General features: G+C 58.7%; 56 protein-coding genes (2 of these 56 only partly in view). 22 read left to right on the top strand and 34 right to left on the bottom strand.

Going from position 1 to position 56852, the window contains the following annotated elements; translation table 11 throughout:
* Positions 1-153 carry the 3' portion of an SspB family protein gene (locus tag TRL7639_RS09990; RefSeq protein ID WP_085795538.1) on the top strand. It extends 318 nt beyond the left edge of the window, so only the last 153 of its 471 coding nucleotides appear in the window; its start codon lies beyond the left edge, outside the window; its stop codon occupies positions 151-153.
* Positions 154-210: 57 nt separating this feature from the next.
* On the opposite strand, the gene TRL7639_RS09985 is transcribed toward TRL7639_RS09990, so the two are convergent.
* Positions 211-774 carry a hypothetical protein gene (locus tag TRL7639_RS09985; protein WP_110647120.1) on the bottom strand — a complete coding sequence of 188 codons (564 nt, stop codon included), beginning with the start codon at positions 772-774 and terminating at the stop codon, positions 211-213.
* Between the two features lie 216 nt (positions 775-990).
* Between TRL7639_RS09985 and fumC the strand changes: the two genes are divergently transcribed.
* Genes fumC through TRL7639_RS09960 form a run of 5 tightly spaced genes read left to right on the top strand, consistent with a single transcriptional unit; the run spans position 991 to position 3714 of the window.
* The gene (fumC, locus tag TRL7639_RS09980) at positions 991-2385 is read left to right on the top strand and encodes a class II fumarate hydratase (protein WP_085795536.1); all 1395 of its coding nucleotides are present in this window, start codon (positions 991-993) and stop codon (positions 2383-2385) included.
* Positions 2385-2561 (top strand): DUF4169 family protein, encoded by a 177-nt coding sequence (locus TRL7639_RS09975; RefSeq protein WP_085795535.1) that lies wholly within the window; start codon positions 2385-2387, stop codon positions 2559-2561. The genes fumC and TRL7639_RS09975 overlap by 1 nt, the downstream gene beginning before the upstream one ends.
* Positions 2558-2806 carry a ribbon-helix-helix domain-containing protein gene (locus TRL7639_RS09970; protein ID WP_085795534.1) on the top strand — a complete coding sequence of 83 codons (249 nt, stop codon included), beginning with the start codon at positions 2558-2560 and terminating at the stop codon, positions 2804-2806. The genes TRL7639_RS09975 and TRL7639_RS09970 overlap by 4 nt, the downstream gene beginning before the upstream one ends.
* A 3-nt stretch (positions 2807-2809) precedes the next feature.
* Positions 2810-3109: a YciI family protein gene (locus TRL7639_RS09965; protein ID WP_085795533.1), complete on the top strand. Its 300-nt coding sequence runs from the start codon at positions 2810-2812 to the stop codon at positions 3107-3109.
* Positions 3106-3714, top strand: coding sequence for a DNA-3-methyladenine glycosylase I (locus tag TRL7639_RS09960; RefSeq protein WP_085795532.1), 609 nt, complete (start codon positions 3106-3108; stop codon positions 3712-3714). The genes TRL7639_RS09965 and TRL7639_RS09960 overlap by 4 nt, the downstream gene beginning before the upstream one ends.
* Before the next feature lie 51 nt (positions 3715-3765).
* On the opposite strand, the gene TRL7639_RS09955 is transcribed toward TRL7639_RS09960, so the two are convergent.
* The 4 genes from TRL7639_RS09955 to TRL7639_RS09940 all read right to left on the bottom strand — a co-directional run bounded on the left by TRL7639_RS09955 (position 3766) and on the right by TRL7639_RS09940 (position 8236).
* Complete coding sequence (locus tag TRL7639_RS09955; protein WP_085795531.1) at positions 3766-4647, bottom strand: fructose bisphosphate aldolase; 882 nt, start codon at positions 4645-4647, stop codon at positions 3766-3768.
* 69 nt (positions 4648-4716) lie between these two features.
* On the bottom strand, positions 4717-6066 hold the full coding sequence (locus tag TRL7639_RS09950) for a cytochrome P450 (RefSeq protein WP_085795530.1): 1350 nt from the start codon (positions 6064-6066) through the stop codon (positions 4717-4719).
* Complete coding sequence (locus TRL7639_RS09945) at positions 6063-7301, bottom strand: hypothetical protein (RefSeq protein ID WP_085795529.1); 1239 nt, start codon at positions 7299-7301, stop codon at positions 6063-6065. Before TRL7639_RS09945 ends, TRL7639_RS09950 begins: the two co-directional genes overlap by 4 nt.
* Before the next feature lie 182 nt (positions 7302-7483).
* Complete coding sequence (locus TRL7639_RS09940; protein WP_085795528.1) at positions 7484-8236, bottom strand: cytochrome c biogenesis CcdA family protein; 753 nt, start codon at positions 8234-8236, stop codon at positions 7484-7486.
* A gap of 105 nt (positions 8237-8341) precedes the next feature.
* On the opposite strand from TRL7639_RS09940, the gene TRL7639_RS09935 reads away from it, so the two are divergent.
* Positions 8342-8572 (top strand): sulfurtransferase TusA family protein, encoded by a 231-nt coding sequence (locus tag TRL7639_RS09935; protein WP_085796359.1) that lies wholly within the window; start codon positions 8342-8344, stop codon positions 8570-8572.
* A 195-nt stretch (positions 8573-8767) separates the two neighbouring features.
* Positions 8768-9364, top strand: coding sequence for a hypothetical protein (locus TRL7639_RS09930; protein WP_085795527.1), 597 nt, complete (start codon positions 8768-8770; stop codon positions 9362-9364).
* 152 nt (positions 9365-9516) lie between these two features.
* Here the strand turns inward: TRL7639_RS09930 and TRL7639_RS09925 are convergent, their stop codons facing one another.
* The 6 genes from TRL7639_RS09925 to purC form a co-directional block, all read right to left on the bottom strand.
* On the bottom strand, positions 9517-12597 hold the full coding sequence (locus TRL7639_RS09925) for an Rne/Rng family ribonuclease (RefSeq protein ID WP_085795526.1): 3081 nt from the start codon (positions 12595-12597) through the stop codon (positions 9517-9519).
* Positions 12598-13130: 533 nt separating this feature from the next.
* On the bottom strand, positions 13131-14465 hold the full coding sequence (locus TRL7639_RS09920; RefSeq protein WP_085795525.1) for a sigma-54-dependent transcriptional regulator: 1335 nt from the start codon (positions 14463-14465) through the stop codon (positions 13131-13133).
* Positions 14466-14477: 12 nt separating this feature from the next.
* Entirely contained in the window at positions 14478-16253 is a 1776-nt protein-coding gene (locus TRL7639_RS09915; protein WP_085795524.1) for a sensor histidine kinase, read from the bottom strand.
* A 36-nt stretch (positions 16254-16289) separates the two neighbouring features.
* Entirely contained in the window at positions 16290-16958 is a 669-nt protein-coding gene (gene purQ, locus TRL7639_RS09910) for a phosphoribosylformylglycinamidine synthase subunit PurQ (RefSeq protein WP_085795523.1), read from the bottom strand.
* Positions 16955-17188, bottom strand: a complete 234-nt coding sequence (purS, locus tag TRL7639_RS09905; RefSeq protein WP_085795522.1) for a phosphoribosylformylglycinamidine synthase subunit PurS — start codon at positions 17186-17188, stop codon at positions 16955-16957. Before purS ends, purQ begins: the two co-directional genes overlap by 4 nt.
* An 84-nt stretch (positions 17189-17272) precedes the next feature.
* Positions 17273-18034 (bottom strand): phosphoribosylaminoimidazolesuccinocarboxamide synthase, encoded by a 762-nt coding sequence (purC, locus tag TRL7639_RS09900; protein WP_085795521.1) that lies wholly within the window; start codon positions 18032-18034, stop codon positions 17273-17275.
* Between the two features lie 160 nt (positions 18035-18194).
* Here purC and TRL7639_RS09895 point away from each other — a divergent pair, with 160 nt between their 5' ends.
* Positions 18195-18512: a DUF1476 domain-containing protein gene (locus tag TRL7639_RS09895; protein WP_085796358.1), complete on the top strand. Its 318-nt coding sequence runs from the start codon at positions 18195-18197 to the stop codon at positions 18510-18512.
* Between the two features lie 128 nt (positions 18513-18640).
* A complete protein-coding gene (gene bmt / locus TRL7639_RS09890; RefSeq protein ID WP_085795520.1) occupies positions 18641-19654 on the top strand; it encodes a betaine--homocysteine S-methyltransferase in 1014 nt (337 codons plus the stop codon).
* Positions 19655-19739: 85 nt separating this feature from the next.
* Here the strand turns inward: bmt and TRL7639_RS09885 are convergent, their stop codons facing one another.
* The 10 genes from TRL7639_RS09885 to TRL7639_RS09840 all read right to left on the bottom strand — a co-directional run bounded on the left by TRL7639_RS09885 (position 19740) and on the right by TRL7639_RS09840 (position 31212).
* Positions 19740-20516, bottom strand: coding sequence for an enoyl-CoA hydratase-related protein (locus tag TRL7639_RS09885; protein WP_085796357.1), 777 nt, complete (start codon positions 20514-20516; stop codon positions 19740-19742).
* 75 nt (positions 20517-20591) lie between these two features.
* Positions 20592-21062 carry a cytochrome c-type biogenesis protein gene (locus tag TRL7639_RS09880; protein ID WP_085795519.1) on the bottom strand — a complete coding sequence of 157 codons (471 nt, stop codon included), beginning with the start codon at positions 21060-21062 and terminating at the stop codon, positions 20592-20594.
* Positions 21059-23023 (bottom strand): heme lyase CcmF/NrfE family subunit, encoded by a 1965-nt coding sequence (locus tag TRL7639_RS09875; RefSeq protein WP_085795518.1) that lies wholly within the window; start codon positions 23021-23023, stop codon positions 21059-21061. The genes TRL7639_RS09880 and TRL7639_RS09875 overlap by 4 nt, the downstream gene beginning before the upstream one ends.
* 74 nt (positions 23024-23097) lie before the next feature.
* On the bottom strand, positions 23098-23682 hold the full coding sequence (locus TRL7639_RS09870) for a holin family protein (protein ID WP_085795517.1): 585 nt from the start codon (positions 23680-23682) through the stop codon (positions 23098-23100).
* Positions 23673-24284, bottom strand: coding sequence for a holin-associated N-acetylmuramidase (locus tag TRL7639_RS09865; protein WP_085795516.1), 612 nt, complete (start codon positions 24282-24284; stop codon positions 23673-23675). The genes TRL7639_RS09870 and TRL7639_RS09865 overlap by 10 nt, the downstream gene beginning before the upstream one ends.
* A gap of 145 nt (positions 24285-24429) precedes the next feature.
* Complete coding sequence (ccmE, locus tag TRL7639_RS09860; protein WP_085795515.1) at positions 24430-24873, bottom strand: cytochrome c maturation protein CcmE; 444 nt, start codon at positions 24871-24873, stop codon at positions 24430-24432.
* Positions 24874-24892: 19 nt separating this feature from the next.
* Positions 24893-25921, bottom strand: coding sequence for an N-acetyl-gamma-glutamyl-phosphate reductase (argC, locus tag TRL7639_RS09855; protein WP_085795514.1), 1029 nt, complete (start codon positions 25919-25921; stop codon positions 24893-24895).
* Positions 25922-26014: 93 nt separating this feature from the next.
* Positions 26015-26824 (bottom strand): glutamate racemase, encoded by an 810-nt coding sequence (locus TRL7639_RS09850; protein ID WP_085795513.1) that lies wholly within the window; start codon positions 26822-26824, stop codon positions 26015-26017.
* 7 nt (positions 26825-26831) lie between these two features.
* Entirely contained in the window at positions 26832-27710 is an 879-nt protein-coding gene (locus TRL7639_RS09845; protein WP_085796356.1) for a lysophospholipid acyltransferase family protein, read from the bottom strand.
* 79 nt (positions 27711-27789) lie between these two features.
* On the bottom strand, positions 27790-31212 hold the full coding sequence (locus TRL7639_RS09840; RefSeq protein WP_085795512.1) for an indolepyruvate ferredoxin oxidoreductase family protein: 3423 nt from the start codon (positions 31210-31212) through the stop codon (positions 27790-27792).
* A 181-nt stretch (positions 31213-31393) separates the two neighbouring features.
* Between TRL7639_RS09840 and TRL7639_RS09835 the strand changes: the two genes are divergently transcribed.
* From TRL7639_RS09835 to grxD, 7 genes are all read left to right on the top strand, one after another.
* A complete protein-coding gene (locus TRL7639_RS09835) occupies positions 31394-32299 on the top strand; it encodes a LysR family transcriptional regulator (RefSeq protein ID WP_085795511.1) in 906 nt (301 codons plus the stop codon).
* Positions 32300-32610: 311 nt separating this feature from the next.
* Positions 32611-34893 carry a mechanosensitive ion channel family protein gene (locus tag TRL7639_RS09830; RefSeq protein ID WP_085795510.1) on the top strand — a complete coding sequence of 761 codons (2283 nt, stop codon included), beginning with the start codon at positions 32611-32613 and terminating at the stop codon, positions 34891-34893.
* A gap of 103 nt (positions 34894-34996) precedes the next feature.
* Positions 34997-36067 carry a BamA/TamA family outer membrane protein gene (locus TRL7639_RS09825; protein WP_235820296.1) on the top strand — a complete coding sequence of 357 codons (1071 nt, stop codon included), beginning with the start codon at positions 34997-34999 and terminating at the stop codon, positions 36065-36067.
* Positions 36068-36167: 100 nt separating this feature from the next.
* Positions 36168-38327: a phosphoribosylformylglycinamidine synthase subunit PurL gene (gene purL, locus TRL7639_RS09820; protein WP_085796355.1), complete on the top strand. Its 2160-nt coding sequence runs from the start codon at positions 36168-36170 to the stop codon at positions 38325-38327.
* A 148-nt stretch (positions 38328-38475) separates the two neighbouring features.
* Positions 38476-38712 (top strand): BolA/IbaG family iron-sulfur metabolism protein, encoded by a 237-nt coding sequence (locus TRL7639_RS09815; protein ID WP_085795508.1) that lies wholly within the window; start codon positions 38476-38478, stop codon positions 38710-38712.
* Between the two features lie 30 nt (positions 38713-38742).
* Positions 38743-39033 (top strand): hypothetical protein, encoded by a 291-nt coding sequence (locus TRL7639_RS09810; protein ID WP_085795507.1) that lies wholly within the window; start codon positions 38743-38745, stop codon positions 39031-39033.
* Between the two features lie 4 nt (positions 39034-39037).
* Positions 39038-39412, top strand: coding sequence for a Grx4 family monothiol glutaredoxin (gene grxD, locus TRL7639_RS09805; RefSeq protein ID WP_085795506.1), 375 nt, complete (start codon positions 39038-39040; stop codon positions 39410-39412).
* An 86-nt stretch (positions 39413-39498) separates the two neighbouring features.
* On the opposite strand, the gene TRL7639_RS09800 is transcribed toward grxD, so the two are convergent.
* Both TRL7639_RS09800 and TRL7639_RS09795 read right to left on the bottom strand, forming a co-directional pair.
* Positions 39499-39897: a cell division protein ZapA gene (locus TRL7639_RS09800; protein WP_085795505.1), complete on the bottom strand. Its 399-nt coding sequence runs from the start codon at positions 39895-39897 to the stop codon at positions 39499-39501.
* On the bottom strand, positions 39897-40736 hold the full coding sequence (locus TRL7639_RS09795) for a coiled-coil domain-containing protein (RefSeq protein ID WP_085795504.1): 840 nt from the start codon (positions 40734-40736) through the stop codon (positions 39897-39899). The genes TRL7639_RS09800 and TRL7639_RS09795 overlap by 1 nt, the downstream gene beginning before the upstream one ends.
* Positions 40737-40993: 257 nt before the next feature.
* Here TRL7639_RS09795 and tkt point away from each other — a divergent pair, with 257 nt between their 5' ends.
* Positions 40994-43015: a transketolase gene (tkt, locus tag TRL7639_RS09790; RefSeq protein WP_085795503.1), complete on the top strand. Its 2022-nt coding sequence runs from the start codon at positions 40994-40996 to the stop codon at positions 43013-43015.
* A 139-nt stretch (positions 43016-43154) separates the two neighbouring features.
* On the opposite strand, the gene TRL7639_RS09785 is transcribed toward tkt, so the two are convergent.
* The 3 genes from TRL7639_RS09785 to TRL7639_RS09775 all read right to left on the bottom strand — a co-directional run bounded on the left by TRL7639_RS09785 (position 43155) and on the right by TRL7639_RS09775 (position 46572).
* Positions 43155-43952, bottom strand: coding sequence for a thioesterase family protein (locus TRL7639_RS09785; protein ID WP_085795502.1), 798 nt, complete (start codon positions 43950-43952; stop codon positions 43155-43157).
* Positions 43953-44023: 71 nt separating this feature from the next.
* Positions 44024-45514, bottom strand: a complete 1491-nt coding sequence (locus TRL7639_RS09780; RefSeq protein WP_085795501.1) for a right-handed parallel beta-helix repeat-containing protein — start codon at positions 45512-45514, stop codon at positions 44024-44026.
* Positions 45515-45600: 86 nt separating this feature from the next.
* Complete coding sequence (locus TRL7639_RS09775; RefSeq protein ID WP_085795500.1) at positions 45601-46572, bottom strand: DUF808 domain-containing protein; 972 nt, start codon at positions 46570-46572, stop codon at positions 45601-45603.
* A 182-nt stretch (positions 46573-46754) separates the two neighbouring features.
* On the opposite strand from TRL7639_RS09775, the gene gap reads away from it, so the two are divergent.
* The gene (gap, locus tag TRL7639_RS09770; protein ID WP_085795499.1) at positions 46755-47756 is read left to right on the top strand and encodes a type I glyceraldehyde-3-phosphate dehydrogenase; all 1002 of its coding nucleotides are present in this window, start codon (positions 46755-46757) and stop codon (positions 47754-47756) included.
* Between the two features lie 73 nt (positions 47757-47829).
* Positions 47830-47973 (top strand): hypothetical protein, encoded by a 144-nt coding sequence (locus TRL7639_RS23090; RefSeq protein WP_165759790.1) that lies wholly within the window; start codon positions 47830-47832, stop codon positions 47971-47973.
* A gap of 10 nt (positions 47974-47983) precedes the next feature.
* On the opposite strand, the gene TRL7639_RS09765 is transcribed toward TRL7639_RS23090, so the two are convergent.
* From TRL7639_RS09765 to TRL7639_RS09750, 4 genes are all read right to left on the bottom strand, one after another.
* On the bottom strand, positions 47984-49732 hold the full coding sequence (locus TRL7639_RS09765) for an adenylate/guanylate cyclase domain-containing protein (protein WP_085795498.1): 1749 nt from the start codon (positions 49730-49732) through the stop codon (positions 47984-47986).
* Between the two features lie 108 nt (positions 49733-49840).
* Positions 49841-50332 carry a pantetheine-phosphate adenylyltransferase gene (gene coaD / locus TRL7639_RS09760; protein WP_085795497.1) on the bottom strand — a complete coding sequence of 164 codons (492 nt, stop codon included), beginning with the start codon at positions 50330-50332 and terminating at the stop codon, positions 49841-49843.
* 71 nt (positions 50333-50403) lie between these two features.
* Positions 50404-50838 (bottom strand): CBS domain-containing protein, encoded by a 435-nt coding sequence (locus tag TRL7639_RS09755; RefSeq protein WP_085795496.1) that lies wholly within the window; start codon positions 50836-50838, stop codon positions 50404-50406.
* Between the two features lie 61 nt (positions 50839-50899).
* Positions 50900-51796: a LysR family transcriptional regulator gene (locus tag TRL7639_RS09750; RefSeq protein WP_085795495.1), complete on the bottom strand. Its 897-nt coding sequence runs from the start codon at positions 51794-51796 to the stop codon at positions 50900-50902.
* Between the two features lie 104 nt (positions 51797-51900).
* On the opposite strand from TRL7639_RS09750, the gene TRL7639_RS09745 reads away from it, so the two are divergent.
* Together TRL7639_RS09745 and TRL7639_RS09740 are read left to right on the top strand one after the other, a co-directional pair.
* Positions 51901-53400: a CoA-acylating methylmalonate-semialdehyde dehydrogenase gene (locus TRL7639_RS09745; protein ID WP_085795494.1), complete on the top strand. Its 1500-nt coding sequence runs from the start codon at positions 51901-51903 to the stop codon at positions 53398-53400.
* Positions 53401-53645: 245 nt separating this feature from the next.
* Positions 53646-54239 carry a L,D-transpeptidase gene (locus TRL7639_RS09740; RefSeq protein ID WP_085795493.1) on the top strand — a complete coding sequence of 198 codons (594 nt, stop codon included), beginning with the start codon at positions 53646-53648 and terminating at the stop codon, positions 54237-54239.
* Between the two features lie 15 nt (positions 54240-54254).
* Here the strand turns inward: TRL7639_RS09740 and TRL7639_RS09735 are convergent, their stop codons facing one another.
* The 4 genes from TRL7639_RS09735 to alaS all read right to left on the bottom strand — a co-directional run.
* Positions 54255-54716, bottom strand: coding sequence for a hypothetical protein (locus TRL7639_RS09735; protein ID WP_133057635.1), 462 nt, complete (start codon positions 54714-54716; stop codon positions 54255-54257).
* 107 nt (positions 54717-54823) lie between these two features.
* On the bottom strand, positions 54824-55669 hold the full coding sequence (locus TRL7639_RS09730) for a class I SAM-dependent methyltransferase (protein WP_085796354.1): 846 nt from the start codon (positions 55667-55669) through the stop codon (positions 54824-54826).
* Positions 55670-55792: 123 nt separating this feature from the next.
* Complete coding sequence (locus tag TRL7639_RS09725; protein ID WP_085795491.1) at positions 55793-56080, bottom strand: DUF1330 domain-containing protein; 288 nt, start codon at positions 56078-56080, stop codon at positions 55793-55795.
* 75 nt (positions 56081-56155) lie between these two features.
* Positions 56156-56852, bottom strand: partial view of an alanine--tRNA ligase gene (gene alaS / locus TRL7639_RS09720; RefSeq protein ID WP_085795490.1) — the final stretch only. The gene runs 1976 nt beyond the window's last position; 697 of the gene's 2673 nt are visible here — the last part of the coding sequence; its start codon lies off the right edge, out of view; its stop codon occupies positions 56156-56158.

Genomic DNA, 56852 nt, shown 5'->3' with positions numbered 1-56852 from the left:
TCTGTCGAATTTGGTCTGCGGTTCGAAACCGGAGAAGCCGACGAAGAGGACGAAGGAAAACCCATAGTGGTCGAGGCCAATATGGTGGAAGAAGCGGAAGACGACACGCCTCAGGACGCCGAGGTGGTCTCTTTGGACAGCTTCCGAAAGTAACGCTTTGAAATGAAACAGTGAAACGCCCGTCGATTGCGGGCGCTTCTTTGTTTGGTTCTATTGCTTTTCCAAGAACGTTTCGACCGTCCGCGCTTCTTTCCCGTTGCTCAAACGCGAAAATTCGAGCGTCAGTCCGCCTTCGGTGATTGTACGGTCAAATTGCTGCAACTCATATCCGCCCGTGGCATCGATGAACAGGTTGTACACGGTCAATGTGTCACCCACGATCTGCCCCCACACATAGGGCTCACCCTTCATCGGGTCGAGTTGTGTGGCATGCCCAAACACGTTGCGTTTCATCGCCGCAGAGAAGACACCAGCGCGATCCGTTGACAGAAAATCAACGGAATAGGATTTCTCCTTGGTGCGCCCGTCCGGCTTGTAGGTGGTCGAGCTCCAGGTGACGTTGAACCCGTCCTTGGTCTTGCCGATTTCGACGCTCATGTCACGCGGTGCGCTCGATCCATCTGCATTAACAATCTCGGCTGACCCTTTGTATTCGCCAACAAAAGGTTCAATCAGAGTTGTGCTGGCATACACGATCCCGGTCAACATCAGGACAAGTGCAGACGCCAACACCCAAATCGCGGGCCTCATCGGTCTCAAGCTTGGGGTGCGCATCAAATGTCCTTTCGCGGGAATAAAGCTCTCGACCTCATTCTAACCCGCGCCGACCGGGGAACAATGGCCCAGTTCACACTGCGCGCGGAAAAATGAACGCGATCGGCGACTATACCTTGGCGGGCGTTGGATTTATGCTGCGCGCAACTGGCCAATTGCGCGAATGGGCTGCCTTGGCTAAACGGCATACTAACGCATACCAACCGGAGTGAATACATGTCCGATACCCGCACCGAAACCGACAGCTTTGGCCCGCTGGAGGTCCCCACAGACAAGTACTGGGGCGCGCAGACACAGCGTTCGATCATGAACTTCCCCATTGGTTGGGAAAAACAGCCCGTCGCCATCGTGCGCGCGCTTGGCGTGATCAAAAAGGCCTGTGCGATGGCCAACAAGGAATCGAGCAAGCTGGACGCCAAGATCGCGGATGCCGTGATCCAAGCCGCGGGCGAAGTGTTCGAAGGCAAGTTTGACGACAACTTCCCGCTGGTTGTCTGGCAGACCGGTTCGGGTACGCAATCGAACATGAACTCGAACGAGGTGATCGCCAACCGCGCGATCGAAATCATGGGCGGCGTCATCGGTTCCAAGGACCCGGTGCACCCCAACGATCACTGCAACATGGGTCAGTCGTCGAACGACACCTTCCCCACCGCGATGCACATTGCCGCTGCGATGACCGTTCGCGACGTGCTGCTGCCGGGCCTGACGAAGCTGGCCGAAGGGCTGGAGCAGAAGTCTGAAGAGTTCAAGGACATCATCAAGATCGGCCGGACGCACACTCAGGACGCGACCCCGCTGACCCTGGGTCAGGAATTTGGCGGTTATGCGCATCAGATCCGTCAGGGCATCGCCCGTGTCGAAGCCGCCCTGCCCGGCATTTATGAGCTGGCACAAGGCGGCACAGCCGTCGGCACCGGTCTGAATACGCAAAAGGGTTGGGGCGAGACTGTCGCTGCAAACATGGCCGAAATCACCGGACTGCCCTTTGTCACTGCGCCCAACAAGTTCGAAGCATTGGCCGCGCATGACGCCATGGTCTTCATGTCAGGCGCTTTGGCCACAGTTGCGGGCTCGATGTACAAGATCGCCAACGACATCCGCTTCCTGGGCTCTGGCCCGCGTTCGGGTCTTGGCGAACTGATCCTGCCCGAGAACGAGCCGGGCTCGTCGATCATGCCGGGCAAAGTGAACCCGACCCAGGCCGAAGCAATGACCCAAGTCGCCGCCCACGTCATGGGCAACAATGCCGCGATGACATTTGCTGGATCGCAAGGCCACTTCGAGCTGAACGTCTACAACCCGATGATGTCGTACAACCTGCTGCAATCCATGCAGCTGTTGGGTGACGTCGCCGACAGCTTTACCGAGCGGATGCTGCTTGGCATTCAGGCCAACGAGCCGCGCATCGACAAGCTGATGAAGGAATCGCTGATGCTGGTGACAGCTCTGGCGCCGACCATCGGCTATGACAACGCCACAAAGGTTGCCAAGACCGCGCACAAGAACGGCACCACGCTGAAAGAAGAAGCCATCGCGCTTGGCTTTGTAGACGAGGCGACGTTTGACGCGGTTGTTCGGCCTGAGCAGATGATCGGGCCCAAGGACTGATGGCTGAACCGGTCAACCTGAACCGGTTTCGAAAAGAAAAAGCGCGGGCCGAGAGAAAGGCCCGCGCTGACCAGAACGCCGTCAAGTTTGGACGCACCAAGGCTGAAAAAGACCTTGAACGTGCGAGAGCAGACAAGGCCGCGCGAAATTTGGACGGGCACAAGGCAGACGAATGAGCGGCCCGCCGATCAAAAGGTCACTTACGCTCAAGGGACACCGGACTTCGGTGTCTCTGGAAGATGAATTTTGGCTGGCATTTCGCGATATTGCCAATGCCAAACACCTTCCTATCAACGTTTTAGCCGCAGAAATTGATGTCATGCGTGATCCCGAAACCGGGCTGGCGTCTGCAATCCGCGTATTTGTTCTGAACTGGTACAAAAATGCCCAGGACAAGTCCGACAAGGCTCCGTACAGTTAAGTCATGTTCATAATAATTCTGCGACTGACCAAGAACAAAGGCCATTTGGCCGAGGGTCATTTCACCGAGCACAAGGCCTGGCTTTCGCAGGGTTTCGAAGATGGCGTGTTCGACCTCGCAGGGCGGCTTGCGGATGTGGGGGGTGCCATTCTGACCCAAAATGCCACTCGGGATGAGATTGAGGCCCGAGTTGCTCGGGACCCCTTTGTCATCCACGGTGTCGCGCAACCCGAGATTCTGGAAATGAGCCCCAGCGTCGCCAGCGATGCTATGCGCCATTTGATCCCGCAAGGAAACCAATGACTGAAACTGTTCCTGGCCCCGATGATAAACCGCGCTGTCGTTGGTGCGGTTCTGCGCCTGAATTCTTTGACTATCACGATACCGAATGGGGCTACCCGGTCCAAGACGATCAACGCTTGTTCGAAAAACTGTGCCTGGAAAGCTTTCAATCCGGCCTTAGCTGGCGGGCGATCCTGGCCAAACGCGAGAACTTTCGCGCGGCTTTTGCCGGGTTCGATTTCAACAAGATGGCCAAGTTCGACGACAGCGACGTACAGCGATTGTTGCAAGACGCGGGCATCATCCGCCATCGCGGCAAGATCGAGGCCGTGATCAACAACGCCAAGCGCGCGCAAGAACTGGTGGCTGAACATGGCTCATTGGCTGCTTATGTCTGGTCCCATGAACCTGATCCCAAGGATCTGCCCGAACCGCAGACTGCCAGCATCATCCCTGCCTCAACCGCGATGTCCAAGGATTTGAAAAAACGCGGGTGGAAATTCGTGGGCCCCACCACCGTCTTTGCATTCATGCAGGCCATGGGGTTGGTCAATGATCATGCTCATGGCTGCGTTATGCGCGAAAAAGCAGCAAAGCTGCGCGATGAGTTCAGCAAGCCCGAATAGAAAAAGCCGCCCCCTTTTGGGAGCGGCTTTTTGCTAATCATATCAAACAGATCAAATCGACGCGCGATAGATCTTGTCGATGTTGCTGCCCAGGGCTGCGTTGAATTCGTCATCCGACTGCTGTTTGGACAGACCTTCGGTCAGCGCACGCGAGAAGGAGGCGATCATCTTGCCATTTTCGGCCAGCTTGGCGCAGGCGTCTTCTGTCGAATAGCCACCCGACAGTGCAACAACACGCACAACGCGGGCATGATCAGCCAGAGCGTCATAAAGGTTTGCCTCGGACGGGATGGTCAGCTTCAGCATCACGTCCTGACCGTCCTCAAGCGTGTCCAGGTTCTTCAGGATCTCGGCTTTCAGGATCGCCTCGGCCTCAGACTTGGTTGCCGAGTGGATGTTGACCTCGGGTTCCACAATCGGAACCATGCCCGCTGCGATAACCTCACGCGCGACATCGAATTGCTGCGCCACAACAGCGGCAATCCCTTCGGCGTTGGCCTCGTGGATGACCGAGCGCTCCTTGGTGCCGAAAACGCCGTCAGCCTTCGCCAGAGTGTCTGCCAGACCCGGGATCGGCTTCATCATCTGAACGCCGTTGGCCTCATCTTCCAGACCTTTGTCGATCTTCAAGAACGGCACGACGCCTTTTTCGGACCAGATGAAATCGGCCACGGATTTGCCGTTGATCTGCTCACCCAAGGTGCGTTCGAACAGGATCGCGCCGATCACCTTGTTCTTGTCAAAGTCGTCCGACAGGATGATGCGGGCGCGCATGTTCTGGATCTCGGCGAACATTTCTTCTTCGGATCCGTATTGCGCCGCATCAACGCCATAGAGCGCCAGCGCCTTGGGGGTCGAGCCGCCGCTCTGGTCGAGTGCCGCGATGAAACCTGCGCCGTTGGCCATCTGTTCGCGCTGTTCTGCCTTGGACATATCTCTTTCCCGTAAAATGATTCCTTGTCCAGCTCCGCATACAGCAAGCGATTACGGGATGGTAGATTGTTAGCGCCGGACAAGACGCAGCCAGATGCCGTCTTTTGATCGCACGGTCAGATGCGCCACCGGAACCGGATCGCGCCCGTCGATCCGCTCCACGCGATGAGTCCGCAGGATCATCGACAGGATCAGTGGCCCCTCGACCATGGCAAAGCCCGCGCCCGTACAGACGCGCGCGCCCGCCGAAAACGGCATATAGGCCTCGCGCTGGCACTTCTTGCCGTTCTCCGTGGCCCAACGGGTCGGATCGAATCCGTCGGGGTTGTCCCACAGCCGCTCGTGTCGGTGCAGATGCCAGGGGCTGAGCACGATTTGCGAACCCTTTGGCACAGCCCGGTCGCGGAACCGCTCGGGGCACGTGGCCTGACGCACCATCATCGGAACGGGCGGATACAGGCGCAGCGCCTCGCGGAACACATCCCGGCTGAGCTTGAGCTTTGACATCACCGAAAACTCGGGCGCGGCCAACACCTGCGCTTCTGCTGCCAGTTTCTCCTGCCACTCGGGGTAAAGCGCCATCAGGTACAGCGTCCAGGCCAGTGCCGAGGCGCTGGTCTCGTGACCGGCCAGGAAAAAGATTGCGACCTGATCGACCATTTCCTGCGTGCTGAACCGCTCACCTGTCTGCGGATCAACGGTCGTCATGATCTTGGTCGCGAGATCATCGGGCGCGGTGCCATCCTTGATCTGCGCCATGCGTTCGGTTGTAAGCTGTGTGATCAAATTGCGGATCGTCTTGGCGGTCGCCTTGGTTTTGCGCGAATGGAACCGGGGCATCCAACGCGGGAGCGGCACAAAGGCCGCAATATTCAGGATCGGCTGTTCCCTCTGATAGGCACGGAACTGGTGGAACACCTCGGCGGCCACTTCATGTTCGATCGGCAGTGAAAACAGCGTGCGAAAGATCACATCAGCGGCGGCATGGCTGGTGATCTCTTCGATTTCCACCATCTGATCCACATGCGCCTGCATCCGGGCAACGCAGGCATCTGCTGCGTCCCACATCGCCGGAAATGTGTCGCGCAGACGTCCACCTTCGAAAGCGGGGTCGATGATACGGCGCTGGCGCTTCCAGGTGTCGCCATTGGTCAGGAAGACAGAGTCGCCTAACAAAGGGCGCAGCCCCTCGCTGATCCGGCTGGACTTAGGAAAATCATCGGGGCGCTGTTTCAACACCTCGTCCACCAGTTCAGGCTGGTTCATCAGAAACGACCGGAAGAACGGCGTCTTGAACTCGGCCATCCAGGCCCGATAAAGGCGGGCCGGTTGCGCTGACAGGATATCCTGCCTGAACATGCGCAGATAGCGGGTCAGCGACACCTTGTCTGGTCGCGCGGGCGGTTTGGGCGGGATCATGCAGCCACCGAGGTATATTTTGAAACCGCCACGTCGATACGCGACTTGGACGGCGCCCGGTCGCGGTAACGGTCCGCCAGGGTCATCGGCCCTGCGGTGATACGGAAATAGTCATAGTCACCAGGCCGGTCAAAGGCGCAGAGGTACTGAAAGTGCAACCGAAAGAACCGCCACCGCAGCTCTGACCATCGCTCGGGCGACAGCGTTTGCGTGAAGGCAGCCGAAAACACCAACGGCCAGCGTTTTTCTTCCGGCGCCACACCGCTGACCGTGACCGGATCACACAGCGCAAAGGCACAGCCATCGCCAGGCGCCGAAACATCGACCCAGGCCAGCTCATCCCGGGTGGACAGATAGCGCAGATCCCTACGTAGGCGCGTGGCCTCGGGCAAGAAAGACACCATCGGCACCACTTGCCCCAGCGACAGGAACCCCAAAGCCGGACCCTCAACAGGCGCGCGCTCCTGTCGGATCAAATCCGCCAGGACAGAGACGCCAACATGGGCGCCGGATGAATGACCGACCACCAGGACCTCATCCACATTCTCTTGCAGCGCATTGGCCACAAGCTCGGTGAACTCAGCAATCCGCGCCTCTAATTCGGGTGGGTTTGCACCACGCGACTGCGCCGAATAGGCGTAATCGTGCATCAGGTAATAGGCAAAGAGCTTGCCATCTCGCGCTCGGAACCAACGGAGAATTGCAATCGCGGACATCAAGCCGCCCCCTACGCCTGCAAGCCTCACAACTAGGCTCGGCAGCACTGCATCCAGCAGACCTATGGCCGAGGCCAGGCCCCAGCCCACCAAAGCGGCCAAGATCAACTGCAACAGCAACATCCCAACTGGGTAAAGCGCCGCAATCACAGGCCCTTTGCGCAGCTTCATCAGCCGCCATAGGGCACCAGAGACGATGTAGATCCAGGCGGTGCGTACAAGCTGCAAATAGGTGGCTGGTATGGTCGACGACATGCTGTCGCGCACAATGTCGGACCAGACCAACACCTCGACATCCGCCTCGACCTGCTCGCCATCTTGGACCGACGTGACGTGCCAACCATAGGGGCCCTTGGTTGTCTTGGGTTTCAACCCGATCTCATAGTCCGAAACATCGGCCTGCGCGGCGCTTTCCTTGCGATACAGCTCGCGGTAGCGGCGTGGGTGAATCGGGTCGTAGCCGGGGATGTAAAACACCCGGCGACGGCGGACTGTGGTTGCGGGTTTTGAACTGCTCATGCTCTGGCCTCTTGACCCGACCTTACCCCATCAATGCGGCAAGACTACAGCAATTTGCAGGCCTTCGTCGGCAACGCGCACCAACGGCCGAGCGCAGCGAGGCCCGGCCCAACGGGAGGAGGTTTTTCCATCAAGAAAAATTGACGACGGACGGGAGCACACCCCGCGCCGACGCAAACGACTTACCCCAGAACAGCCAACCCGGGGAAGGTTTCCAACAGCCACCAGCTGAATTGTGTGAAGGCTCCGGTCACCAACATCACGCCGACAACCAAGAGCAACCCACCCATGACTTTTTCGATGGTCCCCATATGCGGCTTGATCTTGTTCATCACCCGCATCGAGCGGTTCAGGAACATCGCCGCCAGCAGAAACGGAATGCCAAGACCTGCAGCATAAACCCCCAGCAACAGCGTACCACGCGCCACCGAAGCCTCAGACGCGGCCAGAGACAGGATTGCGCCCAGTTGTGGTCCAATACACGGGGTCCAGCCGAAGGCAAACGCCAGCCCCAGAACATAGGCTCCGAAACTCGACCCGCCCGCATCACCGGTTTCCATCCGCGCTTCGCGGTCCAGGATCGAAATGCGGAAGATGCCCAAGAAATGCAGACCAAACAGGATGACCACGCCGCCCGAGATCTTGGTGAACAACTCCTGGTTCTGCAGCACAAACGCGCCAAAAGCCGACGCGGTGAACCCCAGCAGCAAAAAGACCGTCGACAGCCCCAGCACAAAGAACAGCGCCGCAATGGTCGCCTTGCGCCGCGCCCGCGCCTCGTCCTGCATCTCGTTGATGGTCACACCGCTCATATAAGCCAGATAAGGCGGCACGATGGGCAGGACGCAGGGCGACAGAAAGCTGATGACGCCGCCAAGCAAGGCCACCATCATGGCGGGAATCAGGCCCGCGTCTATGATCTCAATTCCGAACATGCATCAGCACTTAAGCCATCGATTGGCCCGCGTCACGGGGCCATCCGGTCACATCCTCGTGGTGAGAGTGTGGACAGCCGTGATCAGGCGGAATATCTGAAGGTTATGACTGATGAACCCGATACGCTGGACGCCCTGGGGTTGTTGTGCCCCCTGCCCGTTCTCAAGGCCCGCAAACGGCTCAAATCCATGTCCCCCGGCGCGCAACTGCGCCTGTTGGCCGATGATCCGGCCGCAGTGATTGATGTCCCGCATTTCTGTCATGAAAGTGGCCACAGGTTGGTGTCTCAGTCTGAAGCTGACAATCATCAGATCTATGTGATCGAACGACGGTAACAACGATCTGTTTTGCCTGATCTTCATTTGGGATTGGACATGGATCGAAGGCGCGCAAGCAAGATGACGCGTCGCTGCCACGAATGTCCGTTTGGAGCCCACTTTATCGAATGCTGCGATGCGAACGAATGGCTGCATTGAGGAGTAAAGTATGATTTACAGGCGCTGCACAGTTGCAACCAAGGTCCTCGCAAAATGGGAAATTATGATGCCGAAGCGTTATCGGAAAATGATACTGAAGTAGTTGAAAAGATTATATCACTAAATGCTAAGCTGTCCGCTTTTTGGGCCTCTGCTCATGGCTGGGCACCCGAAGATGCCGCGAATTTGCTCTCCAGATCACGCTTAGACTGGCAGGTCTCACTTTCAAAAACGCTTCATTTGTGGATCGCTCGAGACCCAATGACCGACGGGGAATCGATCTTGGCTTGGGCAAATCTGGGAGCGTTACTTGAAGGGACTCTGAAGCTCTTCTTTTCAATTTACTATTCGGATTTTCAGACGGACATTGAAGCGCTCAAGAAGGCGAATGCTTACGACCATAAGAAGAAGACCCACAAGGAGCCTGACGGGCTAACACTCGAGGTCCTGCGTAGATATGTTATTCACACAAATCTCTTCGTAGAGGAACATCGAGAGATGTTTCAACTTGTGCAAAGCCGTCGAAATGCGATTCACGCCTACAAGGATCGTGAGCTGGGCACCGTAACAGAATTTAGAGATTCTGTTCGCGGCTACATGAAGTTTCTAACCTACGTTGATCTTAGCGTTCCATACCCAGATTACCCGTGAGGCTCGCGCCTGAAAGCCGCCATCCGCGCAACCGCAGCGAAATGGCGCTTCGTCCGCATAGCTTCCTTTGGCTAAAGAAATTGAAAAAGCCCCCGAAGAAATCCCCGGGGGCTTTTTCTTTTTTCACAATGCAAGTGCACTGAAACGCGGGGTCAGCTTCCCAGCGACCACCAGCCGCGTTTTTTCGGCTTGGGCGGTTCAGCCGGTTCCGGCGCAGGCGCAGGTTCCTCGGCTACGGTTTCCAGAACCGGTTCGGGTTGCGGCTCTTGGGCTTCGGCTTCGGGGGCTTCCTCCACCGCAGCGACGATAGGCTCTTGGTCCTGTGTCTCAGGTTCATTCGCCGTCTCTTCTACAGCCAAATCTTCAGCGGCAGGGGCTTCAACCGGTTTCTCGGCCACAGCCTCTTCGGCGGGCGTCTCCTCGACCGCCTCGGCCACAGGCCCCTCCTCAACCTCAGCCGGGGCTTGCGGTGCATCGGTTGCGGCAGCGGGCTCTCCAGCGACGTCCACAGCGACCTCTTCCAACGGAGCCTCAGCAGCCGCGTCTTCGGCAACAGCTTCGGGCTCGGCCTTCTTGCGGGTGCGGCGGCGTTTCGGCTTGGCTTCTTTCTTGGCCGCGTCTTCACTATCCGCGACAGCGTCGCCGGCAACAGGCGCTGTGTCATCACCTTCAGCAGCCTTTACGTCATCCGCAGTATCCTCGGCCTTTTTGCGCGAACGGCGGCGGCGTTTGGGCTTGGGCGCGTCCTCGGCAGCTTCTGGCGCTGCGTCAGACTTTTCAGCCTCAGCTTGCTCTGCGTCTGCCGCCGGTGCCTCTTCGGCCTCAGCCGAAGCTTCCGCATCCGCTTTGGTCTCGGGCTCGTCGCCGTCCTCCGAGTCCGAGTGACCCTGGGCCTGATCTCCACCGTTTCCGCCACGACGCCGACGGCGGCGACGTCGCTTACGCTTGGGTTTGTCGTCGGCATCCGCAGGCTCTGCTGCCTCGACCTCTGCCTCGACGTCTTGCGCCTCGTCAGCGTCGATCTGATCCATCAGTGACGTATCCACCGATACCACCGGCGCTGTTGCCTCGGGCACGGTGCGGGTCGCGGTCTTGAACTTCTCAAGCGAGAAATCGGGGCTGACCAGATGCACGTCGCCTTCGATGCGCACGGACAGGCCGTAGCGCGCTTCGATCTGGGCGATGTGCTCGCGTTTCTGGTTCATCAGGAAGTTGGCGATGTTCACCGGGCAACGCACCAGAACTTCGCGCGAGCGGCGGCGGGTGCCTTCCTCTTCGATCTGACGCAGGATCGACAGCGCCATGTTGTCGTCCGAGCGGATCAGGCCGGTGCCGTGGCACGAGGGGCACGGCTGCGTTGTCGCCTCGATCATGCCCGGGCGCAGACGCTGGCGGCTCATCTCCATCAAGCCAAAGCCCGAGATGCGGCCCACCTGGATGCGCGCGCGGTCGGTCTTGAGCTTGTCCTTCATCCGCTTTTCGACGGCGGCGTTGTTCTTGCGCTCGTCCATGTCGATGAAGTCGATGACGATCAGGCCTGCGAGGTCGCGCAGACGCAGCTGGCGTGCGACCTCTTCGGCCGCCTCCAAATTTGTCTTGAGCGCGGTTTCCTCGATCGAGCCTTCTTTGGTGGCCCGGCCAGAGTTGACGTCGATCGCAACCAGAGCCTCGGTCACGCCGATGACAATGTAGCCGCCCGATTTCAGCTGCACGGTCGGGTTGAACATCCCCGCCAGATAGCTTTCCACCTGATAGCGCGCAAACAAGGGCAGCGCGTCCTCGTACCGTTTCACGTTCTTGGCGTGGGACGGCATGATCATCTTCATGAAGTCCTTGGCGATGCGATAGCCACGCTCGCCTTCGACAAAGACCTCGTCGATTTCGCGGTTATAAAGATCGCGGATCGAACGTTTGATCAGGTCGCCTTCTTCATAGATCTTGGCGGGCGCGATCGACTTGAGCGTCAATTCGCGGATCTGTTCCCACAAGCGTTGCAGGTATTCATAGTCGCGCTTGATCTCGGCCTTTGTGCGTTTGGCACCGGCGGTACGCACGATCAGGCCTGCGCCGGTCGGCACGTCGATTTCGGCGGCGATCTCTTTCAGTTTCTTACGGTCGGCGGCGTTGGTGATCTTGCGGCTGATGCCACCACCACGGGCGGTGTTGGGCATCAGGACGCAGTAGCGACCGGCCAGCGACAGATAGGTGGTCAGGGCCGCGCCCTTGTTGCCGCGCTCTTCTTTAACGACCTGCACCAGCAGGACCTGACGGACCTTGATGACTTCCTGGATCTTGTAACGGCGCGGGCGCGGTTTGCGCGGCGGACGGATGTCGTCGCTGTCGTCTTCGTCTGCTACGGATTCAATGCTGTCGTCCTTGGACGTGGCATCGGCCTTGCGTGCGGTCTCTTCCTCGTCGGCGTCATCCTGTTCGGCCTCGGTGGTTTCCGCCTCAGCCTCGGCAGTCGCCTCCTCGGCCCCAGCTTCAGTGGGCTGTTCCTTGGCTTCCGCCGCATCCGTTGCCTCAGCTGTCGTCTCTTCGGACTGGGCCTCGGCCCCTTCAGCCGCGGCTTCTTCGGCACTTGGAGCATCAGCTTCTTCTGCAGCGGCGTCTTCAGTCGCAGCTTCCGACTCTTCAACGGCAGGAGCTTCCGTGGTGTCCACTGCTGGCTCGGCCGTATCCGTCTCGGCGGTCTCGGGCTCTTCGACCGGAGTATCAGCCACCCGCTCCATGGGCGAGCTGCCCTCAAGCGGGTCAACCACGTCCACCTCATCCGACTCGTCGGTGAGGTCGATGGTTTCCATGCCGCTGATTTCGGTTTCGACCTCTTTGGTCTCGACGGCATCCTCGGTCGTGACTTTGGCTGCTTTGGACTTGGACCGCGAGCGGGGCTTGCGCTTTGGCTTGGTCTCTTCTTCCTCGTCACGCGCTTTCATCGCTTCGGCGTAAGCGCGTTCTTCTTCCATCAGAGCTTCGCGGTCCGCGACCGGGATCTGATAGTAATCCGGGTGGATTTCGGAAAAGGCCAAGAACCCATGACGGTTGCCGCCATAGTCCACAAACGCCGCCTGCAGCGATGGTTCGACCCGTGTTACCTTTGCGAGGTAGATGTTGCCAGCGAGCTGGCGTTTGTTTTCGGATTCAAAATCGAACTCCTCGACCTTGTTTCCGTCGACCACCACAACCCGAGTTTCCTCGGCGTGGGTGGCATCGATAAGCATCTTCTTTGCCATGTTACCTTGGTGCACCGCCGCAACCTGCCGAACCTGACCTGTCCAGGTGGTCCGGTTAGATTGAAGGGGTGGCTTTTTGGGGCGATATCAGACGGCGCGCGGCAGGGTCTGACCAATTGGCCCCCTGCCCGATGTCTCGTATCTTGCGCGCGCGTCATCGCGGTTCTTCTCCGACAGGCGGGGTTTGTCCCGGCGCCTGCCCATTATTTCCTTTCACCCCATGTGGGGCGAAGGCACTACATTGCCCTGAACAAGTCGCAACCTATGCAGGGCTCAATCGGTCTGTTCGATCGCCACGGGGCTTGCCGGGTAGGATCAAACAGCGAATCTCAAGTCGGGGACTTACTATGCGACATTCGCAACGCCCGTCCGGTCACCATAAGACCAAGCCTGTGGAAAAGACAATAGGTCAATGCATCTTCAAGCCGCGGCAACGCGAACAGTGCGATGCTTGCTCTTCTTCTTGTTGAAAATACGGCGGCGATGAATGCTGCCGAAGGCGGCCGAGGGGGGCTGCCCCCCTCGGCCGGTATTTACAGATAGTCGGACCGTTGCAGGCCGTATTTCGCCATCTTTTCGTTCAAGGTTCGGCGCGGCAGGCAAAGTTCTTCCATCACGGAGGCGATAGAGCCCTTGTGGCGGCGCATGGTGTTGTCGATGAGCATGCGCTCAAACGCCTCGACATACTCCTTGAGCGGCTTGCCCTCGGTTGTCATGACCGGCTGCATTTCCTCGTGATCGGACATCAACAGCGATGCGATGGTGCCCGATCCACGACGCGCCTGCAGCACCGCGCGCTCGGCGATATTGATCAACTGGCGCACGTTCCCCGGCCAAGGCGCCTGCAACAGCTGTGCGGCTTCTTGTGCGCTGACCTGCGGAGCATCGCAGCCGTATTCATCCGCGAACTGCTCACTCAAACGGGTGAAAAGCGACAAGATATCCTCGCCCCGTTGACGCAGTGGCGGCATGGTCAGGCGCAGCGCGGCCAGGCGATAGAACAGATCCGGGCGCAGGGCGTCTTCGCAAGTGCGGCCCGCCTCTTGCAGGTTCGAGATGGCGATGATGCGCGTCTCGGCCGGTGTGCCCTGCTCGTTAATCACATTGAGCAGCCGCGCCTGTAGCGTGTCGCTGAGCGCCTCGATATCTTCGAGCACCAAGGTGCCACCGCGGGCCTCTTCGATGGCGGGCAATTGCGTGTCTTCGGGCAGCATTGGACCAAACAGGCGCTTGGTCAGCGCTTCTTCTTCCAGAGCTCCGCACGAGACCAGGACGAATTTCTTGCCGGCGCGACTGCCAACCGCATGCAACGCATGGGCCACCAACGTCTTGCCTGTTCCGGTCTCGCCGTCGATCAGAACGTGACCGTCAGCTTGGCCGAGATCCAGAATATCCTCTTTCAGGCGCTCCATCACCGGGCTGGCACCGATCAGCTTGTTCATCAGCTGGGTGCCATCGCTCAGCTCGCGGCGCAGCGCCCGGTTGTCGAGGGTGAGCCGCCGCGCGTTGGTCGCGCGTTTGGCAAGCTCTGACATCCGGTCGGGGTTAAAGGGCTTTTCCAGAAAATCGAACGCGCCAACGCGCATCGCCTCGACCGCCATGGGTACGTCGCCATGCCCGGTGATCATGATCACCGGCAGGGTGCTGTCCGAGCCCATCAGCTTCTTCAGGAACTGCATCCCGTCTATACCCGGCATCTTGATGTCCGAGATTACGATTCCAGGATAGTCCGGCCCCAGCACCTTGAGCGCCTCTTCGGCGCTGCCAAAGGTTTCGGTGTCATAGCCCGACAGGGCAAGCCACTGGCTGATGGATTGGCGCATATCCTGTTCGTCGTCGACAATCGCGATTTTCATGGCCTGTGCCATACTGGTACCTCGTCATTCCGCGGCTTCAAGGCCGCCCTCTAGAATCGGCAGCTGCATTTCAAAGACCGCACCGCCGTTTTGCCCGTTGCGCGCCGTCAGGCGCCCGCCAAGGTCGTTCACGATCCCCGACGAGATGGCAAGACCCAGACCCACACCGTCGCCCGGTTGCTTGGTGGTGTAGAACGGCTCGAACAGGGCATCGAAGTCCTCGATGCCCTGGCCATTGTCGCGCACGGTCAGCGTCGCGGTTTCCCCTGCGGCCAGAATGATTTCCACCTCGGGGTCTCGTACTGATTTGGTGGCGTCGAGCGCATTGCGCAAGAGGTTTACCATAACCTGCTCGATCCGCAGCCGGTCGCCCATCACCTGCACCTGATCATCCGGCAGAATTTGCGTGATCTGCACCTGACGTTGACGCAGCTGCGGCTCCATCATTGACAGCGAGGCTGCCAGTGCATCGCCCATGTTTACAGGCGAAAGCGTCTCTCCGCCCTTGCGCGCATATGACTTGAGTTGCCGCGTGATCGCCCCCATCCGTTCGATCAGCCCGTCGATGCGACCAAAACTCGCCAAAGCCTCTTCGGGACGGTTGCGGCGCAAGAGCAATCGCGCGCCGGCCAAATAGGTTTTCATCGCGGCCAGTGGCTGGTTCAGCTCGTGGCTGACGGCCGCTGACATCTCGCCCAAAGCCGCGAGTTTCGAACTCTGCGCGAGGCTCTGTTCTGCCACTTCCAGCGTCTTTTGCACCCGTTCCCGTTCAGCAATTTCCCGCTGGAGCCGCGCGTTCAATGCGCGAAGCTCTGCCGACTCGCGCTGAAACAGCGCCATGCGCACGGCGGTCTTTCGACTAAGCGCATAAAAGGCCAGCGCCAACAGAATCGCGAATCCCATAATTTCCAGCGCCAGCACGCCGTTCACCCGTTCGCGGATCGAGGCATAGGTGGTGAACGACGTCATCTGCCAGCCGCGGAACGGGATACGGCTTTCCATGCGCATCACCGCTTCGCCTTGCAGATAGGCGTCGGCCGGCAGGGCCGTCCAATCCGCTGTCACCCGAATAGCCCGTTGAATGGCCCCCTGCGGTGTCTGGCGTTGCAGGGCCTCGGCCTCATTCAACCCGCGCCAACGCGGCTCGGTCGCCAGAATGATCGAACCTGTACTGTCCGTGACCATCACCGCGTCGGAAATCCCGGCCCAGGCCCGCTCGAACTTGGCGAGGTCCACCTCAACCACGATGACGCCCAGAACCTCGGCCCCATCTTCAAGCCGTCGTGCGTAGGTAAAGCTGTATCCACCCGCCTCGCGCGGGAGCACGGTGAACACGGTCGCGTTGGCCCGCATCGCATCGACGAAATGCGGCTCACCCCGATGAGGTTCACCCAGACGGTTGCGATCCGTGGCGGCCACTGTTCGGCCATCTGAATCCAACAGCATCAAAGACGCCGCGCCGATCTCTTCAACGAAAGAGATCAGCCGTTGGGTCGAGCGGCTGAAGTCGTTGGATTGCAGTGCAGAAATCAGCGTGGGGTCCCGCGCCAAAAGCTGCGGCACGATGGCATTTCGGCGCAGTTCACTCAGCAGGTTGCCGGAGTAAAGCGTCAGGCGCAGCTCGGCCCGGTTTCGGGTGCTTTCGGTAAATCGGTCGGTCAGCAGACGGTTGGTGACCCAGACTGTCGCCGTTGCCACCACCAGAAGAACGACCAAAGCCAGCCGCACACGCCAACTGATCGCTGTGGATCTGGGCCAAGCCAATGCAGGTTCCGTTGTATTCCCTGGGGTCGTGTTCATGGCCCCACGCTACGCGCCCGGGGCCATCTACTCAAGTCAGGCCGGGGTCAGAACGCCCGCCAATGCGCGGAAGAGCGCCGTTCCGTCGGTGCCACCGTGGCCCTCATCCGCCGCCCGCTCGGGGTGCGGCATCATGCCAAGCACACGACGGTTTTCCGACAGGATGCCGGCGATATCGCCCAGCGATCCATTGGGGTTCTCGGTATAGGTGAAGGCGATCCGGTCCTGATCGCGCAGCGCGGCCAGGGTTTCGTCATCGGCGAAATAGTTGCCATCATGGTGCGCGATCGGAATGCCGATCACATCGCCTGCGTTGTAGCCTTCGGTGAAAGCGCTGTCGCTGGTTTCCACTTTCAGGCCCACGGTCTTGCAGATGTATTTCAGGCCCGCATTGCGCAGCAGCGCCCCCGGCAGGATGCCGGTTTCGGTCAACACCTGAAAGCCGTTGCAGACACCAAAAGCATAGCCGCCACGCTCGGTATGCGCGGCCACCGCCTTGCAGATCGGCGATTGCGCGGCAATGGCACCGCAGCGCAGATAGTCACCATACGAGAACCCGCCCGGCACGCCAACGATGTCGACGCCCTCGGGCAGCGCGTTGTCCTTGTGCCAGACCATCGAGACATCAAACCCTGCCTGTTCAAACGCAACCGCCAGATCGCGGTCACAGTTCGAACCCGGGAAGACTATGACCGCCGCCTTCATCCCTGCATCTCGATGCTGTAGGATTCGATCACGGTGTTGGCCAGCAGCTTTTCGCACATGGCAGTGACATCCGCCTCTGTCGCGCCCGCGGCCAGATCCAGGTCGATCACCTTGCCCTGACGCACGCCTTCTACCTTGTCAAAGCCCATGGCACCCAACGCGTGGCGCACGGCCTCGCCCTGCGGGTCCAGAACCCCGTTTTTCAGCATCACATGCACCCGTGCTTTCATGTCGCGTCGTCCTTTGGCTCAGGTTCGAAACCTTCATCAGGTTTCATCTTGTTTATTGGTCTCGGCCTCAACGAGGCGCAGAGTTCAGTTGATCAGTGTCGGCTTGGTGATCGAGGCCGGATTGTTCGGCATCAGGCCCAGACGGCGCGCGACCTCGGAATAGGCGTCGGTGAGACTGCCCAGATCGCGGCGGAACACGTCCTTGTCCAGCTTCTGTTCGGTCTTGATGTCCCACAGGCGGCAACTGTCGGGGCTGATTTCGTCCGCCACCACCAAACGCTGGAAATCCCCGTCATAGATGCGGCCGATCTCGATCTTGAAGTCGATCAGCTTGATGCCGACGCCATACATGATGCCCGACAGGAAGTCGTTCACCCGCAGAGCCAGGCTTAGGATGTCATCCATGTCCTGCTGGCTGGCCCAGCCGAATGCGGCGATATGCTCTTCAGTGACCAGCGGATCACCAAGGCTGTCGTCCTTGTAGCAATATTCCACGATCGGGCGCGGCAGCTGTGTGCCCTCGGCAATGCCAAGACGCTTGGACATGGTGCCGGCGGCATAGTTGCGCACGATCACTTCCAGCGGCACGATTTCGCACGAACGGACCAGCTGCTCGCGCATGTTCAACCGCTTCAGGAAGTGCGTCGGCACACCCACCTGCCCCAGTCCAACCATGAAATACTCGCTCAGCAGGTTGTTCAGAACACCCTTGCCTTCGATCACGTCCTTCTTCTCGGCGTTAAAGGCGGTGGCGTCATCCTTGAAATACTGCACGATGGTGCCCGGTTCGGGGCCTTCGTACAGGGTCTTGGCTTTGCCTTCGTAGATCTTCTTGCGACGTGCCATGGGCAACCTTTCCAGGATGTGTGGGGAAATGAGTCCCCCCGCTTTGGGGCTCTCATAGTGCAAGCGCCGCAGTGTCGCAAGTTGGGTGCGCCCTCTTGCAGATATGATTGTCCGGCGTCATATGTTGATCAACGGTTTTACGGACAAAAGGGCCTATCCAATGAGCACATTCGACGATCGCGAAAATGCGTTTGAAAACAAGTTCGCGCATGACGAGGAAATGCAATTCAAAGCCGTTGCGCGCCGCAACAAGCTGGTGGGTCTATGGGCCGCAGAGCTGATGGGCAAATCCGGTGACGAAGCCGCAGAATATGCCAAGAGCGTTGTTCTGGCCGATTTCGAAGAGGCCGGCCACGAAGATGTCGTGCGCAAGGTCGAGGGAGATCTGAATGGTATCGCCGACGCAGATGCCATTCGCGCCAAGATGGCCGAGCTGATGCCGGAAGCCAAAGAGCAGATCATGAATGAGGTTGGCTAAGCCGACTTGCTGATGGGCTCATGATCTTCATGAGTTTTATGAATTTGATTTGACACCCCGTTCATGAGAGACGGGGTGTCTGTATTTCCGGGCTCGGATTCCGGCCCCCTTTTCTCAGGAACACGATCATGACCAATGCGTTCTCCGCCATGCTGGAAAGCCACGATGTCATCCTTGCTGATGGCGCAACCGGCACCAACCTGTTCAACATGGGCCTGCAGTCGGGCGATGCGCCCGAGTTGTGGAACGTGGACGAGCCCGCAAAGATCCGCGCGCTCTATCAGGGTTCGGTCGATGCGGGCAGCGATCTGTTTCTGACCAACACATTTGGTGGCACCGCCGCGCGCTTGAAACTGCACGACGCCCAAGACCGCGTGCGCGAACTGAACCGTGCGGGTGCCGAATTGGGTCGCGAAGTGGCAGACAAGGCAGGCCGCAAGATCATCGTTGCAGGTTCGGTTGGTCCCACCGGCGAGATCATGGAGCCGGTCGGCGCACTCAGCCACGCTGCTGCGGTCGAGATGTTCCAGGAACAGGCCGAGGGTCTGAAAGAGGGCGGCGTTGACGTTCTGTGGCTCGAGACCATTTCTGCGCCCGAAGAATACCGCGCTGCCGCCGAAGCCTTTGCCCTGGCCGACATGCCCTGGGTCGGCACCATGAGCTTTGATACCGCTGGTCGTACGATGATGGGCGTGACATCCGCCGATATGGTGCAGCTGGTCGAAAGCCTGCCAAACGCGCCGCTGGCCTTTGGCGCCAACTGCGGCACCGGCTCGTCCGACATCCTGCGCACCGTTCTGGGCTTTGCCGCCCAAGGGACCGAGCGTCCGATCATTTCCAAAGGCAACGCGGGCATCCCGAAATACGTCGACGGCCACATCCACTATGATGGCACGCCCGAATTGATGGGCGAATACGCGGTGATGGCGCGCAACTCGGGCGCCAAAGTCATCGGCGGTTGCTGTGGCACCATGCCCGCGCACCTGCGCGCGATGCGCGAAGCCCTGGACACCACATCACGCGGTGACCGCCCGACGTTGGATCAGATCACCGATAAGCTCGGCCCCTTCACGTCAGCCAGCGATGGCACCGGCGACGAGGCCGCACCCGAACGCCGCACCCGCCGCCGCCGTCGCGCGTAAACGACAAAGGGAGCGTCAAACGGCGCTCCCCTCTTCCTCTTGCTGAAAATATCCCGGGGTCTGGGGCAGAGCCCCAGTTCTACCCTCAGCGTCCCTCGAACTCGGCTGGGCGTTTTTGCATGAAGGCCACAACACCTTCCTGAAAGTCCCGTGTCCGCCCGCATTCACCCTGCAAATGCGCCTCGCGATTGAGCTGATCTGGCAGAGCATTCTCATAGGTTCCCCGGATCGCTTTCTTGATCGCGCCATATGCTGCGGTCGGCCCGTTGGCGAGGCTCGCGGCGCGCTTGCGCCAATGGGCGTCAAACGCATCATCCGAAACCGCCTCCCAAATCATCCCCCACTCATCCGCCTGCCGTGCGGTGATCTTATCGGCGAACAAGGCTGCCCCCATCGCCTTGGCCATGCCCATCTGACGCGGCATGAACCAGGTGCCACCAGCGTCCGGCATCAGGCCGATGCGTGCAAAAGCCTGCAGGAAATAGGCGCTTTCGCTGGCGATCACTACATCTGTGGCCAAGGCCAGGCTCGCACCCGCGCCCGCTGCAGGACCATTTACCGCCGCGATGGTCGGCACCGGGCAACCATAGATCGCCTCCAGCATGGGTGTGTATTCATCGCGCAAAGTCCGCTCCAGGTCGATCTTACCCGAGGATCCAGCGTCGCCCAGATCCTGGCCCGTGCAGAACGCCCCGCCTGCCCCGGTCAGCACGATGGCCCGCGCGGTCTTGGCAGCCTCGCGCATGGCATAGGTGATCTCGGCCCGCATCTGCGAGGTAAGCGAGTTCATCTTGTCCGGGCGGTTGAGCATCAGAACGGCCAGACCGTCAGTGATGTCGAGCGTGATGGTTTGGTATTCCATGACAATGGCCTTCAGATATGCAGGTTTTGACGCAGCCTGACCCAGGCGCGGTTCAGACAAAAGGGGGACGGTGCGTCAATCCTTGAGAATTTCTTTCAGCCGCGCCGCTTCGTCATCGCTCAGTTCTTCCTCGGGCACTGGTGCCGCTGTCGAGCGGCCACGCAGGTAAAGAAAGCCAACACCGGCGGCGATCAGCAACATGATCGGCCCCGCTGCCCACAACAGCCAATTGGCCCCGGTGACCGTGGGTTTCAACAAAACATATTCACCATAGCGATCGACGATAAAATCTATGGCCTCTTCGTTGCTGTCACCGGCCACCAGACGCTCGCGCACCAATAGCCGCAGATCGCGTGCAAGGTCGGCGTTGCTTTCATCGATGCTCTCGTTTCGGCAGACAAGGCAGCGCAACCCCTGGCTCAGATCCCGAGCGCGCTGCTCCAGCACCGGGTCATCCAACACTTCGTCAGGTTCAACGGCCCCAACAGACAGCGGCGACAAGGCGCAAGCCAGCAGTACTGCACACAAGGTCAGGAAACGGATCATTCTGCGGGCACTCCGCCTTCGGGGGCCTTGCGGGCCCCAGCAGCCACCCGGAATCGGCGATCAGACAAGCTGATGAAGCCACCAAGTGCCATCAGGATACAGCCGCCCCAGATCCAGTTGGCAAAGGGTTTGATATAGGTGCGCACCGTCCAGCCGCCATTGCTCTGCTGATCCCCGATTACCACGTAAACGTCCCGCATCAGGCGATAGTCAATCGCCGCTTCGGTCGTTGGCATACGGGCGACGGGGTAATCGCGTTTCTCGGGCGTCAGCATGGCAATCTCGCGCCCGTCCTTTTCAAGCTGCACGAACCCCATCGTCGAGATGTAGTTCGGCCCTGGCAAACGCTCGACCCCTTCAAGGGTCAAGGTAAAGCCGCCAACCTCAAAGGGTTCATTGAACTGGACAACACGAATGTCTTCCTCTTCCCAGGCGGTCAGACCGGCGACGGCGAAAATTGTGATGCCCAGACCCGCATGCGCGACCGCCTTGCCCCAATCGGCACGCGGCAGGCGCATCAGACGCCCCAGGCGACCGGTTCGGCCCGTACGGCTCCACAGATCCATCGCGGCCCCGGAAACGACCCAGGCGCCAAGGAACAGTCCCACCGGGCCAAGCGCGCTCTGCCCGGTCTGCATCGCCCAGACCAGAACGCCCAAAGCCACTGACAGGACAAAGGCATAGCGCAATGACCAGGCCGTGCGTCCCAGCCGCCCACGTTTCCACGGCAACATCGATCCGATCGGCAACGCCAGACCCAGCAGAACCATGAACGGTGTGAACGCAGCGTTGAAAAACGGCGGTCCCACCGAGAGTTTTCGGTCAAAGAACATCTCGGCGATGATGGGCCACATGGTGCCAAAGAACACAACGAAACAGCTGACTGCGAGCAGGATGTTGTTCACCACCAGCGCGCTTTCACGGCTGACAATGCCAAAGACACCCTTGGCCTCCATCTCCTGCGCGCGGGCCGCAAAAAGCGTCAATGCCCCGCCCGTAAAGAATGCCAGGATCAACAGGATGAACACGCCCCGCTCAGGATCATTGGCAAAGGCATGGACCGAGGTCAGCAACCCCGAGCGCACGATGAATGTCCCGATCAACGAGAATCCAAACGCCAAGATCGCCAGCAGGATGGTCCAGCTTTTCAGCGCCTCGCGCTTTTCGACCACGATGGCGGAATGCAGCAACGCAGCCGCCAGCAACCACGGCATGAAAGAGGCGTTTTCTACCGGATCCCAGAACCAGAACCCGCCCCAGCCAAGCTCGTAATAAGCCCACCACGATCCAAGCGCGATACCGATGGTCAGGAACACCCAGGCCGCCAGCGTCCATGGACGCACCCAACGGCCCCACGCGGCGTCAACGCGGCCTTCGATCAAGGCCGCAACAGCGAAGGAAAACGACATGCTCAGGCCCACATAGCCCAGATACAGAAACGGCGGGTGGAAGGCCAAGCCAGGGTCCTGCAGCAGCGGGTTCAGATCCTGTCCGTCAAATGGGGGAACTGCCATGCGCAAAAACGGGTTCGACGTAAACAGGATGAAGGCAAAGAAGGCCACCGCAATCGCCGCCTGCACGCTTAATACCCGTGCGCGCAGCCCAGGTGGCAACCCGCCTCCGAACCAGGCCGCCATGGCACCAAACAGGGTTACGATCAGCACCCAGAGAAGCATTGAGCCTTCGTGGTTCCCCCATGTGCCGCTGATCTTGTAAAGCATCGGCTTGGCCGAATGGCTGTTGAGCACCACCAGGCGCAGCGAAAAATCCGAAGTGACAAAGGCCCACATCAGCGCGGCAAACGCAAACCCAGTCAAAAGAAACTGCGCATTTGCGGCAGGTTCCGCCACAGCCATCCAGCCGGACCAGCGTTTGTGTGCACCCACCATGGGCACGATCGTCTGCACGATTGCGACCATGAAGGCCAGGATAAGGGCGAAGTGACCGAGTTCTGTAATCATATCCAAATGTATAGACCGCCCAAGGGGGCGGTCCAATCGCTTTCGTGCACCATGTCAGCGCATAGTGTCGCGCCTCAACCAGACGTGCGTTGCAAGGCTTTCCAATCCTCCAGCGCCGGGTTCTCGCCCGGGGTCACGGCCTTGGCAACTGTGCGTTGATCCTCAATGGGGTTCGCTGCACCGGGACTGTCCGAGCGCATCTGCTGCAAGGTCGCGATATTGGCCATGACCTGCGGCGCGCGGGTCATGGTGTCGGCCAGATCGCGTTGCAGGTCCTGCATTTTGGCCTGATGACGCGCGCCGAAATAGAACGACACAATTACCCCCAGCAGCCACCAAAGTGGCTCCGGCACCAGCGCAATGCCTTGCATGCGCGCCGAAAACCACAGCGGATCGACCATGGCGGAAACGAACAACCCCAACGTCCCAAGCGCCAGGGCAGGACGCGGCAAGCGATTGAGCCCATCCATGAAGCGATCAAACCAGCCCTTGCGTGGCACAGCAAATTCGGCACCGAATTGGGTCATCGCTTGCGCCTGGACCGTTTGCGAGCGCTGCGCTCCGGCTTCGGCGTTTTCGCGAAACACCTCAGCCGTTTCGCGCACCACATTGCGCCCGCCCCCAAACAGCAACTCAAACATGCCCGCGATCAACCCCATGCCCCTACCCTTTTCTGAAATTGAGCCTCTGTCAGGTGATAGCGCGGCGAGATGAATTCTTCGGCCCGTTTGATCCAGCCGCCTTTATCGCCACGCCGTGTACGGGCGTATTTGCGGCTTTGTACGCGCTGGTCTGCCAGCCGGAAGTAGTAGTTCCGACGTGCGACGCCATAAGCATCCCGAAAAGCCAATGCGCCCTGCTCTGCCGCCTTCGCCGCCGCCCCCTCGGTCTGTGGCCCCAAGGCACCATCGACCGAAACCGCAAACCCCATGTCCCGCAGCAGTCGCTGCAGAATTTTCACCGCATTTCCGCCTGCGTTGACATACATGTCAAAGACCGAAGGCTGAATGATCTTGGGCAAGCGGTTGATCCGGGGACGGTTGAAATAGTGATCGACAAAAATCTCGACCGCCTGCGTCCGGCTCAACGCCTTGACGTCCGCAACCGAAACCCGGCCATCACCAGTTAGATCCATCCCCAACCGCCGCATTGTATGGATCGTGACACCAAACTTGGTCGCCCCGCCCGGATCATCGGGATCATTCACATAGCCGCCCTCGCGGGCAACGATCTCTTCTGCGATCTGTTCCACTGTCAGCATTGAGTTGGTCCTACATCAGAATAGACGTAGATCACGCCACAGCCCGGTTAACGGCGCCAAAAGAACAAGGGCGCTGCCAAAGCAACGCCCCTTGTTTCTTCTTGTTCCAAATACGAGCGCCGCAGGCAGGCGGCGCCAGCTGCCTTCAGCTGTCCTGGCCTTGATACACGCCCTGCTCCTTCAAAGCATCGACAACTTCCTTGGGCATATAGGTTTCGTCATGTTTCGCAAGAATTTCAGAGGCCTGAAAGACACCGTTGACGTATTTTCCAGTGCCGACCATGCCTTGGTTCTCGGCAAACAGGTCCGGCAAAACGCCCGAGAATTCGACCGGAACCGTTGCCCCGCCATCTGTCACGGCAAAACGTACAACCGTCCCCTCGCCACGTTCGATGCTTCCTTCCTCGACCAGGCCGCCGATGCGGAACACTTCGGTCGGGGCTGGTGGTTCGGCCATTATCTGGCTGGGCGCGCGGAAGAAGTTGATGCCATCGCGCATGGCATAGCCGATCAGCCCGGTGGCCACGATCAGGGCCACGATGGTCAAAATGATCACCTGGATGCGGCGCTGCTTCTTGAGCGACTTCATGTCTTCCTCCGCGTCAGAGTTACGGGAACAGGGGCGCCATCATCAGGCCGCGCGTCTCGTCCTCACCTAACATCAGGTTGGCGTTCTGCAAGGCCTGGCCACTGCTACCTTTTGTCAGGTTATCCAAGGCCCCGATCACGATGGCGCGTCGTTCGATCCGATCCGCCGTCACCCCAATGTGGCAGAAGTTCGAGCCGCGCACATGATGCGTCGACGGCGCCTCGCCAAACGGCAACATCTGGATGAAGGGTTCGTTTTCGTAGGCGTGGCACAGCGTCTCATAAATGCTCTGCGGATCACCGTGAACGTAAGTTGTCGCCAGAATACCCCGGTTTGCAGGAACCAGATGCGGTGTGAACTGCACATGCACCGTCCGGCCCGCGATCTTTGAAAACTCCTGATCGAACTCGCCCAGGTGCCGGTGGGTGCCGCCAACGGCATAGGCGTTATAGCCCTCGCTCAGCTCGGCATGCAGCAGGTTTTCCTTCAGGCTCCGTCCCGCGCCAGACACGGCGCATTTGAGGTCCAGAATGATGTCGTCCAAATCAATCACATTCGCCGCGATCAGCGGCCGCAGCACATACTGACCCGTGGCCGCGTTACAGCCTGTACCAGCCACCAACCGCGCCGACCGGATATCATCACGATAGAACTCGGTCAGGCCATATACGGCCTCTTCCTGCTGTTCCAAAGCGACGTGCGGGTTGCCGTACCACTTTTCATACTCCGCCGGGTCACGTAGCCGGAAATCCGCCGACAGGTCGACGATCTTCAGGGTCTTGGGCAGCTCGCGAATGACCTCTTGGCTGGTCTTGTGCGGCAAGGCGCAGAAACATAGGTCGATCTGGCTGAAATCGATCTCGCTGATCTTGCACAGATCCGGCAAGTTCATGTGGCGCAAGTGCGGGAACACCTGGGCCATGCTCATGCCCGCCTTACGCTCGGCGGCAAGCGCCACGATGTCCATGTTCGGGTGTTCGGCGATCAGCCGCACCAGTTCGGCGCCGGTGTACCCGCTGGCGCCCAGAATTGCGATCTTGTGGGTCATGTCAGACCTCTTCTCTTCATATGTCGTGCAGTCATGGACCGCGCGCTGCGGTCCGGAGTTACCGGGCAAGATGCCCGCCGTCCTTGATCAGCGTCAAGCGGCTTGAAAGGTGATTTGTCGTCGGAGGAACTGCGTCGCCCGGTCACTGACGCGGTTCGGGTTGCCCGTGGTCAGAAAACCCGCATCGCCAGAACCCAGCATATGCGGGTGACGATCCAGATAGTCGGCCAATGAATCGGCCACGAGCCGCCCTTGGCTGAACACCTTGACGTCCGGGCCCAATGCGGTCTGAAACGCCTCTTCCATCAGTGGATAATGTGTGCAGCCCAGAATAGCCGCTTGGGGGTGCGGCATTTTGCGTTGCAGCGCTTCGACATGCGAGCGCACCAATGCTTCGGCGAGGATCATGTCGCCGTCTTCGATAGCATCGACAACACCGCCGCAGGCCTGCGCTTCGACGTCCACACCAATCGCACGGAACGCGAGTTCCCGCTGAAAGGCGCGGCTCATCACGGTCGCGGGCGTGGCAAACAAAGCGACGTGCTTGGTTTCCACCTCACGCGGCGGAGAGTTGTCGCCCCAGTTCCGCTCGGTCAGTGCTTCGATCAGCGGCACGAACACACCCAGCACCCGTTTGCCCTCGGGCACGCCCGCCTCCTGCATCCGGCGCAGCGCCGCCGCACTGGCGGTATTGCAAGCCAGGATCACCAGGTTACAGCCCGCATCCCAAAGATGATGCACCGCCTTGTTGGTGAGCTGAAAGATATCTTCGGCATCACGCACGCCATACGGCGCGTGATCGCTGTCTGCATAGTACAGAAAATCCACGTCAGGCAGCCGCTTTTGCGCCGCGTTCAGGACAGTCAACCCGCCCAGACCAGAATCAAAGATACCTACTGCCATTTGCCCCTTAGGCGCGATGCCGTTCCTCAAACTCATAGCCGTAGTCGTAAGACTTCAACGGCTTCGGAGACAGCTCATACGTGGCTTTGCGCAGGAAATCCATCATCGCGCGGCTATCTTTTGCCATCGGGTCCAGAATGTCACGGCCAATGGGGTCTCCCACCACAACTTTCACCGGCGTATCGACGCGCTTTTTGAACTCTTTGATCAAAAGCCCCATGCGCAGAGTGTTGTGCAGATGGCTGGCGATCTGGAACAGGCGACTGGTGTGGCCGTCGAAGTAAACCGGGACAACCGTGGCGTTCGATTTGCCCACCATTCGCGCAGTAAACCCGCGCCAACCGGGATCCATAGGCTGACCAAATGGCTTGACCGCAGTGCTGACGGTGCCCCCCGGAAAGATCCCGATCGCGCCGCCCCGACCAAGATAGTTCAGCGAGGTCTTGCGCGTGTCCAGGTTCAGCTTCATCGCCTCTTTCGTCTGGTCAAACGAGATCGGCAGGATGATCCGGTTGATATCTTCGGCCTTGCGGAACACCCGATGCGCCAGAATGCGGAAATCGCCGCGCGTTTGCGACAGGATATGGCCCATCATCAGCCCATCGAGAATGCCATAGGGGTGATTTGCAATCAGGATCAGCGGGCCGTCCTGTGGGATGTTCGATAGTGATCCGCCGATCACATCCAACGACAGGCCATAACGCTCGACCATCACCGACCAGAAGTCACGCCCGTTTGCCACGTCCCGCTCATACCCGTCCGCTCGCTTGATCAGGCCGATCCGCCCGGTGGAGTTCTCCATCAGCCGAATGACAGTGCGCCCGCCCTTAGTGGCAGCCGAATGAGCGTAAGAAATGTCGCGAGCGATGTGGCGGCGCGAGGTCATGGTCGTCTCCGTTTGGATGCCCGATAGATAAGAACGGGCATCCATTTTGCAAAGATTGCATGACAACAGTGTGACGGTATTACTCAGCCGCCTGCTTCAGGTCAGCGCCACCCTGGCGGATCGCGGCTAGCAGCTCTTCGCGACGTTTGGCAGCCTTGGCTTCGTTTTGCATTTTGACCGGGCCAAAGCCGCGAATATCCAAGGGCAACCGCGCAAGCGCGCAAACTGCGTCCTTGGTTTCTGGGCTTAACTTGGCCAGCGCATCTTTCATGTCCTTTTCATACTGACGGATCAGTGCGCGTTCCATCTTGCGCTCGGATGTATAGCCAAAGATGTCGAGAGGCGTGCCCCGCAGGCCTTTCATGCGCGACAACAGCTTCATGGGCCCAAGCATCCATTCCCCGAACTCGCGCTTCTTGGGGCGCCCATCCGGACCGGTGCCGCCCAGGATCGGCGGTGCCAGGTGCAGGGTCATCTTCAGGTCGCCGTCAAACTCGGCCGCGGCCTTGTTCCGACTGTCCAGAAGCAGGCGCGCAACCTCGTATTCATCCTTGTAGGACAAGAGCTTGTGATAGCCCAAGGCCACCGCCTCTTTCAGCTCGGCATCTTCGATCCCGTCGAGCATCTTGGCATAGCGTTTCGCCAATCGCTTGCTCTGATAGGCGGTCAGGTGATCCATGCGATAGGCAGTCTTTTCGTCCAGTGACTTGGGCAGCTCGACCACATTGGGTGTCAGCACCTTGGCCACTTGATCAGGATGCAGCACGGCCCAACGGCCAATTTCGAACGCGCGTTTGTTGCGCTCAACCGCAGCCCCGTTCAGCTCAATGGCCGCCATGATCGCGTCATGGCTGAGTGGAAGCAGACCGCGCTGCCAAGCCGCGCCAAAGACCATCATGTTCGAGAAGATGGAATCGCCCATCACAGCGCGCGCCAGATCAGACGCATCGAACAGCGCGAGCCGATCTTTCAGACGTGCCTCGAGCGCCAGCTCCAGCCGGTCAGACGGGATCTGGAATTCGGTGTTACGGGTGAAATCCCCGGTGATGATTTCATGAGAGTTGACCACGGCACCGGCCGTCTCGTTGCGCAGCAGACCGATGGTCTTGGCCCCGGCGCTGACCACCAGATCACCACCGATCAGCGCGTCACATTCACCGGTGGCTACACGGATGGCGCTGATGTCGTCGGGATCATTGGCCAGGCGACAGTGGATATGAACCGCCCCACCCTTTTGCGCCAGCCCGGCCATTTCCATCATACCGGCACCCTTGCCATCAATTTGCGCGGCCTGTGCCAGAACAGCGCCGATGGTCACGACACCGGTACCACCCACGCCCGTGATCACCACATTGTGGGTGCCATTGATCGTCGGCACCTCTGGCATCGGGAGATCAGGCAAATCAATCTCAGTCGTGGCTTCCTTGCGCAGCTTGGCGCCCTCTAGCGTGACAAACGACGGACAGAACCCTTTGACGCAAGAGAAATCCTTGTTGCAGCTGGATTGGTCAATTGCCCGCTTGCGGCCCAGTTCAGTTTCCTTGGGCACGATCGAGACACAGTTCGACTGTACGCCGCAATCACCGCAGCCCTCGCAGATGTCGGTGTTGATGAACACGCGCTTGTCCGGGTCCGGGAAGGTGCCCCGCTTGCGGCGGCGGCGTTTTTCGGCGGCGCAGGTCTGGATGTACACGATGGCGCTGACGCCTTCGATCTCGCGGAACTTCTCTTGCACGTTCATCAGCTCGGCGCGCTCATGGGTCTCGATGCCCGCAGGCAGCGCCTTGAAGTTCACGTCTTCTTTCTCGTCATAGACCACGGCGACATGTGTAACCCCCATTGCCTTGACTTCGGCCACGATGCGCTCGGCACTCAGGCCGCCCTCGTTGTCCTGTCCCCCCGTCATCGCGACGGCATCATTGTACAGGATCTTGTAAGTGATGTTCGTTCCGGCGGCCAAGGCAGCACGGATCGCCTGGACACCCGAATGGTTGTAAGTCCCGTCGCCCAGGTTCTGGAACACGTGATCGGTGGTTGAAAACGGCGCCTCGCCGATCCAGTTCGCCCCTTCACCGCCCATATGGGTATAGCCAAGCGTCTCGCGGTCCATCCACTGCACCATGAAATGGCAGCCAATGCCGGCATAGGCGCGGCTGCCGTCCGGCACCTTGGTCCCGGTGTTATGCGGGCAGCCCGAGCAGAAATACGGCAGGCGCGCTGCGATCTCTTGCGCATTGTCCGACCGGCGCGCGTCATCCAAAGCCTGCAGCCCGGCGCGAACGCCGTCCGTGTCGTGCCCCTCTTCGATCAGGATAGTGCCCAGCTTCTCGGCGATCATGATCGGATCAAGCGCACCACGGGTCGGGAACAGCTCGGGCCCATGCATCGACCCCGCGCCGCCACCTTTGTGCCAACCCCAGACACGCCGACCCCGGCGGTCATCAAAGATCGCCTCCTTGATCTGCACCTCGATCAGCTTGCGTTTTTCCTCGACCACAACGATCAGGTCGAGACCTTCGGCCCAATCATGGAACCCCTTCATATCCAGCGGGAACACCTGCCCGACTTTATAGGTCGTGATCCCAAGCCGCTCGGCCTCGGTCTCGTCAATGTTGAGCAAAGCCATGGCATGGACCAGATCCAGCCAGTTCTTGCCAGCCGCAACAAAACCGATCTTGGCCCCGGCTTTGCCCCAGACACGTTTGTCCATCTTGTTGGCATGGCTGAATGCCTCGGCCGCAAAGCGTTTGTGATCGATGATCCGTGCCTCTTGCGGGGTGCGGTCGTCCACCAGACGGATGTTCAGCCCACCCTCGGGCATGTCAAACTCGGGCGTGACGATCTGCATCCGGTTCGGGTCGCCATCGACCACGGATGTGACCTCGATCGTGTCTTTCATCGTCTTCAGGCCCACCCACAGGCCCGAAAACCGCGACAACGCCATGCCATAAAGGCCGTAATCCAGGATCTCCTGCACACCTGCAGGGCTGACAATCGGCATATAGGCATCCATCAAGGCCCATTCCGACTGATGCAACACGGTCGAGCTTTCGCCGGTGTGGTCATCGCCCATAGCCATGACCACACCGCCCAACGGGGCGGTGCCTGCCATGTTTGCGTGCCGGATCGCGTCGCCGGACCGGTCAACACCGGGCCCTTTTCCGTACCAAAGGCCAAAGACGCCGTCGTATTTGCCGTCGCCACGCAAACCCGCCTGTTGCGACCCCCAAAGCGCAGTGGCTGCCAGATCCTCGTTCAGACCATATTGAAACGTGACATCCGCCTCGGCCAATTGCTTGGCGGCGCGGTTCATCTGCATGTCGACGGCACCAAGAGGCGAGCCGCGATAGCCCGTCACCAGCCCTGCCGTATTGTGGCCTGCCGCCTCGTCCCGCGCCTTTTGCATCAGCATCAAGCGCACCAGCGCCTGTGTGCCGTTCAGCAGGACCTGTTTCTTGTTCAGGTCAAAGCGGTCGTTCAGCGAAATTTCGTGCTGACTCATCAAACGTCTCCCCACGTCAGATTAGTTTGCCAGGGTATTTTCCCCTCTCATCGCTCACTTTAGGTCACAAATACTGACCTGTATAGTGGCTTTTTTGCCTTCTGCGACAGCAAGACGGTTGATTGTGGCCATTGGCATGCCTTTGATATAGGGCGTCGGCTCCAAATCGAAAGTTGGGACAATGGACTGGGATAAACTAAGAATTTTTCACGCAGTGGCCGACGCAGGCAGCTTGACGCATGCGGGAGACAAACTGAATCTGTCGCAATCCGCCGTCAGTCGCCAAATCCGCGCGCTTGAGGAGTCCCTGAATTCCACGCTGTTCCACCGCCACGCCCGCGGCCTGATTCTGACGGAACAAGGGGAACTGCTATTTGACGCCACCAGCGCCATGAGCAAACGGCTGGATGCTGCGGCCGCGCGCATTCGAGACAGCGAAGAGGAAGTGTTTGGCGAGCTTCGCGTCACCACAACCTTTGGGTTCGGCACCCTTTGGCTCGCACCGCGTCTGCCCAAGCTCTATGAAAAGTACCCAGACCTCAAAGTCGACCTGATGCTGGAAGAGCGCGTGCTGGATTTGCCGATGCGTGAGGCAGATGTTGCCATCCGCATGAAAGAGCCAAGCCAGGCCGATCTGATCCGCAAGCGATTGATGACCGTTCGCATGCAGCTTTACGCATCGCGCGAGTATCTCAACCAGCACGGCATTCCAGATGGAATCGATGACATCGTAAAACATCGACTGATTTGCCAGAATACAAGCGCGGCCCAGGTTGGGGCCGGCGCGCTGCTGGTGCAGACGCTGATGGGGCATAACCCGCAATCGCTTTTGACGGTGAACAACTACTTCGGTGTTCTGCAGGGCGTGTTGCACAATCTGGGGATCGGTGTGCTGCCTGACTATGTCACACAGGATTTCCCCGATCTGGTGCATGTGATGACCGAAACGGAATCTGCGGATGTGCCTGTATTCTTGGCCTACCCAGAGGAGTTGCGGCATTCGCAAAGGGTCGCGGCCTTCAAAGATTTCGTTCAGGACGAGATCATTGCGCACCGCAAGCAACTGCGTCAGCAAGGAAAAATCTGAGCTATGCATTCCCGGCATATCGGGAATGTCAATAGCGTGACATTAAAAACCTTGATCGTTCATAAACTGCCACCTAAATGAACTCTCGAAGGCGATGATGCTGAAACGCTGGTCACCTTCATACCTCCCTGTTGGACTTCGGCCGAGCTTAGTGCTCGGCCTTTTTTTTGGTTCAACGCGATGACAGTCGGCAAATCCCTATCCAAATTCCCCTCGAACTAGCCGTAAGTGCTTAACATTGCCCTATGAACTCGGCGCTTGGTTGAGTAAGCTGCGCAAAACAAACCAAAATCCGTTTCGAGGGCAAATTCATGGTCTACATGTTACGATTGCTTGCTGTACTGGTGTTGACCAGTGTGCTTGCTGTCCCGCTGCATGCACAAGTTCCCACAACTTCAACAGGGTCCAGCTCGACAAGTTCCACCCCTGTTGTTCCAGAAGATCTGACACCTGATCAAGTGGACGATCTGGTCGCTCGGATGTCCGATGACCAGGTTCGGGCGCTGCTGCTCGATCGGCTGGATGCAGTCGCTGAAAAACAAACCCAAGTCGCGCCTGAAAAGGGCATCCTGACCATCATTCGCGATCTGGGAACCAATATGGTGATGGGATGGCTGCATGTCCTCCAACAGGTGCCCAACCTTGTTTCGGGGCAACTGCAAGCCTTTTCGAACTTCTCGGCAGCATTTGCACCCGGCGAAATGATCGTGATGTTCGGCTACATTCTGGCCGCACTTTTGGCTGGTTATGCGGCTGAAAAGCTGACAATTTGGCTGGTTCTTCGAAGAGCGCGCCCAGAAACCGGCGAAGAGGCAGGTAACCTATGGTCCACCGTGGGCTTCTTGTTTCGCCGGTTCTGCCGTGAACTGTTGGGGTTGGTCGTCTTCTACGTGGTGTTGCGGTTCGTTGGAACACATTTGCTCTCAGCCGAAGAGCTGACATTTGCAGGACCGATGGTCTTCTATCTGATCTGGATCCCGCGTCTTGGTGCCGCGATTTCCCGCTTTGTGCTCGCCCCCAACCGGGCTGACCTGCGTTTGGTCAACGTGTCCGACCGGTGGGCAAAGTACCTGCATCGCAATCTGATCGGCCTCTTCCTGCTGGGTGGTTTCACCATTTTCATCGTCGGCTTCAATCAAGCCAATGGCGTTCCAATGGGGGAAACCCGTCTGGGTTTCTGGCTGAATACATCCGTTCACATCTACATCGGCATCATCGCCTGGCGTGCTCGTGAGGGTCTGAGCGACATGATGCGCGGAACCGATCCGGACCGTTCTCGCTTTGACGAGGCTGTGGCCAAGGCCTATCCCTACATGGCAATTGGTGTGTCTGCCGTCATGTGGCTGGTTGTTGAAATGATCATCGGCTCGGGCGATCGTCGTCTGCTGTTGCTCTTGGGATCGGCCCCGCATTACACCACCATGTTCTGGTTGCTGATGGCACCTGCCATCGACACGCTGATCCGCGGTCTGGTGCGCCATCTGGCGCCGCCGATGATGGGCGATGGTCCGATTGCCGAACGCGCATATAAATCCACCAAACGCAGCTATATCCGCATTGGTCGGGTTCTGGCGGGCATCTTTGTGGTTCTGCAGATCGCCAACGCGTGGGAAATTGATCTGCGCAACGTGGCAGCTGCGGGTGTGGGCCACGACGTTGCCGGCGCCCTGGTCGAGTTCCTGATGATCGTCGCCATCGGCTATATCGTGAACGAGGTTGTCTCGCTCTGGATCAACCGTCGCCTGGCGGCCGAAATGACCGCCAGCGAACAGAGCCCTGACGAAGAGGCTGGCGAAGGCGGCGGCGCTGGCGGCTCACGCCTGGCCACCGTTCTGCCACTGCTGCGGGTCAGCGCTCAGGTCGCCATCTCGGTCATCTTTGGCCTGCTCGCCATCGGAGCGCTTGGCGTCGACATCACGCCGCTTCTGGCTGGTGCCGGTATCCTGGGTCTGGCCATCGGTTTCGGTGCCCAGAAGCTGGTCGCGGACATCGTAGGTGGCATCTTCTTCCTGATTGATGATGCGTTCCGGGTGGGTGAATACGTCGATGTGGGCGGCACCATGGGCACGGTCGAGAAGATCTCGATCCGGTCGATGCAGCTGCGCCACCACCGCGGCGCCGTGCACACGATCCCCTATGGCGAAATTCAGAAGCTGACGAACTTCAGCCGCGACTGGGTGATCATGAAGCTCAAGTTCACCGTGCCCTTCGACACCGACCCCAACAAGGTCAAGAAGATCTTCAAGAAGATCGGTGCCGAGATGATGGCAGACGAGGTTCACAAGGACGGCTTCCTGCAGCCGTTCAAATCGCAAGGTGTCTTTGACTTTGACGATGTGGGCATGATCATCCGGGGTAAATTCATGGCCAAGCCGGGCAAGCAATTCACCCTGCGCAAAGAGATCTTCAACCGGGTCAAGGCGTCATTCAACGAGGCAGGCATCGACTTTGCCCGCCGCGAAGTACGCGTTGCCATTCCGGGTATGGAAGACAATGACAACATCACCGAGGACCAGAAAAGAGCCGTCGCTGCGGCAGCTTCTGAGGCCTCGAACCAGCAAGGGCAAGCCGGGCCTCCGGCTGACGACCGCTAAGTCCGGTCCCGCCCCGGTGTTGGCCGGGGCGGGTCATTTTAGATGCACCATAAACTTCGAGGCTGTTTTGAAACCGACGTATTTGGCTGCCGCATTTTGCGCTTTGTGCTGGTCGAGCCAGGTTCATGCCACTGGTGTGCTCGACTCTCAGGTCGATGATTTCGACAAGGTGCAGAAAGAAGAAACCCTGGGTTTGCGCAATGGCTCGGTGGTTGTCGCACCGATCCCCTTTTCGAACCCTACGATCGGCTCGGGATTGGTTCTGGGTGCAGGATATCTTTTTAACATCGACGAAGGCTCTGACCCTTCCCTGTTGGGCCTTGCCGCATTGCGTTCGGACAACGGCAGCGAAGGGTATGGGCTGGCGGCCAATTTCTATTTCAACAACAATCGCTGGCAGATTGAGACGCTCTTTGCCAATGCCGCGGTCAACTATGACCTATATACACCAGCAGCAGCCCTGCCCATCAGCCAGAGCGGGATCCTGGCCCGCGCCAGCTTGTCATATGGGTTCACCCATGATGCATCCCTTGGGCTGTCGTTGCGCTATCTGAACACAGACATCAACCCGGCCGTTCCCGGCCTGCCGCCCATTCCACCGCCGTTCAATCAGTTCCTGAACGTCGAAATCGCCAACGTTGGCTTTGTTGGAAAATGGGATACCCGTGACGATACCATCTACCCCAGCAAGGGGTTCATCGTCGATGGAGAGGTCACCCGGGGTTACACTCTGGCGGGCGTTACGGACGACTATTCCAAGGGATGGATCAACTTTACCCACTACATGCAGCCATTTGAAAGGGCGGTCATCGCAACGCGACTTTCAACCTGCGCCGTTTCGACTTCGACGCCCTTTTTCGATCAATGCTCATTGGGTGGCACCGACGGGTTCCGCGGGTTTTCGGCCACGCAGTTTTTGGATTTTCGGTCCCTGTCCGCCCAAATCGAGTTTCGTCGCCAATTCACCGACAGGTTGGGCGCGATCGCATTCGCAGGCGTTGGCATGGTTGGCCCCCAATTCAACGACCTGAAAATTGGCGGCACACACAGTTCCTACGGGTTGGGTGCCCGCTACCGCGTATCCAAGAAGTTTCCGGTCGACTTTTCGGTCGATTATTCCCGCAACAGCGAGCGCGAAGATCAGCTCTATATCTATGTCGGGCAACGCTTCTGACGGCTCACCTGACCTCCTGCGCGTTCTTGGCTCTTTCCTCGGACGCGCCCTTGCCCTAAAAGGCGCGCAATATCGGCCACCCTGGGGATACGGATACACGATGCAAGAGCCAGCCATCACACCCGAACTGATCGCGAACCATGGGCTCAAGCCCGAGGAATACGACATGATCCTCGAGATCATCGGGCGCGAACCGACCTTTACCGAGCTCGGCATCTTTTCCGCCATGTGGAACGAGCACTGTTCCTACAAGTCCTCCAAGAAATGGCTGCGCACCCTGCCCACCGATGGTCCGCAGGTGATCTGTGGCCCCGGCGAGAATGCGGGCATCGTCGACATCGGCGACGGTCAGGCCGTCGTCTTCAAGATGGAAAGCCACAACCACCCGTCCTACATCGAACCCTATCAGGGCGCGGCGACTGGTGTGGGGGGCATCCTGCGCGATGTCTTTACCATGGGCGCGCGCCCGATTGCCTCGATGAATGCGCTGTCGTTTGGCGAGCCCGACCACCACAAGACCCGCCAACTGGTCAACGGTGTGGTCGAAGGTATCGGCGGCTATGGCAACTGTTTCGGCGTGCCTTGTGTGGGTGGCGAAGTTCGCTTTCACCCCGCCTACAACGGCAACTGCCTGGTGAATGCATTTGCTGCTGGTCTGGCTGATGCAGACAAGATCTTCTACTCCGCAGCCTCCGGGATCGGCATGCCCGTCGTCTATCTGGGTGCGAAAACCGGCCGTGACGGGGTTGGCGGTGCCACCATGGCCTCGGCCGAATTTGACGACACCATCGAAGAAAAACGCCCCACCGTTCAGGTTGGCGACCCCTTCACCGAAAAGCGCCTGATGGAGGCAACGCTGGAACTGATGCAGACCGGCGCCGTGATCTCGATCCAGGATATGGGTGCGGCTGGCCTGACCTGTTCCGCTGTAGAGATGGGCGACAAGGGTGGTCTGGGCGTGCGTCTGGACCTGGAAAACGTCCCGCAGCGCGAAGAGAACATGACAGCCTATGAGATGATGCTGTCGGAATCTCAGGAACGCATGCTGATGGTTCTGAAACCCGAGCTTGAGGCCGAAGCCCGCGCCGTGTTCGAAAAATGGGATCTGGATTTTGCCATCGTTGGTGAAACCATCGCCGAAGACCGCTTCCTGATCATGCACAAAGGCGAAGTCAAAGCAGACCTCGTGCTGTCGAAACTCTCATCGACCGCGCCGGAATACGATCGCCCATGGGTTGCCACGCCCGAGGCCGAGGAACTGGCCGACGTCCCGCAGATCGACCCGATCGATGGCCTGCGCGCCCTGCTCGCTTCGCCCAACTATGCGGGCAAACAGTGGGTCTATGAGCAGTATGACACCATGGTCATGGCCGACAGCGCCCGCACACCCGGTCTGGGTGCCGGTATGGTGCGTGTTCACGGCACCGACAAGGTGCTGGCGTTCACCTCTGACGTGACCCCGCGCTATGTACGTGCAAACCCGGTTGAGGGTGGCAAACAGGCGGTGGCCGAGGCTTATCGCAACCTGACCGCCGTTGGGGCCAAACCGCTGGCCACCACCGACAACCTGAACTTTGGCAACCCCGAAAAGCCCGAGATCATGGGCCAGTTCGTGGGCGCCATTCAAGGTATCGGCGCCGCCGTTGGCGCATTGGACATGCCGATCGTCTCGGGCAACGTTTCGCTCTACAATGAGACTGACGGCCAGGCGATCCTGCCCACACCCACCATCGGCGCGGTTGGTCTGCTGACCTCGACCAACGATATCATCGGCAACGAGGTGCGTGACGGTCACATCGCCATGGTGATCGGCGTAACCGAAGGTCACCTGGGTCAATCCGCCCTGCTGGCCGAAGTGTTCAACCGCGAGGAAGGCGACGCACCTGCCGTTGATCTGGCCGCCGAGGCCCGCAACGGTGACTTCATCCGCGAAAATCGCGAGATGATCAAAGCCTGCACCGACCTGGGCGATGGTGGCCTGGCGCTGGCCGCGTTCGAGCTGGCCGAAGCTGCCGGTGTTGGCGTACAGCTTGACGATGCCCCGACCGAGATCCTGTTCGGCGAAGATCAGGCGCGCTATCTGGTGGCCTGCAACTTTGATCAGGCCGAAGCGCTGATGATCGCCGCCGGTCAGGTTGGCGTTCCAGTGACTTCCGTTGGCCGTTTCACTGGCGACAGCGTCAAGATCGGCAACTCCGAAGCGCCACTGACGGAACTGACCGAGGTGTTCCGGAGCAGCTTTGCCGCTGCGGTCGCCTGACCTAACGCGTCTATACGTTCCAAATACGGCAAGCCCTGTTCTCCTTCGAGGGTGCAGGGCTTTCCCCTGAGACGGGCCACGCCCACTTGCGCGCCCTGACCCGTCGCCCTACATTTCTGCCAAGAGCAACACACGAAGGACCTCCCTAATGCCAATGACAGCCCATGAGATCGAAGAACTGCTGCGCCAGTCCTTTCCGGATGCAGAGATTCAGGTCGGCGGCAACGACGGTGTTCACATGGCAGCGATGGTCGTGGACGAGAGCTTTCGCGGCAAGAACCGCATCCAGCAACAGCGCGCGGTCTATGCCGCACTCAAGGGCAAGATGGACGGCCCCGACGGCGAATTGCACGCCTTGGCCCTGACCACCAAAGTGCCGGACTGACCGCAACAGGATCACCAAGGACCGTGACACATGTCTTTCTGGAGCACCCTCACCTATCCGTTTCGCAGCGCGCCCCGCAAGCCACTGGCCGCGCGGCAGCCGAAGCTTGAACACCGTGAGACACCACTAGGCATGGAAGCCACTGATCTGGACGTTGTCGAGGCGACAATCCGCCAAAATCAATCTCTGGAACGCTCTGGTACACTCTTTGGCCAACCCAAGGGCAGCTTCGCCCAGGCCGCTGACAGAACGGTTCGCACATTCAAAGACGATGAAACCTATGCTGCGGAATACCACCGCACCTTCGGGAAAAAGGACTAACCCCATGACCGAGACCACCAACCCTGCCCACGCGCAAATCGACGAAACCGTCAAAGCCAATACTGTTGTGCTGTTCATGAAGGGCACCAAGGAAATGCCGCAGTGCGGGTTCTCCTCGCGCGTGGCTGGCGTTCTGAACTACATGGGCGTTGATTTTTCCGATGTGAACGTTCTGGCCGACGATGCGCTGCGCCAGGGCATCAAGGACTATTCCGACTGGCCAACCATCCCCCAGCTCTACGTCAAAGGCGAGTTTGTCGGTGGTTGCGACATCATCACCGAGATGACCCTGTCGGGCGAGCTGGATACGCTTTTTGACGACAACGGCGTTGGTTACGACAAAGATGCGGCAAATAAAATTCGCGAAGCAAACGCCTGATTTTCCTACACATTCAGGTCTGAACACAAAATGCCGGAGGCCATCGCCCCCGGCATTTTTTTATAAACGAAAGGTCAGCGCTGGTCTCAGGACGCTGCGCCCTTTTCTTCGACATCCGCCGCCAAGGCTTCGGCCCGCGCCGCAAGTTCCGCTAGAGTATCTGTGACCGAGGGCGGGATAACCGCGACCTCGACCCGTTCCGGATCAGGTGCCGGTGCATTGCGCAGCTGAGACAGTTCAGCCTCGCGTTCAGCCAATTGGTCTTCGACCACCTTGATGCGGTCTTCGACCGCGGCGGTTTTGTCGGCCAGCATCAGACCTGCCATCAGCAGCATCCGCGCCTCGGGCATGCGCCCGATCTGATCGGACAAAACCTGTGATTCATCGTCAAGCATCTTGGCGGCTGAATGCAGATAGCTTTCTTCGCCTTCCTGGCAGGAAACCTCGAACGAGCGGCCGCCGATATGAATGGTAACCTCGGGCATTATTCATCCTCTCCTTCGGCCAGATCAGCTTGGGCCAACAACGGTTCAAGCCGCGACAGGATCGCCTTGGCTTCGGCCGCATCCGTGGCTCGACTGGCGCGCAGGGCTTCAAGTTCAGCCAGCATGGCCTGATTGATCAGACTAGGCTCGCCAACGCCGGCCTCATTGGCTTCGCGCAACGCGGCGTTTGCCTCACGCAGCTGATCGTTGGCCTTGCGTAGCCGTTGCAGGTCCTTGTCCAGACGCGTGGTGGCCTCAGCCTGACTGACACGCTCGGCGCGCAGCATTTCGGTCTCGGCCTTCAGTTCGTCCAGACGCTCGGTGTTGTTCAATTCCGCCTTGAGCGCCGCGATTTCAGTGCGCAGCCCGTCGACTTCTTCGGTGTTGTCGGCCTTGGCGCGCAGGTCTTCCAGTTCAGCACGCAGGCTTTCGATCTCGCCCGCGTCGGCGATGGCGGCATTGGCTTCGGTCTTGGCCGCTTCGGCCGCGACCAACTTGGCGGTGGCATCGGCCAGTTCTGCCTTAAGCCCATCCACCTCTGATGTATCCGCCACCTGAGCCCTGAGCCTATCAAGCTCGGCCTGAAGCTCACCGGTATCTGGCCCGTCGCTGCCAGCCGACGCCTGCAGCTCTTCCAACTCGGTCGCATGCTTTGCCTTGATGGACTTCAGCCGCTCCTCGAGCTGAGCGTTGGCGAGCTTTTCTTCTTCAAGCGCGGATTGCAGGGCGGCATCCGCATCGGCGTTGGACCCCATCTGGTTAACCAGCGTGTCCACCCCAGCCCCGATGCGATCCATCGCGGCGGTGATACGGCTTTGCAATTCCTCGATCTGGCTCATGCCCCTCACCTTGCTTTGTCGTTTACGTTCTCTTGTCCACCGCTCGGCCCCGACAAGGGCCCGAATGCGAATCGGACTTGCGTGGTATCAGGCTTAGTCTAACCAAACATGACGGAAAATACCCCCCCTTTGGTTTCAGTCACTTGGCGCACACTCCTTATGTTGCATAGCAGAGTTTCGCCCGGTTCTGCTTGATCTTTGGGGGATGGGTGGTATTGAGCGGCCAACTTGTCCGAACTCCCAAAGGAAAGCTTCTCGTGGATCTTACTGCGCTGCGCACTGCGAACCCTGAACATTGGACCAAGGCCGCGGCTATTCGCGCCCTGACCCTTGATGCCATCCATGCGGCAAACTCGGGCCACTCTGGCATGCCCATGGGTATGGCCGATGTGGCAACCGTGCTGTTTGAAAAGCACCTCAAATTTGATGCATCTGCCCCGAACTGGCCCGACCGCGACCGGTTCATCCTGTCCGCAGGTCACGGCTCGATGCTGCTCTACTCGCTGCTGTACCTCACCGGTAACCCGGACATCACGCTGGAGCAGATCAAGAACTTCCGCCAGATGGGCGCGCTGACTGCGGGCCACCCAGAGAACTTCCTGGCCTCGGGCATCGAGACCACCACCGGCCCGCTGGGTCAGGGCATTTCCAACGCCGTCGGTTTCGCCATGGCCGAAGAGGTGCAGCGCGCCCGCTACGGCAAAAAGGTCGTTGACCACTACACCTATGTGATCGCGGGTGACGGCTGCTTGATGGAGGGCGTCAGCCAAGAGGCCATCGGCCTGGCAGGTCGTCACGAGCTGAGCAAGCTGATCGTCCTGTGGGACAACAACAACATCACCATTGACGGCACCGTCGACATCGCCGACCGCACCGATCAGGTTGCACGCTTCAAGGCGTCGGGCTGGCAAGTGATCGAGATCGACGGCCACAATGCCGCCGAGATCGACGCTGCGCTGACCAAAGCGAAATCGTCGAACAAGCCCACCATGATCGCCTGCAAGACCCACATCGCTCTGGGTCATGCGGCACAGGACACCTCCAAGGGCCACGGCGCCCTGACCGATCCTGAACAGCTCAAGGCAGCCAAGGACGCTTATGGCTGGACCCACGGCGCGTTCGAAGTTCCCTCGGACGTTCTGGACGCCTGGCGTGCGATTGGTGCACGCGGCTCCGCGGACCGCGTGGAATGGGAAGAGCGTTTTGCTCAGATCTCTGAGCGCAAGCAGGGTGAATTCCGCCGTGCCTATGCGTTTGAAGCGCCCAAAAAACTGTCCGGTGCCATCCGTTCACTGAAAAAGCAGGTGTCGGAAGAACAACCCAAGTGGGCGACCCGCAAAAGCTCGGAAGAAGTGCTCAAGGTCGTGAACCCGATCGTGACCGAAACCGTTGGCGGTTCGGCCGACCTTACGGGATCGAACAACACCAAGACCGACGATATGGGCATCTTCCTGCCCGAGAACCGCAAGGGCCGATACATTCATTGGGGCATCCGCGAGCACGGTATGGCTGCTGCGATGAACGGCATGGCGCTGCACGGTGGCATCCGCCCCTATGGCGGCACCTTCATGTGCTTCACCGACTATGCCCGCCCTGCGATGCGTCTGGCCGCGTTGATGAAGATCCCCACGGTCTTTGTCATGACCCACGACAGCATCGGCCTGGGCGAAGACGGCCCGACGCACCAGCCAGTCGAGCATCTCGCGATCAGCCGTGCCACGCCGAACACCTATGTGTTCCGTCCTGCGGATACGGTTGAAACGGCTGAGGCCTGGGAAATCGCGCTGAGCGCCAAGGAAACGCCTTCGGTCCTATCGCTGACCCGCCAGGGGCTGCCCACAGTGCGCACTCAGCACAAGACCAAGAACCTGACTGCGCAGGGCGCGTATGTTCTGGCCGAAGCCGAGGGCAAACGTCAGGCGATCCTGATCGCAACCGGTTCCGAGGTTGCCATTGCGATGGAAGCAAAGGCCAAGCTGGAAGCGATGGGCATCGGCACCCGCGTCGTCTCCATGCCCTGCATGGAGCTCTTCGCGCAGCAGGACGAAGCTTATCGCAAGCGCGTCCTGCCCGCAGGCGCCGTGCGCGTCGGCATCGAGGCGGCTGTACGCGACGGCGGTTGGGACCGCTGGTTGCTGGGCGAGCGTGGCCGGGAAGCCAAGGCAGGTTTCATCGGCATGACCTCGTTTGGTGCGTCGGCACCGGCAGACGAACTGTATGAAAAGTTCGGAATCACCGCCGAGGCAACGGTTGCAAAGGTCAAAGAGTTGATCGGTTAAACCTGGTCCCTTTGAAAGAAGTTGAAAGGGCGGTCATCGACCGCCCTTTTTGCCCTCTCCACCTCTCGGTGGCAGAAATTTTCAAAATTTCTGTACCAATTTCTTTGAAAGAAATTAGGTCCGTATGTGACTGGTGTTTCTAGACAAAGATCACGACCGATTGCATGCCATCGACCACCAACTGCCCTTTGGCGTTCCACATCCGCATCACTTGCGAGCTATAGCCATCACGTGCTGCGGTCAGATCGGTCTCCATCATCCACCACCCGTCATGGCTGGTGAGGTCATCGCTCAAAAAATTGCAAATCCAGTTCATCGACGAGTTCGGCCCCAGTTTGCGAGCCTTGGAAAACACGGCAGGCGGCAGCACATCCGCAAGGCTCATCAAACCCTCAGGTGTCTGGCGGACGGTTTCATCCTTGTGCCGCACCCAAGCACGAATAAAGCCACGATCAGCACCGCTAAAGGGCCGATGTCCTTCGATAAGTTTTGCGTCAAAGTTCTTGAAGAAATTGATCGGTAGCGGGATGTTTGGCGGCAAAAAATCTTCGACTTCGTCCGGAGCAGGTGCTTGCGGCGCCGCAAGGTCCTGGTTGACATGGCTCTCTTGCCCCGATCCGAAAGAAAACGTGCCCTGCGCGCATAACTTTCCTTCACAGAACGCCTCCACCTGCACCGTGGTGACATTGCGCCCTTGACGCAGAATACGCGCGGTCAAAGTGGGTGAACTGATAACCGGGCCGGTAAAATTGATCAGCGTTGAACGCAGCGGTGGCAGATCCGCCTTCACCTGGCGCGCAGCAGCCAACAGCAGACCCGCTGTGAACCCACCATAGGCCGTCCGCCCCTGCTTCCAGTTCTCGGTCACAGCAAAACGCACGCCCTCAGGGGTGTCCTCTGCCGTCTGCAGGATCTCTCCAAAGGTAAGGTCGTTCATGCCATCGTCTCCGCAAGGTTGGTCGTCGAACCTTATCGGGCGCGCCCCATAGAACCAGCCATAACCTCGCGTCAGATTTCTTTGAGTCCCAAGTGTGCAATGTCGCTTGCACCAAAGGATAACCCTGTTCGGAACGTCAGTGTTTTGCCCATCCGCCGCTTGATCTTGAACGCTTCAGAGGAAAATTCATTCACCTTCTTTGTGCGTTTCAATTCACCATTCCACCCGCCCAACGGCGCATTCGGGTCAAGGTCAAAGGGGACGACATCGAACACTGCCTCGCTCACACCTTGCCCCGAAATTTTGGCCCCTTCGGATACATACTTTCGGGGAAAACAGGGCTCGTTGGTCACCATATCCGCCACCTCCATGCCGTCAGTCCAGGTCATAAGCTCGAACACCTGCTGCAGTGGTGCAGGCTCAACCGGGTGCTCTTTGGGATAGAGCCCCATCAATGTATAGCGATCCGACCATTGCGCAGATCGTCCTTCGACTGCGTAATTTGTGCGCGCCTGGACAGAATTGAAGACCGACCACAACCCTTTTCGCGGAGCAGGTTCCATATTGTCGGTCAGTTCCGGCGGAGCCAGGAATTTGAATATCTTACCGCCTGTGTTCTTTTGCTTGGGGCGTCCGCCGGGGCGTTGGGTGTTCAAAAACCAATTGCCGATGATCAGGTAGTCGCGGATCGCCACCCCATCCAAAGACATCGCAGCATGACAATTGAAAAAGTGGTTGTTGTAGATTGCCCAATCCTCGGCCCCTTTTTCAGGTTCAACCGCATTATCGCGGATGAACGAAAACTTGTTGTTGTGAATTCGAACATGGCGGTTGCGGCTGATCCGAGGGTTCTCCGCCGTGCCCTTGATATGCTTTTCTCGAATATCCATCCGGATCGCGTTGAATGCATGAGATATCTCGCAATTGCGAATGATGACATCACCCTTGATGTCGAACGAACCGAACATCGCACCGTTGAAGAAACTGTTGTCGATTTGGTTAGGCTTGGCTTTGACCTCTTTCCAGGTGACCTTGCCTGTCCACATCTCGAAATGCCGGTCCTGCACCCACTTGACCCCATCAAGTGTGATCCCCTTGGTATCACGGCGCGCGGTTTGCCGGGCGTAGCAAAAGTACCGAGAGCCGCGACCGCTGCAATTGCGGATTTCTATGTTCTGGGCCGATCGCACAAAAATGGAGCTGGGCCAGCAATTGTCGAACTCCAACCCTTCGATCCGAATGTGTTCGGCATGAAAAATCTTGATAAAGGCGAAATCTCCGTCAGTGGGCTTCATTCCGCCAGATCGCCCCTGCTCGCGCGTTCGGCCGCCTTCCATTCTAGCGACGCCGTCCTTTGGGCCCCGAATGGTGATTGGTTTGTCCTTCTTGCCGGACACAGCAATGACGACGGGCGCCACATAATCGCCCGGAACCAATTCAATGACATCCCCTGGTTGCGCCTTGTTGATCACGGTTTGCAGATCAAGCGCCCAGATTTTTTCGTCGTTCTTGTTTTGCTGGTTGATCACTCTCGTCGTCGGCGCCGCGAAAATCCGTGCCATTATTCTCAAATCCCTTTTCTTGCAATGCAAAGGGACTTGACAGGTGAAACGACGTTCAACGCAAGGAAATTATACGAATGTTCAGGTCAGCTCCGCTTGAGCATCGCCCCCAATGCGTCAGCAATTGGCGCCAGAACTTTGGTTGCCACCGGTATCAGAGCAAAGCCGATCGCAAGCCCAAGAACACCATCCATCGTGGCCTTTGCGAACCATTTGACAAAACCAGACCAGGCCTCGGGCACCATGTGACCTATCGTATAGGCCCAATCATGGATGTGATGACCCAACCATCCGTATCCCATCTCTTCCAGCCCATGCACGATGATCGATCCACCGACCCAAAGCATCGCCGCTGTGCCAACGATGGTCAAAAGCTTCATGAAGCCCGGCATTGCCCTGACAAGACCGCGACCAAGCGCGCGCGTCAAAGCGAAGTTACCGTTCTGAGCCGCGTACAGTCCAACATCGTCAGCCTTTACGATCAGCGCCACCGCGCCATAGACGGCAACCGTGATCCCGACCCCGACCAAGGCCAGCGTAGCCGCCTCCATCCAAATGTTGCTGGGCGGAATGGCGGCCAGGGCAATGGTCATGATCTCGGCCGACAGGATAAAGTCGGTCTTGATGGCACCGGCTGCCTTCTGTTCTTCCAGATGCGCAGGGTCCCCCGGCGCGTCCTCTTTGAACACATGGCTGTCGTCATGCGGGGCGAGCACATGATAGATTTTCTCGGCGCCTTCAAAACACAGATACCCACCTCCAAGCATCAAAAGCGGAGCAATGGCCCAAGGGGCAAAGCTGCTGAGAAGAAGCGCGGCGGGCAACAGAAACAGCAGCTTGTTCTTGAACGACCCTTTGGCGATCTTCCACACAACCGGCAATTCCCGCGCGGCCGAGAAGCCGTGCAGATACTTGGGCGTCACTGCGGCATCATCGATCACGGCGCCTGCTGCCTTGGTTCCAGCCTTGAGCGCCTGAGCAGCCACGTCATCCACCGACGCGGCTGCAACCTTGGCGATACCCGCCACATCATCCAACAACGCCAGAAGACCGCTCATAAGGACACCTTTCACCTTGATCTGTCGCAGCTGCACCCTAAACGATCCCACGCGTGGCGCAAGCGTTAGCGCAACCGCCTGAAGTTTGCGCTAACACACTAAAAATGCGGCGCTTTTGCCCTTTCTGCAAGCCTTCAGGGCGTCTATATGGCGAGGCAATTGCACATGTTCGGAGTCGCAAAATGACCATCAAGGTTGGCATCAACGGTTTTGGCCGCATCGGCCGCTGCACCCTGTCCCACATCGCCGCATCCGCCCGCGACGATATCGAAGTGATCAAGGTCAACGCGACCGGCCCGCTGGAAACTGCTGCCCACCTGATCAAATACGACAGCGTGCATGGCCGCTTCCCCGGCGAGGTCACCATCGGCGATGGCACCATGAACCTGGGCCGTGGCGACATGCAGATGTTCTCGACCTACGACATGAATGAGCTCGACTGGGACGGCTGTGACGTCGTGCTGGAATGCACCGGCAAATTCAACGATGGCACCAAAGCCAACGCGCACCTCGATCGCGGTGCCAAAAAGGTTCTGCTGTCGGCGCCCGGCAAGAACGTCGACAAGACCATCGTGTTCGGCGTCAACGACGGTGAACTGACCGCGGATGACAAGATGGTGTCGAACGGGTCGTGCACCACCAACTGCCTGGCCCCGATTGCCAAGGTCCTGGACGAGGCTGTCGGCATCGAGCACGGCATCATGACCACCATCCATGCCTACACCGGTGACCAGCCCACACTCGACCGCCGCCACAAGGACCTGTACCGCGCCCGTGCCGCTGCGATGTCGATGATTCCGACCTCGACCGGTGCCGCCAAGGCGCTTGGCGAGGTACTGCCGAACCTCAAGGGTCGTCTTGATGGCTCTGCGATCCGAGTGCCGACACCCAACGTTTCAGCCGTGGACCTGACGTTCCGCGCGGCGCGCGATGTGACCGTCGAAGAGGTGAACGAAGCGGCCCGCGCCGCCGCCGAGGGTGCCATGAAGGGTGTCCTGGGTTATGAGCCCGCACCGCTGGTCTCGACCGACTTCAACCACTCGCCCGAAAGCTCGATCTTTGCCCCCGATCAGACCCGCATCGTCGGCGACCGCCTGGTCCGTGTATTGGCCTGGTACGACAACGAATGGGGCTTCTCGGTGCGTATGACCGATGTGGCTGTTGCTATGGGCAAGCTGAGCTAAACAGCTGAACCTCTTGAAATAAAACGTCCGCTCAGGTTATCTGGGCGGGCGTTTTTTATTGTCCGGGGATGACATGACCAATCAGATCGCCATTTGGCTTGGGGTGTTCATTCTCGGAGGGTTGATGCTCGACATGACCCTTTTCGGAACCGAGCACGTCTATTTCCTGGGCAAGAAGTTCTATGAATTCCTCGAGTGGTTGGCGTTCTGGCGCTAGGGTCAGAACCCTAGTGCTCTATCCCACCCAAATCGATCATACCTGCTAGCACGTAGGTTTTCATCAATCCGCGCCCCTTGATATCCACCTCCCCGCGTTCGACGACGTCAAAGCGGTAGGACAATCGATCTCGTGTCGCCTTGGTCATCTGAATCGCCCCAGTTTCCGCCGAAGACTCCATCCTGCTGGCCAAGTTCACGGCGTCCCCCCACAGATCATAGATGAACTTGTTCTTTCCGATGACACCGGCAACGACAACGCCACTGTTGATCCCCACCCTGAGCGACAGGTCCAACCCCCGTTCCCGAGAAAAGGTCCGAGTGATTTCCATCATTTTCAACGCCATATCCGCCAGCTTGTCAGCGTGGTGCGCGTCCGGCTCTGGCAGTCCGGAAACAACCATATACGCGTCGCCGATGGTCTTGATCTTTTCCAAACCCATCTGCAACGCCAGATCATCGAACCGGCTGAACAACCCATTGAGGATATCAACCAAGTCCGCCGCAGGCATGCCTGCCGACAGTTCCGTGAAACCGACGATATCCGCAAACAGGATCGAGACCTCATCATAGCTTTGAGCAATGGATTTTGGGTTGGTTTTCAACCGTGCGGCGATAGGTTCCGGCAGGATGTTCAACAACAGGCCTTCAGCGCGCTCATGTTCCTCTTCCAATTTTCGATTGCTGGCTTCCAATTGCTCCAACATCCAATTCACAGATTGCCCAACACGCGAGAATTCATCAGAACCCGTCGAGGCAACACGTAAACCGAAATCCTGCGCATCTCCGATCCTGGAGACATCCCGACCCAACACCGCCAATCGGCGCAGAACAGTCCGATCAAGCAGGACAAGGACCGTCACGATCAGCAACGCCCCTGCGGCAGCCAATGCCATTACCAGAACATTCAGACTTTGCTTACCCGCCTGATAAATCGTTCGGGGGATCGACGCAGTAGCCAACATGATGGGCCGTCCATCCGGATCTGCAAACAGCACACGCCCTTGCAGCATCTTTTCATCCGCGTACTCCAAGAATTTCAATGGGTTGTCCGTGTCGAACATCGACCCTTTGGACGTCTCCATAATTTGGGTGACAATCGGTCGGCTCTGTTCCGGAAACCCATTCGGCCCGCGCCAGTGGAATGACATGTCCAACTGCATGCGATTGGCCAAATCGGCGCGTTTGTTGCGGTCCAAATACCGTCCGATCAAAAGATAGCCCACTTTAGGACCACTGTCGTCACTTCGCAGTATTGGAGCCACCGACCCAAAGACCATACGGTCGTTGACCTGCAAGAACCCGTTTACATCTTCGGCGTCTTCTTGGCCCGCCAACAGGCGTCCGCCGGGATTGAGGTAGGTGAACAATTCATCTGGAACCACGAGACGTCTGCCATTCGACAAGTTGACACCTTCGGAAAATTCAACGGCTCCAGTACGGTTTACGATAACCACAAAATTCCACTGTAAATCTGTCAACGTCAGCAGGGAAAAGTTTTCTTCCGGGTAATCCGGTCTGAGGCCCGAGACAAAATCATAGGTCTGATCCCATGATCCATAGTCGGACGTGATGAACCCCAGATCGTCGAGATCCGACAGAATGATGCTCTTGACCCGTTCGAGGTCTCGTTCCGCGCTGACACTTTCAAGTTCGCGGTAGCTGGCCATCTGAATATGGGCAACAACCTGATACAGGATGATCGTCGATGCGATCAGAACACTTCCGACCAAGATCAATGTTCTGACGCGAATGCTCATCAGAAAGCGCACCCACAGGATACATCACTTCGCACTGCCACACCCCCGACGAGAAACTGCGTCTACGCTATCACGCCAGACGCAGCTTTCAAAACCGAGGGGGGAACTTTAGCGCAGTCGCGTGGTCAGGGCCTGATGCACCTGCGGTGTCACGAACTTGGATACATCCCCACCCAAGCGTGCTATTTCCTTGACCAACTTGGACGCGATCGCCTGATGCTTGGCCTCGGCCATCAAAAAGACGGTTTCAACCGAATCATCGAGCGCCCGGTTCATACCCACCATCTGGAATTCATATTCGAAATCCGCGACGGCCCGCAGGCCGCGCACAATGATCTGCGCCCCGACATCATGGGCACAGTTGATCAACAGGTTTTCGAACGGATGGGCAACGATTTCGGTTCCGGTCTGCTGAGACAGCTTCTCACATTCCGCTTCGATCATGGCCACCCGCTCTTCGAGCGAAAACAAGGGGCCCTTGTCCCTGTTGATCGCCACGCCGATAACCAGCTTGTCCACGAGCGCTGCAGCGCGGCGAATAATGTCCACATGGCCAAGGGTGATCGGGTCAAATGTTCCCGGATACAAGCCGACGCGCATGATTGTCTCCACTTTGAGGCATTATGCTGCGCACGCAAACATATGTGCGCAGCTGGTTCAAGAGCAGGTTATCAATGCCCCATGATCATGCCGGCAAGTGCGTCTTTTTCCATGGCAACCTCGGCCAATTGCGCCTTGACTGCATCGCCAAGGGTCACGATCCCAATCAGTTTGCCGTCTTCGACCACCGGCATGTGACGAAAGCGTCCTTCAGTCATCTGAGCCAGCACATCTTGAACACTCGAATCGCTGGTGCACGTCACCAGTTCGGACGTCATATACGTGCTTACAGCCTGTGTAAGACAACCACTGCCACTTTTGGCCAATTCCCGCACGATATCCCGTTCAGACAAGATACCCGCCGGGGTTTCACCATCGTCCGACACAACCACCGTTCCGATCCGCTTTTCAGACAAAATCTTGGCCGCGTCAGCGACCGAGGTTGAGGTTTTGACAGTGACCACACCTGAACCCGATTTGGAATTCAAAATTGCCCGAACTAGCATACCGCTGGACCTCCGCAATAATCTTTCATATTCCAAAGCGTTGCCGCAATAAGTGACGGTGTCAAGTCGCTGCTTCCAAGGTGGCCACTTCGTCGCGGAGACCTGTCACCAACAGCTCGGCAAAACGGTTCATGCGCTCGCTGCGTTGGTCCGATTGGTGCCGCACCAGGTAAAAGCTGCGGGTGAGCTCAAACTCTTCGGGCAACACCTTGCGCAAAGGCCGGTGCGAGGGCATCGCGAACGTATGCGCAATTCCAAATCCGCCAAGCTGCACAATCATTTTCAGCTGCACAGAAACCGAGTTTGACGCGAGATTCACGCGCTCGACCCCAAGTTCATTCAAATAGTCCAATTCCGCGTCAAAAATCATGTCGGGAATATAGCCGACGAACCGCCGCCCCTTGAGGTCATCCAAATTTTCGACCGGTGTCTCCTGGGCAAGCAGACGGCGCGAGGCCACGAGGTTCAGTTTGTAATCCGTCACTTTCTGCACCAGCAAACGCCCGGCCGAAGGTGGGCTGACAGTGATGGCCATATCCGCTTCGCGTCGTGAAAGATTCACCACGCGGGGCAACGAGACAATCTGGATGTCCAGATCCGGATTCTGCTCGGAAATCCGTGCGCAGACATGTGGCAACAGGTAGTTCGCGCACCCATCTGGCGCCCCAATACGGATTTGCCCCTCTAGCGTGTCCTTAGGCCCAGCCAGCGCTTCTGTCGCCGCCCGCATGGCTTCTTCGGCCTGCTCACCATGGGACAGCAGACGCTCACCTGCCGTGGTAAGCGAATACCCCTGCGGCGATTTTAGAAACAAAGGGGCTTCGAACGCCGCTTCAAGTCGGGCTATTCGACGTCCGACTGTTGCCGGATCAAGCTTCATTATCCGCCCTGCCCCGGACAAACTTTCTTCTCTCGCGACTGCGAGAAAGATTTTCATATCATCCCAATGCGGTTCCATTCTGCCCCTCTTGCGGTTTTGCAAAACCTTTTTGAAATCTTGCCCCTGTTCGATTGAAATTTGCAAGCCTATCCTGTGCGCAAATTTCCCGGAGGAGACATCCAATGCAGGAACTGACGCATTACATCAACGGCGAACATGTCAAAGGCACCTCGGGTCGCTTTGCTGACGTGTACAACCCGGCAACCGGCGAAGTGCAGGCAAAATGCCCGCTTGCCAGCACCGCCGAGATGGAACAGGCGGTCGAGATCGCCGCCGCCGCACAACCCGCATGGGCCGCGACCAACCCACAGCGCCGCGCGCGTGTGATGATGAAGTTCGTGGCGCTGTTGAACCGCGACATGGACAAGCTGGCCGAGGCCCTGAGCCGCGAGCACGGCAAAACCCTGCCCGACGCCGCCGGTGACGTGCAGCGCGGTTTGGAAGTTGTCGAATACTGCATCGGCGCGCCCCAGATGTTGAAGGGTGAGTTCACCGACAGCGCCGGCCCCGGCATCGACATGTATTCCATGCGCCAGGCCCTGGGTGTCACCGCAGGCATCACCCCGTTCAACTTCCCCGCCATGATCCCGATGTGGATGTTTGCCCCCGCGATCGCTTGCGGCAACGCCTTCATCCTGAAGCCGTCCGAGCGTGACCCGTCCGTGCCGTTGATGCTGGCGGAACTGATGGAAGAAGCCGGTCTGCCCAAGGGCATCTTGCAGGTCGTGAATGGTGACAAGGAAGCGGTCGACGCAATCCTCTACAACGACACCATCCAATCGGTTGGTTTTGTTGGTTCGACCCCGATCGCCGAATACATCTATGGCACAGGCTGTGCCCAGGGTAAGCGCGTACAGTGCTTCGGCGGCGCCAAAAACCACATGATCATCATGCCCGATGCGGATATGGATCAGGCCGCCGATGCCCTCGTCGGTGCCGGTTACGGCGCGGCGGGCGAACGCTGCATGGCGATCTCGGTCGCGGTTCCGGTGGGCGATGAGACCGCCGACCGCCTGATCGAAAAGCTGGTCCCGCGTGTCGAGGCCCTGAAAGTTGGTCCCTATACCGCAGGCAACGACGTGGACTACGGCCCGGTCGTCACCGGTGCTGCCAAGCAGAACATCCTGAACCTGGTGCAGTCGGGCATTGATCAGGGCGCCAAGCTGGTCGTCGATGGCCGCGACTTCAGCCTGCAAGGCTATGAAGACGGCTTCTTTGTCGGCGCGCATCTGTTCGACAACGTGACCCCGGATATGGACATCTACCGCAAAGAGATCTTTGGTCCCGTCCTGTCCACCGTGCGTGCGCAGAGCTATGAAGAAGCCATCGGCCTGGCCATGGACCACGAATACGGCAATGGCACCGCGATCTACACCCGCGACGGCGACACCGCGCGTGACTTTGCCAACCGCATCAATATCGGCATGGTCGGCGTGAACGTTCCGATCCCGGTTCCGCTGGCCTATCACACCTTTGGCGGTTGGAAAAAATCGGCCTTTGGCGACCTGAACCAGCACGGCCCTGATGCGTTCAAGTTCTACACCCGTACGAAGACGATCACCGCTCGCTGGCCGAGCGGCATCAAAGAGGGCGGCGAATTCTCGATCCCTGTCATGGAATAACCGGATTTGATCCAAACTATGACGCCCCGGCCATCTGGCCGGGGCGTTTTGTTTGAATTTGTCAAAGTTGGCCGGTTCCACCAAAAGGCTGGTTGTTCCCGGTCAATGGATGCATCAGAAATCAGCGCTTTCTTGCCACATCCATAAATCGCGGTACCGACCCGCGAAATTGTGATGAGCCTGCCTATGGAAATACAGTATGGCCCTCATTAGTTTATCGAAAACATCTGGTATCCGAGGTTTCCATGTCCGGCAGCACTATCACCCGCCGCAGCGCTCTGTTGGGCGTTGCAGCCACCTTGTCCACACCCGCGTTGCTACGCGCACAGGATGCATTCCCGCAAAACGAACCTCCGATCGAAACGCAAATCCCGGTGCGGCGCAACATTTCGTCCTTTGCGCAGCAACGCTGGGAAGACCACTTTGAAAAACTGGGCGTCGGTTGCCTGTTGGCTGATATCACCAGCCGTGCCGTGCATTACTGGGGCGAAGATGGCACCTATCGCCTCTATCCTTCATCAGTGCCCATGTCCGAAGACCTGACCAAACGGGGCTATACCGAAGTGGTTCGCAAGCGCGAGAATCCCAGTTGGACACCGACTGCATCCATGCGAGAGCGTGACCCGTCTCTTCCGGTTCGCATCGAAGGTGGTGAGGTCGGAAATCCGCTTGGAACACGCGCCATGTATCTGACGTGGCCGGCGTATCTGGTGCACGGCACCCACGATACGCGCAAGATTGGCCGCCAAAGCTCTTCGGGCTGTATTGGCCTTTACAACGAACACGTTGAAGAACTCTACGCCTTGGTCAAGATCGGAACGCAGGTTCGTTTGACCTGACATGCGCGTGCAGGATCATTCCAGCGCGAAGGTAAGCCCATAGGTCAGCGTGGCATCAACCGAACTGCCACCAGACGGGATTGCCTGAACAAACACATTGCGATAGCGGGCCTGCAGGCCCGCAATTGGCACCACATCCCCGATAGAATGGCTGAACTGATCGCCCTCGCCGGGATACGTGGCAAGGGCGGCAAACACATCCAAGCCCCAGTTCTTATTGCGCACCAGCGGAAAAGCGGTTGTCACAACCGCCGAAGCATCACCATAGCTGTTGCGAAAGACGCCCACGCCTACGTCCAGACGGTTATTCCACAACAACTCTTTCCAGGTCACGATGACACCGGGATTGAATTCTTCGAAATCACGAGTCGCACCTATGTGATGCGACCCCAACAGGATCGAAATTTGATCCGGACCTGCATCTGCTGCGGAAGCACCGCTGACGACCAAAGTTGCGGCCCAAATTGCCTGTTTCACTTGCATCACCCAACTGCCTCTACCTGTACCCGGTCTTTTGCCGGGCCGAATGTGGTTTCGCCCATGTTAACCACGGATTTCGGCCAGACTATGGCAAAGCGGCAGATTTACGTCTTGCGGATCCAGAAACTTTGGGCTCGCCCACCTGCCAAGAACGGCAGCGCCTTCACAGCGTCCGGTCGATCCTGTTGCAGATAATATCCAGGCCACAGAAGTTGGTAGCCGCTCGTCTGGATCAATGTGTGCAACACATACTGTTCAGCCCACGAAGGGCAGTCGTAGAAGAACCGTTTTGGGTATTCATAGGGCAGAAAGACATCATGCACATGGATCACAACACCCGGCGCCAGGCGGGGGATGATCCGACAGAACAAATGCGCCACATCATTGCTCATCCGGACCTGATGGCTGCTGTCAATGAACAGGATGTCGCCAGGGCCCAAGGTGTCAAACAGCGCGGGGTCGACATCCTCCAATCGCTTTTGTTCGAATGCATTTATAACATGAGCAATATCAGCACGCGGAAATGGATCAATGGCCGTGATCTTGGTGTTCAGACCGCCATCAATCACCGCCTGTCGTGTAATGCGTGTGGAATTTCCGCAACCGACCTCGATCACATGCCTAGGCTGATAGCGACGTACCATCAGATACAACGCCTCGGCATCTGGCGTGTCGTAATAGCCGTTGTTCGATCGGTATCCGGTCTTGTTTTGGGCAGGATCGTGCAAAGCAGCGAGCGCGTCTTTGTGCGTCTCGTATTCGCGCACCAATCCCGAGATATCAAAACCCTCCATACCTGGGCTCAACGCATACGCGGGCTTTTCCAAGCCACCGCGCCGCTCAAACGCAACCAGTCGTTCGGTCTCGGCAATCTCGTCCGCTCGATCAATCAGCTTGACGTCCAATGGGTCCAGCAACGCATTGATCTTTGGAAATTTTCTTTTCTTCACGATCCGAACCCCCTTGGCATTGGCTGATCTGTCCTTATCGCGCTTTTGCCGCCCATCCAACCCCGACAAAAGAAAACCCGCCGCAGCGGAACTGGGCGGGTCTTGCAGGATTTACGCGCAAGTCTACTCTGATGTTTCGACAACCATCAACTCGCGTTCCGACGCATCCCGCGCATGGCTAAGCGCCTCTTGATACTCGGGCGAGTGATAACAATTCACTGCCGCATCGACGCTCGGAAATTTGGCCACAACGTTGCGGGGACGTTCCTTGCCTTCAAGCTGCACAAAACGGCCGCCACGGGCGATGAAACTGCCGCCATGTTTGGCAATCGCAGGCCCCGCCAGTTCGGCATATTTGCCATAGGCGTCGGCGTCTGTGACGGTCACATGAGCAATCCAGAGTGCGGGCATGGGTGTTCTCCTCAACTAAGTTTCCGGCAGATTACGGGATCTGCCGGAAAGGCCAAGTCATTTTTGACCAGATGGTCAACCCTGTAGAACAGCCTCAGCCGCCTTGATCGCCGCGTCGGCTTTGGATGCATCCTTGCCGCCACCCTGCGCCATATCGGGGCGGCCACCACCCCCCTTACCGCCCAATTCGACCACAGCAGCCTTGACCAGATCGACGGCCGACACCGTATCTGTCAGATCCTTGGTCACGCCCGCCGCCACAGCGGCCTTGCCACCGGCATCCGCAATCAGCAGAACCGCGCCAGATCCCAGACGATCCTTGTGCTCGTCGATCAGCGCAGGCAGGTCCTTGCCAGACACGCCACTCAGCGCCTGAGCCAGGAATTTGACGCCATTGACTTCACGGGCCTCGGCACCACCACCCTGCCCGGCACCCCCGGCCATCGCCAATTCACGACGCAGACTGGCCACCTCGTTCTGCAGCGCCTTGCGTTCGTCCATCAGCGCCTTGACCCGGTCCACCGTCTCAGACGGTTGGGTCTTTAGCATGCCGCTGATCTCTCCCACACGAGCTGCTTCCGCCGACAGATGCTCAAACGCCGCCGCGCCTGTCAGCGCCTCGATCCGGCGCACACCAGCCGACGACGCGCTGTCCCCCAACAACACAAACGTGCCAATATCACCAGTCTGTTTGACATGCGTACCGCCGCATAATTCAATCGAATAGGTGGTGCCGTCCTGACCCTTGCCTGTCTCGGCCTGCCCCATGGAG

This window comes from Falsiruegeria litorea R37, from assembly GCF_900172225.1.
Lineage (GTDB): Bacteria > Pseudomonadota > Alphaproteobacteria > Rhodobacterales > Rhodobacteraceae > Falsiruegeria > Falsiruegeria litorea.
Note: the sequence above shows the minus strand (reverse complement) of the source record. Positions and strands in the feature narration are given on the sequence as shown.

Coding starts and splice junctions, on each gene's coding strand:
- TRL7639_RS09940 (WP_085795528.1), bottom strand. CDS start 8,236: ATGTTCGGAATTGAGATCATAGACGCGGGCCTGATTCCCGCCATGATG.
- TRL7639_RS09930 (WP_085795527.1), top strand. CDS start 8,768: ATGGGAAATTATGATGCCGAAGCGTTATCGGAAAATGATACTGAAGTA.
- TRL7639_RS09745 (WP_085795494.1), top strand. CDS start 51,901: ATGCAGGAACTGACGCATTACATCAACGGCGAACATGTCAAAGGCACC.
- coaD (WP_085795497.1), bottom strand. CDS start 50,332: ATGCGCGTCGGCTTGTATCCGGGAACATTTGACCCGATCACCCTTGGC.
- TRL7639_RS09750 (WP_085795495.1), bottom strand. CDS start 51,796: ATGGAACCGCATTGGGATGATATGAAAATCTTTCTCGCAGTCGCGAGA.
- TRL7639_RS09920 (WP_085795525.1), bottom strand. CDS start 14,465: ATGGCACAGGCCATGAAAATCGCGATTGTCGACGACGAACAGGATATG.
- TRL7639_RS09885 (WP_085796357.1), bottom strand. CDS start 20,516: ATGGAATACCAAACCATCACGCTCGACATCACTGACGGTCTGGCCGTT.
- TRL7639_RS09970 (WP_085795534.1), top strand. CDS start 2,558: ATGAGCGGCCCGCCGATCAAAAGGTCACTTACGCTCAAGGGACACCGG.
- TRL7639_RS09840 (WP_085795512.1), bottom strand. CDS start 31,212: ATGAGTCAGCACGAAATTTCGCTGAACGACCGCTTTGACCTGAACAAG.
- TRL7639_RS09815 (WP_085795508.1), top strand. CDS start 38,476: ATGCCAATGACAGCCCATGAGATCGAAGAACTGCTGCGCCAGTCCTTT.
- ccmE (WP_085795515.1), bottom strand. CDS start 24,873: ATGAAGTCGCTCAAGAAGCAGCGCCGCATCCAGGTGATCATTTTGACC.
- TRL7639_RS09830 (WP_085795510.1), top strand. CDS start 32,611: ATGGTCTACATGTTACGATTGCTTGCTGTACTGGTGTTGACCAGTGTG.
- TRL7639_RS09835 (WP_085795511.1), top strand. CDS start 31,394: ATGGACTGGGATAAACTAAGAATTTTTCACGCAGTGGCCGACGCAGGC.
- TRL7639_RS09845 (WP_085796356.1), bottom strand. CDS start 27,710: ATGACCTCGCGCCGCCACATCGCTCGCGACATTTCTTACGCTCATTCG.
- TRL7639_RS09925 (WP_085795526.1), bottom strand. CDS start 12,597: ATGGCAAAGAAGATGCTTATCGATGCCACCCACGCCGAGGAAACTCGG.
- TRL7639_RS09880 (WP_085795519.1), bottom strand. CDS start 21,062: ATGATCCGTTTCCTGACCTTGTGTGCAGTACTGCTGGCTTGCGCCTTG.
- argC (WP_085795514.1), bottom strand. CDS start 25,921: ATGACCCACAAGATCGCAATTCTGGGCGCCAGCGGGTACACCGGCGCC.
- gap (WP_085795499.1), top strand. CDS start 46,755: ATGACCATCAAGGTTGGCATCAACGGTTTTGGCCGCATCGGCCGCTGC.
- purQ (WP_085795523.1), bottom strand. CDS start 16,958: ATGAAGGCGGCGGTCATAGTCTTCCCGGGTTCGAACTGTGACCGCGAT.
- TRL7639_RS09985 (WP_110647120.1), bottom strand. CDS start 774: ATGCGCACCCCAAGCTTGAGACCGATGAGGCCCGCGATTTGGGTGTTG.
- TRL7639_RS09915 (WP_085795524.1), bottom strand. CDS start 16,253: ATGAACACGACCCCAGGGAATACAACGGAACCTGCATTGGCTTGGCCC.
- TRL7639_RS09965 (WP_085795533.1), top strand. CDS start 2,810: ATGTTCATAATAATTCTGCGACTGACCAAGAACAAAGGCCATTTGGCC.
- TRL7639_RS09870 (WP_085795517.1), bottom strand. CDS start 23,682: ATGGGGTTGATCGCGGGCATGTTTGAGTTGCTGTTTGGGGGCGGGCGC.
- TRL7639_RS09795 (WP_085795504.1), bottom strand. CDS start 40,736: ATGAGCCAGATCGAGGAATTGCAAAGCCGTATCACCGCCGCGATGGAT.
- purL (WP_085796355.1), top strand. CDS start 36,168: ATGCAAGAGCCAGCCATCACACCCGAACTGATCGCGAACCATGGGCTC.
- TRL7639_RS09865 (WP_085795516.1), bottom strand. CDS start 24,284: ATGCTGACAGTGGAACAGATCGCAGAAGAGATCGTTGCCCGCGAGGGC.
- TRL7639_RS09875 (WP_085795518.1), bottom strand. CDS start 23,023: ATGATTACAGAACTCGGTCACTTCGCCCTTATCCTGGCCTTCATGGTC.
- purS (WP_085795522.1), bottom strand. CDS start 17,188: ATGAAAGCACGGGTGCATGTGATGCTGAAAAACGGGGTTCTGGACCCG.
- TRL7639_RS09975 (WP_085795535.1), top strand. CDS start 2,385: ATGGCTGAACCGGTCAACCTGAACCGGTTTCGAAAAGAAAAAGCGCGG.
- TRL7639_RS09935 (WP_085796359.1), top strand. CDS start 8,342: ATGACTGATGAACCCGATACGCTGGACGCCCTGGGGTTGTTGTGCCCC.
- TRL7639_RS23090 (WP_165759790.1), top strand. CDS start 47,830: ATGACCAATCAGATCGCCATTTGGCTTGGGGTGTTCATTCTCGGAGGG.
- TRL7639_RS09740 (WP_085795493.1), top strand. CDS start 53,646: ATGTCCGGCAGCACTATCACCCGCCGCAGCGCTCTGTTGGGCGTTGCA.
- TRL7639_RS09945 (WP_085795529.1), bottom strand. CDS start 7,301: ATGAGCAGTTCAAAACCCGCAACCACAGTCCGCCGTCGCCGGGTGTTT.
- TRL7639_RS09810 (WP_085795507.1), top strand. CDS start 38,743: ATGTCTTTCTGGAGCACCCTCACCTATCCGTTTCGCAGCGCGCCCCGC.
- TRL7639_RS09725 (WP_085795491.1), bottom strand. CDS start 56,080: ATGCCCGCACTCTGGATTGCTCATGTGACCGTCACAGACGCCGACGCC.
- grxD (WP_085795506.1), top strand. CDS start 39,038: ATGACCGAGACCACCAACCCTGCCCACGCGCAAATCGACGAAACCGTC.
- TRL7639_RS09955 (WP_085795531.1), bottom strand. CDS start 4,647: ATGTCCAAGGCAGAACAGCGCGAACAGATGGCCAACGGCGCAGGTTTC.
- TRL7639_RS09780 (WP_085795501.1), bottom strand. CDS start 45,514: ATGGCACGGATTTTCGCGGCGCCGACGACGAGAGTGATCAACCAGCAA.
- TRL7639_RS09895 (WP_085796358.1), top strand. CDS start 18,195: ATGAGCACATTCGACGATCGCGAAAATGCGTTTGAAAACAAGTTCGCG.
- bmt (WP_085795520.1), top strand. CDS start 18,641: ATGACCAATGCGTTCTCCGCCATGCTGGAAAGCCACGATGTCATCCTT.
- TRL7639_RS09765 (WP_085795498.1), bottom strand. CDS start 49,732: ATGAGCATTCGCGTCAGAACATTGATCTTGGTCGGAAGTGTTCTGATC.
- TRL7639_RS09755 (WP_085795496.1), bottom strand. CDS start 50,838: ATGCTAGTTCGGGCAATTTTGAATTCCAAATCGGGTTCAGGTGTGGTC.
- TRL7639_RS09775 (WP_085795500.1), bottom strand. CDS start 46,572: ATGAGCGGTCTTCTGGCGTTGTTGGATGATGTGGCGGGTATCGCCAAG.
- TRL7639_RS09800 (WP_085795505.1), bottom strand. CDS start 39,897: ATGCCCGAGGTTACCATTCATATCGGCGGCCGCTCGTTCGAGGTTTCC.
- fumC (WP_085795536.1), top strand. CDS start 991: ATGTCCGATACCCGCACCGAAACCGACAGCTTTGGCCCGCTGGAGGTC.
- TRL7639_RS09785 (WP_085795502.1), bottom strand. CDS start 43,952: ATGAACGACCTTACCTTTGGAGAGATCCTGCAGACGGCAGAGGACACC.
- purC (WP_085795521.1), bottom strand. CDS start 18,034: ATGGCACGTCGCAAGAAGATCTACGAAGGCAAAGCCAAGACCCTGTAC.
- TRL7639_RS09950 (WP_085795530.1), bottom strand. CDS start 6,066: ATGATCCCGCCCAAACCGCCCGCGCGACCAGACAAGGTGTCGCTGACC.
- TRL7639_RS09960 (WP_085795532.1), top strand. CDS start 3,106: ATGACTGAAACTGTTCCTGGCCCCGATGATAAACCGCGCTGTCGTTGG.
- TRL7639_RS09850 (WP_085795513.1), bottom strand. CDS start 26,824: ATGGCAGTAGGTATCTTTGATTCTGGTCTGGGCGGGTTGACTGTCCTG.